Source organism: Trinickia sp., from assembly GCF_035492435.1.
Lineage (GTDB): Bacteria > Pseudomonadota > Gammaproteobacteria > Burkholderiales > Burkholderiaceae > Trinickia.
The window spans coordinates 1-45787 of record NZ_DATJJF010000131.1; the positions used below are offsets into that span (position 1 = coordinate 1).

At 59.1% G+C, this 45787-nt stretch carries 38 protein-coding genes; 18 read left to right on the top strand and 20 right to left on the bottom strand.

The window, feature by feature from the left end; genetic code table 11:
* Positions 1–52: 52 nt before the first annotated feature.
* On the bottom strand, positions 53–358 hold the full coding sequence (locus VL598_RS10135; protein ID WP_325326581.1) for a panthothenate synthetase: 306 nt from the start codon (positions 356–358) through the stop codon (positions 53–55).
* A 267-nt stretch (positions 359–625) separates the two neighbouring features.
* On the opposite strand from VL598_RS10135, the gene VL598_RS10140 reads away from it, so the two are divergent.
* The 5 genes from VL598_RS10140 (at position 626) to VL598_RS10160 (ending at position 8581) form a co-directional block, all read left to right on the top strand.
* Positions 626–3310 (top strand): UPF0182 family protein, encoded by a 2685-nt coding sequence (locus tag VL598_RS10140; RefSeq protein ID WP_325326582.1) that lies wholly within the window; start codon positions 626–628, stop codon positions 3308–3310.
* 384 nt (positions 3311–3694) lie between these two features.
* The gene (locus VL598_RS10145; protein WP_325326583.1) at positions 3695–4909 is read left to right on the top strand and encodes an ABC transporter substrate-binding protein; all 1215 of its coding nucleotides are present in this window, start codon (positions 3695–3697) and stop codon (positions 4907–4909) included.
* A 100-nt stretch (positions 4910–5009) separates the two neighbouring features.
* Positions 5010–5885, top strand: a complete 876-nt coding sequence (locus VL598_RS10150; RefSeq protein ID WP_325326584.1) for a branched-chain amino acid ABC transporter permease — start codon at positions 5010–5012, stop codon at positions 5883–5885.
* 9 nt (positions 5886–5894) lie between these two features.
* Positions 5895–7820, top strand: a complete 1926-nt coding sequence (locus tag VL598_RS10155; RefSeq protein ID WP_325326585.1) for a branched-chain amino acid ABC transporter ATP-binding protein/permease — start codon at positions 5895–5897, stop codon at positions 7818–7820.
* A 26-nt stretch (positions 7821–7846) separates the two neighbouring features.
* Positions 7847–8581: an ABC transporter ATP-binding protein gene (locus VL598_RS10160; protein ID WP_325326617.1), complete on the top strand. Its 735-nt coding sequence runs from the start codon at positions 7847–7849 to the stop codon at positions 8579–8581.
* A 12-nt stretch (positions 8582–8593) separates the two neighbouring features.
* Here VL598_RS10160 and VL598_RS10165 read toward each other — a convergent pair whose 3' ends face one another.
* Complete coding sequence (locus tag VL598_RS10165; RefSeq protein WP_325326586.1) at positions 8594–9373, bottom strand: CDP-diacylglycerol diphosphatase; 780 nt, start codon at positions 9371–9373, stop codon at positions 8594–8596.
* Positions 9374–9382: 9 nt separating this feature from the next.
* Positions 9383–10294 (bottom strand): ferritin-like domain-containing protein, encoded by a 912-nt coding sequence (locus VL598_RS10170; protein WP_325326587.1) that lies wholly within the window; start codon positions 10292–10294, stop codon positions 9383–9385.
* 191 nt (positions 10295–10485) lie between these two features.
* Between VL598_RS10170 and VL598_RS10175 the strand changes: the two genes are divergently transcribed.
* The 10 genes from VL598_RS10175 (at position 10486) to efeO (VL598_RS10220) (ending at position 22402) form a co-directional block, all read left to right on the top strand.
* On the top strand, positions 10486–11475 hold the full coding sequence (locus VL598_RS10175) for an aldo/keto reductase (RefSeq protein WP_325326588.1): 990 nt from the start codon (positions 10486–10488) through the stop codon (positions 11473–11475).
* Positions 11476–11640: 165 nt separating this feature from the next.
* Positions 11641–12096: a (2Fe-2S)-binding protein gene (locus tag VL598_RS10180; RefSeq protein ID WP_325326589.1), complete on the top strand. Its 456-nt coding sequence runs from the start codon at positions 11641–11643 to the stop codon at positions 12094–12096.
* A 1-nt stretch (position 12097) separates the two neighbouring features.
* Positions 12098–14365, top strand: coding sequence for a xanthine dehydrogenase family protein molybdopterin-binding subunit (locus VL598_RS10185; RefSeq protein ID WP_325326590.1), 2268 nt, complete (start codon positions 12098–12100; stop codon positions 14363–14365).
* 302 nt (positions 14366–14667) lie between these two features.
* Positions 14668–15570 (top strand): glycosyltransferase family 9 protein, encoded by a 903-nt coding sequence (locus VL598_RS10190; RefSeq protein WP_325326591.1) that lies wholly within the window; start codon positions 14668–14670, stop codon positions 15568–15570.
* Positions 15567–16511 (top strand): glycosyltransferase family 9 protein, encoded by a 945-nt coding sequence (locus tag VL598_RS10195; RefSeq protein WP_325326592.1) that lies wholly within the window; start codon positions 15567–15569, stop codon positions 16509–16511. The genes VL598_RS10190 and VL598_RS10195 overlap by 4 nt, the downstream gene beginning before the upstream one ends.
* A 141-nt stretch (positions 16512–16652) precedes the next feature.
* Positions 16653–17834, top strand: coding sequence for a hypothetical protein (locus tag VL598_RS10200; RefSeq protein ID WP_325326593.1), 1182 nt, complete (start codon positions 16653–16655; stop codon positions 17832–17834).
* Between the two features lie 387 nt (positions 17835–18221).
* Positions 18222–19058 (top strand): iron uptake transporter permease EfeU, encoded by an 837-nt coding sequence (gene efeU / locus VL598_RS10205; RefSeq protein ID WP_325326594.1) that lies wholly within the window; start codon positions 18222–18224, stop codon positions 19056–19058.
* A complete protein-coding gene (gene efeO, locus VL598_RS10210) occupies positions 19055–20239 on the top strand; it encodes an iron uptake system protein EfeO (protein ID WP_325326595.1) in 1185 nt (394 codons plus the stop codon). Before efeU ends, efeO (VL598_RS10210) begins: the two co-directional genes overlap by 4 nt.
* A 14-nt stretch (positions 20240–20253) precedes the next feature.
* Positions 20254–21546, top strand: a complete 1293-nt coding sequence (gene efeB, locus VL598_RS10215) for an iron uptake transporter deferrochelatase/peroxidase subunit (RefSeq protein ID WP_325326596.1) — start codon at positions 20254–20256, stop codon at positions 21544–21546.
* A gap of 37 nt (positions 21547–21583) precedes the next feature.
* The gene (efeO, locus tag VL598_RS10220; RefSeq protein WP_325326597.1) at positions 21584–22402 is read left to right on the top strand and encodes an iron uptake system protein EfeO; all 819 of its coding nucleotides are present in this window, start codon (positions 21584–21586) and stop codon (positions 22400–22402) included.
* A gap of 92 nt (positions 22403–22494) precedes the next feature.
* On the opposite strand, the gene efeB (VL598_RS10225) is transcribed toward efeO (VL598_RS10220), so the two are convergent.
* The 12 genes from efeB (VL598_RS10225) to VL598_RS10280 all read right to left on the bottom strand — a co-directional run bounded on the left by efeB (VL598_RS10225) (position 22495) and on the right by VL598_RS10280 (position 38845).
* Complete coding sequence (gene efeB / locus VL598_RS10225; protein WP_325326598.1) at positions 22495–23781, bottom strand: iron uptake transporter deferrochelatase/peroxidase subunit; 1287 nt, start codon at positions 23779–23781, stop codon at positions 22495–22497.
* Complete coding sequence (locus VL598_RS10230) at positions 23778–24866, bottom strand: hypothetical protein (RefSeq protein ID WP_325326618.1); 1089 nt, start codon at positions 24864–24866, stop codon at positions 23778–23780. The genes efeB (VL598_RS10225) and VL598_RS10230 overlap by 4 nt, the downstream gene beginning before the upstream one ends.
* 127 nt (positions 24867–24993) lie before the next feature.
* Positions 24994–26448: a carbohydrate porin gene (locus tag VL598_RS10235; RefSeq protein WP_325326599.1), complete on the bottom strand. Its 1455-nt coding sequence runs from the start codon at positions 26446–26448 to the stop codon at positions 24994–24996.
* Between the two features lie 327 nt (positions 26449–26775).
* Positions 26776–28020 (bottom strand): MFS transporter, encoded by a 1245-nt coding sequence (locus VL598_RS10240; protein ID WP_325326600.1) that lies wholly within the window; start codon positions 28018–28020, stop codon positions 26776–26778.
* A 13-nt stretch (positions 28021–28033) separates the two neighbouring features.
* On the bottom strand, positions 28034–29941 hold the full coding sequence (locus tag VL598_RS10245) for an IucA/IucC family protein (RefSeq protein ID WP_325326601.1): 1908 nt from the start codon (positions 29939–29941) through the stop codon (positions 28034–28036).
* A gap of 11 nt (positions 29942–29952) precedes the next feature.
* The gene (locus VL598_RS10250) at positions 29953–31140 is read right to left on the bottom strand and encodes an NAD/NADP-dependent octopine/nopaline dehydrogenase family protein (protein WP_325326602.1); all 1188 of its coding nucleotides are present in this window, start codon (positions 31138–31140) and stop codon (positions 29953–29955) included.
* Complete coding sequence (locus VL598_RS10255) at positions 31137–32177, bottom strand: cysteine synthase family protein (RefSeq protein ID WP_325326603.1); 1041 nt, start codon at positions 32175–32177, stop codon at positions 31137–31139. The genes VL598_RS10250 and VL598_RS10255 overlap by 4 nt, the downstream gene beginning before the upstream one ends.
* Positions 32168–33616: a Y4yA family PLP-dependent enzyme gene (locus tag VL598_RS10260; RefSeq protein ID WP_325326604.1), complete on the bottom strand. Its 1449-nt coding sequence runs from the start codon at positions 33614–33616 to the stop codon at positions 32168–32170. Before VL598_RS10260 ends, VL598_RS10255 begins: the two co-directional genes overlap by 10 nt.
* Positions 33617–33628: 12 nt before the next feature.
* On the bottom strand, positions 33629–35851 hold the full coding sequence (locus VL598_RS10265; protein ID WP_325326605.1) for a TonB-dependent siderophore receptor: 2223 nt from the start codon (positions 35849–35851) through the stop codon (positions 33629–33631).
* Between the two features lie 359 nt (positions 35852–36210).
* On the bottom strand, positions 36211–36423 hold the full coding sequence (locus tag VL598_RS10270; protein WP_325326606.1) for a hypothetical protein: 213 nt from the start codon (positions 36421–36423) through the stop codon (positions 36211–36213).
* A 1001-nt stretch (positions 36424–37424) separates the two neighbouring features.
* On the bottom strand, positions 37425–37709 hold the full coding sequence (locus tag VL598_RS10275) for a DUF3331 domain-containing protein (protein WP_325326607.1): 285 nt from the start codon (positions 37707–37709) through the stop codon (positions 37425–37427).
* A gap of 521 nt (positions 37710–38230) precedes the next feature.
* Positions 38231–38845 (bottom strand): LysE family translocator, encoded by a 615-nt coding sequence (locus tag VL598_RS10280; protein WP_325326608.1) that lies wholly within the window; start codon positions 38843–38845, stop codon positions 38231–38233.
* A 755-nt stretch (positions 38846–39600) separates the two neighbouring features.
* On the opposite strand from VL598_RS10280, the gene VL598_RS10285 reads away from it, so the two are divergent.
* Entirely contained in the window at positions 39601–40026 is a 426-nt protein-coding gene (locus VL598_RS10285; RefSeq protein WP_325326609.1) for a rubredoxin, read from the top strand.
* An 84-nt stretch (positions 40027–40110) separates the two neighbouring features.
* Here VL598_RS10285 and VL598_RS10290 read toward each other — a convergent pair whose 3' ends face one another.
* Together VL598_RS10290 and VL598_RS10295 are read right to left on the bottom strand one after the other, a co-directional pair.
* Positions 40111–40356 (bottom strand): hypothetical protein, encoded by a 246-nt coding sequence (locus VL598_RS10290; RefSeq protein ID WP_325326610.1) that lies wholly within the window; start codon positions 40354–40356, stop codon positions 40111–40113.
* A 90-nt stretch (positions 40357–40446) separates the two neighbouring features.
* A complete protein-coding gene (locus tag VL598_RS10295) occupies positions 40447–40755 on the bottom strand; it encodes a 2Fe-2S iron-sulfur cluster-binding protein (protein WP_325326611.1) in 309 nt (102 codons plus the stop codon).
* Between the two features lie 207 nt (positions 40756–40962).
* Here VL598_RS10295 and VL598_RS10300 point away from each other — a divergent pair, with 207 nt between their 5' ends.
* Complete coding sequence (locus tag VL598_RS10300) at positions 40963–41154, top strand: DUF2964 family protein (protein WP_325326612.1); 192 nt, start codon at positions 40963–40965, stop codon at positions 41152–41154.
* A 277-nt stretch (positions 41155–41431) separates the two neighbouring features.
* Complete coding sequence (locus tag VL598_RS10305; protein ID WP_325326613.1) at positions 41432–41740, top strand: DUF1488 domain-containing protein; 309 nt, start codon at positions 41432–41434, stop codon at positions 41738–41740.
* Positions 41741–41827: 87 nt separating this feature from the next.
* Here the strand turns inward: VL598_RS10305 and VL598_RS10310 are convergent, their stop codons facing one another.
* The 3 genes from VL598_RS10310 to VL598_RS10320 all read right to left on the bottom strand — a co-directional run bounded on the left by VL598_RS10310 (position 41828) and on the right by VL598_RS10320 (position 45343).
* Positions 41828–42583 carry a slipin family protein gene (locus VL598_RS10310; RefSeq protein WP_325326614.1) on the bottom strand — a complete coding sequence of 252 codons (756 nt, stop codon included), beginning with the start codon at positions 42581–42583 and terminating at the stop codon, positions 41828–41830.
* The gene (locus VL598_RS10315; RefSeq protein WP_325326615.1) at positions 42580–44076 is read right to left on the bottom strand and encodes a nodulation protein NfeD; all 1497 of its coding nucleotides are present in this window, start codon (positions 44074–44076) and stop codon (positions 42580–42582) included. The genes VL598_RS10310 and VL598_RS10315 overlap by 4 nt, the downstream gene beginning before the upstream one ends.
* Before the next feature lie 352 nt (positions 44077–44428).
* Positions 44429–45343, bottom strand: a complete 915-nt coding sequence (locus tag VL598_RS10320) for a glutaminase (protein ID WP_325326616.1) — start codon at positions 45341–45343, stop codon at positions 44429–44431.
* Between the last annotated feature and the right edge of the window lie 444 nt (positions 45344–45787).

A 45787-nucleotide genomic window follows, 5' to 3' on the forward strand; every position in this document is an offset into this window, starting at 1 on the left:
ACCATAAGTACGGTTGATTTGTTTCGAAATTTTTAACCAAGAATCGCATTTATTATTTCCACTTTGTTCCGAGATTTTCCAGTCCGGCCTTTTTAAAATCTTCTGGAACCATCACCACGCGAAACTCGCAGTCGGCGTTGAACATCAAGAACCACGGCTCTGCGTATGCAGGAATCTGTGAAGGCTCATCCAGGTTGACGATGAGGATCGCTCCGCGTGTTCCGTTTTGCTCGGTAAAGTAGGCGGCTTCCGGTTTTGCCTCTTCAAGTATCCTCGAAACCACTTCTCCGATTGTGCCGTTGCGCACAAAAGCATTGAACGGCTCATGAGGTATTCGTATGTTCAGAAGCATGCGCATGGTCATCCTCCTTGGTGAACGCCCGAAAAGTGCCCTTCAATGATAGAAGTTTTGCAAAGGGAATTTAAAGCCTAGATGCCCCGAACACGCGACAAGTGTGTCAGCGTCGGCCACTCTCGCATCGCATTCGAACCACGCACGAGCTGAGGCGCCGGTTGACATTCGTGCGGGAAATCACGCACGCAACGGCCAATCATCCTGCGGCTCACCTCTTGCTCGGGACCCCTACGTAGACGAGCGGGTGATGCGTTGGTAACTGGACCCAGTATGCGCTTCAGACGTATCGCGATCGCCATCGCTATCCTCATCGCCTGCTTGATTGCAGTAGGGCGCATGGTTGGCCTCATTGTCGAAGGGTTGTGGTTTGCTTCGCTGGACCAAGCCGAGGTTTTCTGGACCGTCTTGACTGCTCGAGCGGCTCTGTTCGTCGCCGTATTCACTGTTTCAGCAGGTGCCCTGTGGTTATCAGGGTACCTATCGTATCTTTATGCGGGCAGAGGCAGCAACGTCGTTACTATCGTCGACGAACGCTTGCTGCGTGCGCCGTGGTTCCTGTCGATCACGAGCGCCGCCATACTGCTCGCATTGCTTATCGCAATCGGCGGGACACCGAACTGGGACACCGCACTTCGCTTTGTTTATCAGGTGCCGTACGGCAAGCGCGATCCGGTGTTTGGCTATGACATCGGCTTCTATCTTTTCTCGTTGCCGGTCTTCGTTGCACTCAAAAACGGGTTGATATTACTGATCTTCTGTTGCGCGGCTTTGGCGGGTGTGGTTTTTGTAGTGCGCGCCGATATTGTGCTCGGGCAAGGGGCGATCAGGTTTTCGCGGGCCGCGGTCGCCCACGCTTCGGCGCTGCTCGGGATCTATTTCGCATTGAAAGCGTGCTCCTATTGGCTCGATCGATTTCTGTTGCTATACGGCGACAACGATGTGCTAATAGGTGCTGCCTATACCGACGTGCACGTGCGGTTACCGATTCTGTGGTGGCTCGGTGGCGTTTCAGCCGCGGCGTCGATCGCCTCGTGGGTCAATGTTCGCCGCTGTAGCGATCGCGTGATGTTCGCATCGGTACTGCTTGTCTTCGGCAACTCACTCGTGTTTGGGTGGGTCTATCCGGCGCTCTTTAACCGTTACTACGTGAAGCCAAGTGAACTCGAGAGAGAGACACCCTACATTGCACATAATATTGCGTTAGCGCGCGAGGCATACGGATTGGCGTCGATTGAAGTGAAACCGTTTCCGCCGGAGCAAAGGCTCAATGTCGCCGCTCTGGAAGCGAATCGGGCGACCATCGACAACATCCGGCTTTGGGATCAGCGGCCGCTGATGGATACGTACGCGCAATTGCAGGAGATCAGGACTTACTACAAATTCCGCTCGATAGACATAGACCGCTATTGGCTTGATGGAGAGTATCGGCAGGTGATGCTGTCGGCGCGCGAAATCGAACCCTCGCTGCTGCCGGAAAGCGCCCGGACCTGGGTGAACTTGCATTTGCTGTATACGCATGGCAACGGCGTGGTGATGTCGCCGGTCACGCGGAAATCCGCCGAGGGTTTGCCGGTCTTCTATTTGCACGATATTCCGCCCGTATCAGAAGGCGGCCCGGCCGTGCGGGAACCGCGAATTTACTTCGGTCAGGCGGGGGAGGGCTACGTCATCGTCAAGACCCGTGCGCTCGAATTCGATTATCCGAAAGGGAAGGACAACGCCTACACCACTTACGCGGGACGCGATGGCATCGCGATCGGCAGCTTGGCGCGCCGTGCGCTGTTCGCATGGCGGTTCGGCGACCCGAACATTTTGTTGACGGCCTATATCACGCATGAAAGCGGCATTGTGCTCCATCGGAACATTCAGGACCGGGTCCGCACGATTGCGCCATTTCTCACGCTTGACCACGATCCTTACATCGTGGTCAGCAACGGGCGCCTCGTCTGGATTCAGGACGCCTATACCACGAGCAGCTGGTTTCCCTACTCGCCAAGGAGCATGGAAGACGGCGTCAACTACATTCGCAATTCAGTGAAGGTGGTCATCGATGCCTATGATGGTACGGTCGATTTTTATGTCAGCGATCCTGCCGATCCGATCATCCGCACTTATGGGCGCATCTTCCCGCACTTGTTCAAGCGACTTTCGTCGATGCCTATGGACCTCCGTCGGCACCTGCGCTATCCGGAGGACCTCTTTCTGATTCAGATGCAGCGTTACCGCACCTACCATATGGACTTGCCAGAGGTCTTCTACAATCGCGAGGACCTCTGGCAGTTTCCGCGTGAATTGACTGATATCGACAATGCCAACGCATCTGGTACGCCGATGCCGCCTTATTACATCATTTTGCGAATGCCTGGCGAGCCTCGCGCGGAGTTCGTTTTGATGCTGCCGATGGTGCCGAGCCAGCGCGAGAACATGATCGCATGGCTCGCGGCGCGTTGCGACGAGCCGGCCTACGGCAAGCTTGTCGTTTATACCTTCCCAAAAGACAAGCTGGTATATGGGCCATTCCAGATCGAAGCACGCATCCAGCAGGACACCTCGATTTCCGGGCAAATCTCGCTATGGAATCAAATGGGCTCGCGTGTGATCCGCGGACATCTTGTCGTGGTGCCGATCGACAATTCGATCCTGTATGTGTCGCCGCTCTATTTGCGTGCGACGTCGGGTCAACTGCCGGAGCTCAAGCGCGTGATCACGGCGTATGGCGACAGCGTCGTTATGCAGGACACTTTGAGCGCAGCGTTCGCGGCACTCGTTCAGGATACGGCTCACGTTGCAACGCCAAAGCAACGGCCTGACAACGCCCGTTCCCGGGAAGCGTTGAGTCATTACGATCGCGCCATGGAGCGCTTGAAAGCTGGAGACTGGGGCGGATTCGGCGCTGAGATCGATGCACTGCGGCCGCTACTCGAAGGACTTGCTGGGGAGCGCACGAACAAGTAGCTGTGACGCAAGTGCGAGTCACAGTGCGATGGCCGTGCTCGGATATCGAATCAGGCGGTGATCGTAGGTTTTGGTCGGTAAATGAGAAAAGCCTCTAATTCCTGATTCATGGCTATCGATGCCATAGACAACAGTGTGGTTTAGATGCAATTGTGTTTGCGCAAAACGCACGCGACTGTGCGTACCGTTCTGCCTGTCTGCGTTCGCTGTAATTCGTTACGGGTAACTCCGCATGGGAGCCAGAACCTTACAATTTTTATACTAGGACTCAGAAGATACGGAACCGGTACATAACGCGGCGACGATCTTTATTCAGTACTCCCGGCGTCGTCAGTTCCGACTGGCGGCAAACAGAAAAGAAACAGACATGCTATGGAGACGATTATGGTGATGCGCCTTAAAAGCGTTGTTGCAGCGTTCGCGTTTTGCGTGGCGGCAAGCAATGGTTATGCGGCCGACCCGATCAAGATCGGTGTCGATGGGCCGTTCACTGGAGGGTCGTCTTCGATGGGTGTCAGCATGCGCGACGGCGTGCGTCTCGCCGCGGCGGAGATCAACAAAGCGGGTGGCGTCCTGGGTCGCCCGATCGTCTTGATTGAGCGCGATGACGAAGCGAAGAACGAGCGCGGTGTGCAAATTGCGCAAGAGCTGATCAACAAGGAAAAAGTGGTCGCTATCGTCGGTTACATCAATACGGGTGTTGCGCTCGCGTCACAACGATTTTTTCAGGAAGCGAAAATCCCAGTCTTCAATAACGTCGCGACGGGCAGCATCATAACCAAGCAATTCAGCGATCAGCCCGACAACTACGTGTTTCGCAATGCCGCCGCCGACCGCATCCAGGCACCGATGATCGTCGATGAGGCGGTGACGAAACGCGGCTTCAAGAAGGTCGCAATTCTCGCCGATTCGACCAATTACGGCCAGCTCGGCCGGGAAGATCTTGAGAAAGCGCTTGCTGCGGTAGGCGTGAAGCCGGTTGCCGTCGAGAAATTCAATATCAAGGACGTCGATATGACGGCCCAATTGCTGAAGGCAAAACAGGCGGGTGCCGAAGCGGTGCTGACCTATGGCATCGGGCCGGAACTCGCGCAGATTGCCAACGGCATGGCGAAGCTCGGTTGGAAGGTTCCGCTGATCGGAAGCTGGACGCTTTCGATGGCGAACTACATCGACAACGCGGGCGCGAACGGCGAAGGCGCGCGCATGCCGCAGACGTTCATTCAGGTACCGAATACGGCGAAGCGCAAAGCATTTATCGATGCGTACCTGAAAGAGTTCAAGCCAAAGAACGACCGAATCGATTCACCGGTGTCTGCGGCGCAAGGCTATGACTCGATCTACCTGCTTGCCGCTGCGATTACGCAGGCCGGTACAACCGACGGCCCGAAGGTGCGCGCTGCGCTGGAGAACCTCAACACGAAAGTCGAAGGCGTTGTGATGGTCTACAACAAGCCGTTCACGCACAGTGACCACGAAGCTGTGAGCCCGAACGTACCGGTCATCGGCGAGGTGAAGGGCGGCCGCGTCGTCTATGCGTACGACAGCGACAAAGAGGGCGGCGGTCAGTTGCGCATCAAGCAGGCATCCCGGGACTGAGCGATGCCGACGAGCCGCGGCCGCCTCAGGGCGGCGCGGCTTCGGCATGTGCCATCCCCGACTCACGCTGTGACACGCTGCCTTTTCATGCCAATCAATCATGTCCATCCTGCTTCAGCTCATTTATAGCGGCATCGCGCTCGGCATGATTTACGCGGTGATCGCGTTCGGCTATCAACTCACATTCGCCACCTCCGGCACGCTCAACTTCGGCCAAGGCGATGCGCTGATGCTCGGCGCGTTAATGGGCCTCACGCTCGTGACGCTTGGTGTGAACTACTGGCTGATGATTCCCCTCGTCTGTGTGTTCGGCATGCTGCAAGGCGCTTTCGTCGAGCGGATCGGCGTTCGGCCCGCGATCAAGATCAAATCCGAGTTCGGTTGGATCATGTCGACGATCGCGCTAGGCATCATCTTTAAGAACGTCGCGGAGAACGTATGGGGGCGCGACGATTTGCGCTTTCCGTCGCCTTTGCCGGAGGCGCCGTTGAACGTGTTCGGCGCGAACGTGCTGCCGATGGAACTGCTTGTCGTTTGCGGTGCACTCGCCATGATGCTGGCCGTCGAGTTCTTCAATCGCAAGACGATTTTAGGCAAGGCCGTCGTTGCAACAGCAAACGATCGTGATGCTGCAGCCTTGATGGGTATCAACACCGGCCTTGTCATTACGTTCTCGTATGCGTTGTCGTCGTTGACGGCGGCATTCGCGGGTGTGTTGATCGCGCCTTTGACGTTGACGGGCGCAACGATGGGTGCGGTGCTCGGCCTCAAGGCGTTTGCCGTTGCGATCATCGGCGGATTGTCCAGCGGGCTCGGCATCGTCGTAGGCGGTGTGATTCTTGGCATCGCGGAGACGACCACCGGCTTTTATCTATCAACAGGCTACAAGGACGTACCCGGACTCGTGCTGTTGCTGATCGTGCTCTCGCTGAAACCGGCTGGCCTCTTTGGTAAAACCGCGATCAAAAAAGTGTGAGGTTTCACCTTGAAAAACACGAAACTGCTCGTGTCGACCATCGCGCTGCTCGCACTCGCGCTCTTCCCAGTGCTGTCGGGGAACTCGTACTATATCCATCTCGTCGAGACCATCATGATCTATGCGATCTTGCTGTTTGGTCTCGATATCGTCGTCGGTTATACCGGGCAAGTATCGCTGGGCCATGCAGGCCTCTTCGGTGTTGGTGCTTACACCGCAGGCGTGTTGTTTATGCAACTCAGCGCGCCGTTCTATGTGAGTGTGCCGCTCGCGATTCTGCTGACGGCCGGATTCGGCGCAATACTCGCGTTGCCTGCGCTGCGTGTGTCGGGCCCGTACCTCGCCATGGTCACGCTCGCGTTCGGTACGATTGTCCAGATCCTGATCAACGAAATGGCATTCCTCACGAACGGGCCGATGGGGATCAAGATCACCAAGCCGGTCTTCGCCGGACACGAGCTCAGTGAAAACGGCTACTTCTGGCTCGTGGCGATGCTGCTGGTCCTCTCGCTCGTCGTTGTGCACCGCGTGCTCAAATCGCACCTCGGACGCGCGTTCGAGGCGCTGCGAGATAGTCCAATCGCATCGGATTGCATGGGTGTGTCCGTCTATCGGTACAAGGTTTACGCCTTCGTGATCAGCGCGGGCTTCGCGGGGCTGGCAGGATGCCTCTACTCTTACTCCGAGCAGTACATCTCGCCGAACACCTACAACATCGAACTGACGATTCTGTTCCTGCTCGCGATCATCATGGGTGGCCGCAAGACACGCACCGGTGCAATCATCGGCTCCACCATTATCGTGATGTTGCCGAAGTTGCTCGACGATATTTCGATGTTCCGGCTTGTGGCGACTGCGCTGGCGGTGGTGGTGATCGGGGGTGCCATTTTCGCTCTCATGCGCAAGAACGAACCGCTCAAAGTCATCATTCCCGTTGCGGCGACGGTGTTGCTCGCCGTATTTTCGTATTGGATCGACGCGCTCACCGATTGGCGGCTGACGATTTTTGGACTGATGATCTTGCTGGTCGTGTATTACTTGCAGGACGGCGTGGTCGGGTTCCTGCGCAAGTTCATCATGCAGGGACGCGTACGCACGGTTACAGTCGACACAGAAAAAAACGCTGAAATCGCTGGCGGCGCCATTCTCGATGTGCGCGAGCACGGCGCGGAAACGATCCTGAGCTTTCGTAACGTGGTGATGCAATTCTCCGGGCTCAAGGCGCTCAACAACGTCAATCTCAGTGTGCGTCGAGGCACGATACATGGGCTGATCGGTCCGAACGGCTCGGGCAAGAGCACCATGATGAACGTGCTCACTGGCATTTATGCCCCGACGTCGGGCGAAATCGAGTATCGCGGCGAGCCTATCGCGGGGCGCACCTCCTCCGCCATTGCGCTTTTGGGCATAGCCAGAACGTTTCAGAACGTGCAGCTATTCGGTGAAATGACCGTGCTTGAGAATGTCCTGGTCGGTTTGCATCACACGTTCAAGTCGAATTTTGCAGACGTCGGGCTCATGACCTCGCGCTACAAGCGAGAAGAACGCGCGGCGCGGGAGCGCGCGTTCAGCATGCTGCGCTTTGTCGGGCTCGACGAGGCCGCGGGCGATGAGGCACGCAACCTGCCGTATGGCAAGCAGCGTCTACTGGAAATTGCGCGTGCGCTTGCGCTGGATCCGCAAGTGCTGCTGCTGGATGAGCCGGCTGCGGGGCTCACGGCGCCCGACATCGCGGAGCTGGTGGCGATCATCCGCAAGGTACGCGATCACGGCATTACCGTCGTATTGATCGAACATCACATGGATGTGGTGATGAGCGTGTGCGATACGGTGTCCGTGCTCGACTTCGGACAGAAGATCGCAGAAGGCAAGCCGTCCGATGTGCAGGCCGATGAGAAGGTGATCGAGGCGTATCTCGGCGGCGTGGCGGCTTGACCAACACCGACTACATGGACGGCATAATGCTCTCGATCCGCAATTTGCATGCAGGCTACGGCAAAGTCAAAGTGCTGCACGGCATCTCCATCGACGTGCCGAAAGCATCTGTCGTTACGTTGATCGGCTCGAACGGGGCCGGCAAGACGACAACGATGCGTGCGATTTCGGGCATGATCCGGCCGTCAGAAGGAGAAATCACGATGGGTCAGGGCAGCGATGCGAAGCGCATCGATGGGCTCGACTCCCACCGCATCGCAAGGCTTGGACTCGCGCACTCCCCGGAAGGGCGCCGCGTCTTCGCAACGATGACGGTGACCGACAATCTCATCCTCGGCGCGTTTGCGCGGCTGACGTGGGCACGCCCGCGCGGTGACGTGAAAGCCGATCTTGAGCGTGCAATCGAACTCTTTCCACGGCTAAAGGAGCGGCGCCACCAACTAGCGGGCACCCTTTCGGGCGGGGAGCAGCAGATGCTGGCCATGGCGCGCGCGATCATGCTGAATCCCGATGTCGTGTTGCTCGATGAACCGTCGATGGGCCTCGCACCGATTCTTGTCGAGGAGGTGTTCCGCATCATCGAACAACTCAAAGGTCAGGGGGTGACGATGCTGCTCGTCGAGCAGTTCGCTGCAGCCGCGCTGAACGTGGCCGATTACGGCTATGTGCTGGAGAATGGCCGAATTGCCACGCATGGCAAGGCGGCACAATTGCGCGACGACCCGTCCGTCAGGGCAGCTTATCTTGGTGCAAGCCACTGAGGCGTGAATCTATCAGTGCATGCTCGCCACTTCGCATTGATGATCGAGCAGCACCTCAGCGGTTCCTGTTCCACCATCGATATCCGTGCCGCTGTTGAGTAACAGCCAACCATCTTGCTGCGTAGATGGCCCCGCACCCACGACGAGAATCGTTTGCCTGCTCATGGCATCGAGTTCACCCTTGTCGCGCGCGACGATACTGAATGGATCGATATTGAACTCAGGTCCGCTCACTCGCATGATCCGGTAGCGCGCGCCGTCGATCGTATCCCATACCCACTGATCCGGCGCATCGTGGCGGTGACGACCCAACGCATCGATTGCACTCGTACGCATGCAATCGATATGGATATGCAGTTGCTCCTGTGAGCGTCGGTACGCGGAATTGATTTCGAGCCCCAGTTGGTCGTCCTCGAGTGGCTTGCGATGCGCGGCCTTCAAAGAGGCCTGCACGAAACTACGAGCATTCCATGCATCGGCCCAGTAATGTCCCGTACTGGGTGCAAGCACAAGAGGGCTGTCGATGCCCGAAATGCGGTCTGTGGGTATCAGCAGATGCTGCGCGACGCCTTTGCGATCCTTTAGGACTGCATCTCGATGCGTGAGATCCACGCTGGCACAGATGCCGGGCTTACTCGTCGTACGCGCCGCTGGTTCGCAGTCCAGATGAACGATTTGCCAGAGCGCGTTTGGGTCTGCCTCGGCAAGCGTCTCGCATCCGGTCATCAGCACGACGGCGCAGAGCGCAAAGCGGCCGGTGCGAGCACGCACCCATTTAAAGATGCCAAGCATGTTATTTCTTTATGAATTGGAGTTTTTTATGAATCGGAGGGCGAATTTTGCAAGACGCGGCACAAACGCGGGCCGCAGCAGGCGGCCGTCGTAGCCGCTCATACGTCGTTCGTTTTCTTCCAGACACAGTTCGATCAGCCGTCGCGGGCTGATCGAATTACCGACGCTTGCCGCGCCCGTCATCGCAAAGTTGGCGTCTTGCGCAATGCCGTCGCCATCGATGCCCTTTGCGATTGCCATGCGCTCCCACACGAGCACGCACCAGACGGCGACTATGCGCACGAAGAACCAGGGGCGCTTCCACCACGGCAGATTACGTCGATGCCACGCAGCCCAGTTGACGAAAAAGAGAATGTGCCGGGCCTCTTCCTGAATGACGGGCTCGAATGTGTCGATGAGCTCCATCGGGAAAAAGCCGGAAAGCTGTGCTGACCGAAAGAGGCCGAACGCGAAAAAGCTGTCGATGCATTCGCTAAAGCCCGTGAGCATCCAGGCCCACTCCACGTTGGACGGAGCGGAATACTCCGGTTCGGGCGCGAGGGCGATGCCGTACGCGGCGACAAGCTTGGACAGCACCACTTTATGGCGCGCTTCTTCGGCACCGTTGAGCTCCAGTGCCTCGCGCAGCATCGCGTCGCGCACACTCGCCGCATAGGTCGCGACGCGCACCGAGGCGCGCCCTTCAGTTTGCACGGCGATATCCCAGATCGGCAAGGAGGTCACACGCGCGAGCGCGTCAGGCAATAAGGCCGGCCACGCAATAACGGCCGGTTTATAGGGGTTGTGCGTTTCGAGCAGCATCCGGCAAAACATCCGCTTATGCGCTTCGGAACCCAATTCGATCGGCGCGGCGTCTTCCAGACTCCAATGACGCATCGCATGATCGGCCGCCGCTTCCGCTTGTCGCAAAGTGTTCGACATGGCTTTCGAATGGTGGCAATTGGCAAAACGGGGCCATTTTGTCATAGAACGACAGCCCTATGTCGGGATGCCTGGCCCCAGCGGGCACTAACGCACGAGCAGCCGCGTTGCGCACTCGGATGCACGCATGGCACATGCCGGTTATGCTTCAGGGTTTCGGCCAGAAGGGGCCAGACCTCAGAGGAGTCGTCATGGAATATTGCAAGCTCGGTCGGACAGGCCTGACTGTATCGCGCCTGTGCCTTGGAACGATGACGTTCGGCTTTCAGTCGGATGAAGAGACCGCTGGCCGCATTATGCAGCGGGCCGCCGATGCGGGCGTCACGTTTTTCGATACCGCTGACGTGTATCCGCTCGGCGCGGACCTCTCGATTGTCGGACGCACCGAGGAAATCGTTGGTGCTTGGTTGAAAGGTCGGCGTAACAATTTTGTGCTGGCGACGAAAGCGGTCGGAAAAATGGGCCCCTCGTCGTGGGATGAAGGCGCATCGCGCAAGCATCTGCTCGACGCGATCGATGCATCGTTGCACCGGCTCGGCACGGATTATGTCGACCTATATCAGTTGCATTCGGACGATCGTGAGACCCCGCTCGACGAAACGCTTGAAGCGCTCGACATCATCGTGCGCTCGGGCCGTGCCCGCTATATCGGTGTGTCGAACTTTCTCGCATATCGGCTGGCACGGGCACTGGGTCGCTCCGATGCGCTGAGGCTGGCACGCTTCGTATCGGTGCAGCCGCGCTACAACCTGCTTTTTCGCCAGATCGAGCGCGAGCTGCTGCCGCTCGCTCAAGAAGAAGGCCTCGGCGTGATTCCGTACAACCCACTGGCGGGCGGCCTGCTGACCGGCAAGCACAAGAACGATGGCGCGCCGCCGCAAGGGCGGTTCTCACTCGGAGCCGCGGGCCAGATGTACCAGGATCGCTACTGGCACGAGCGCGAATTCAGCACAGTGGCGGCGTTCCAGCAAGCGACGCAAGAAGCGAACGTTGCGCCGGTGACGGCGGCCGTTGCGTGGGTTCTCGCCAATCCGGCCGTGACGTCGGCCATTATCGGCGCAAGCCGGCCCGAGCAGCTCGACGCGTCGCTGGCAGCGGCCGACATCCGCCTCGATCCCGCGTTCAAGGCCAAGCTCGATGATCTGTCGCACGAGTATCGCTTTGGCGACGCATTGCGCTAAGTGATCAATGAGGCGGCGCCGCGAGGGGCGCCGCCACGCATCACGCCGTTCCACTCAAGGGGTGGCTTCGATTGATTGCGCTCGATACCCGGGCGTTGCAGTACAACGTGAAAATATCGTTTCCCTATCGACCTTGATCGGCTAGGAAATATAAAAGGAAGATCTATGGTTACCTTGACTATCAACGGCCAGGTTCATCACCTCGACGTACCTGATGACATGCCGCTCCTGTGGGTGATACGCGACGTCGTCGGGCTCACCGGCACGAAGTTCGGTTGCGGCATTGCTCAATGCGGCGCTTGCACGGTGCATCTCGACGGCGCGGCTGTTCGTTCATGTGTGCTCCCGGTTTCGGCTGCCGTTGGCAAGAAAATCACCACTATCGAAGGCGTCGGCGCGACGCCCGTAGGCAGCAAGGTCCAGGAGGCCTGGCGCGATCTCGATGTCGTTCAATGCGGTTATTGCCAATCCGGGCAAGTGATGTCGGCCGCCTCGCTGCTCGCGCAGAATCCGAAGCCGAGCGACGCTGACATCGATAACGCGATGGCAGGCAACATCTGCCGGTGCGGCACGTATAACCGTATTCGCGCTGCGATCAAGCACGCGGCAAAGGAGGTCTGAAATGTCGCAAGGATTGCTGCAAGCATTCAAAGTGCTCGAGGCCGAAGCGAATGAAACGGCCCAAGCCGAAGCTGGCGTTTCCCGCCGCGCGTTCCTCAAGTTCGGCGCGACGCTCAGCGCGGCCGCGAGCGGCGGAATGCTGTTGGGTTTCAGCCTGCCGGCCGCAGCGGCGCGTGCCCATGGCACGCCTGCACGCGCCTCGATCATTGGCGGCGATGCGTCTGACGAACCGAGCGGTGGCGTCTTCGCACCCGATGCGTTCATCCGGATCGACCGCAACAGCGTAGTGACGCTCGTCATGCCGAAGGTCGAAATGGGGCAGGGTGTCTACACTTCGCTGCCGATGCTGATTGCCGAAGAGCTCGAGGTGCCGCTCAATAGCGTGACGCTCGACCACGCACCGCCCGACGGCAAGCTTTATGGCGATCCGCTACTCGGTGGTGCGCAGATCACTGGCGGCTCGACCTCGATCCGCTACGCGTGGTTGCCGATGCGGCAGGCCGGTGCCACGGCACGTACCTTGCTGATTTCGGCCGCTGCAAAGCAGTGGGGCGTCGATCCGGCATCGTGTCATGCGCGCGCCGGTCAAGTCATCCATGCTGCAACGGGGCGCCGCCTCGATTACGGCAAGCTCGTGGACGCCGCTGCAAAACTGCCCGTTCCGACCAACGTGACGCTCAAGAAGCCGGAGGAGTTCACGCTGATCGGCAAACCGACAGACCGACTCGATTCGCCTGAGAAGGTCGATGGCGCCGCGCGTTTTGGTTTCGATGTGCGTCTGCCCGGAATGCGTTACGCCGTGATCGTCAATTCTCCGGTGTTCGGCGGGACGGTGCAAAGCGTCGACTCGACGCGCGCAACACAGGTGCCCGGCGTGCACGACGTCGTCAACATCGGTGACGCTGTAGCGGTTATCGGCGTGCACACGTGGGCGGGCAAGCAGGGCGCGGCCGCACTCGATATCAAATGGAACAACGGATCCGGCGCGAACGTGTCGATGCAGCAGATCGTGGCCGATCTTGCTGAAGCGTCGAAGCGCGACGGCGCTGTCGCGCGCAAGGACGGTGACGTAGGCAAGGCATTCGGCACGGCAACCAAGCGAGTCGATGCGGTCTACCAACAACCGTTCCTCGCGCATGCAACGATGGAGCCGATCAACTGTACCGTGCATGTGCGGCCAGACAGCTGCGAGATCTGGACCGGCACGCAAGTGCCGACGTTCGCGCGCGATGCGGCTGCCAAGATCACCGGATTGCCGCCCGAAAAGATCACGATTCACAACTTCCTGCTGGGCGGTGGATTCGGCCGCCGGCTTGAAGTCGATGCGATCGTGCAGGCGTTGAAGATCGGCAAGCAAGTCGGGGCACCCGTCAAAGTCTTCTGGTCGCGTGAAGAAGACATTCAGCACGACATGTTCCGGCCGTATTACTACGACAGGATCTCCGCGGGCCTGGATGCGAAGGGACGTCCTGTCGCGTGGCAGCACCGAATCGCCGGATCTTCCGTCATGGCGCGTTTCGCGCCGTCGTCCATGAAGGACGGCGTCGATCCTGACGCGGTGGAAGTGGCAGCGGATCTGCCGTATGACTTGCCGAATCAGCTCATCGAATTCGTGCGGCAGGAGCCGCGCAATGTGCCGACCGCTTTCTGGCGTGGTGTCGGCCCGACGCGCAGTGCTTTTGTTGTCGAGAGCTTCATCGACGAACTTGCGGCCAGCGCGGGCGTCGACCCGGTCAAGTATCGGCTTGAACTGCTCACGCATTCGCCTCGCGCGGCGAATGTCCTCCAGGTTGCGGCTCGCTCGGCGGGCTGGGGCAGTCCAATGCCGAAGGGGCAAGGGCGCGGCATTGCAGTCATTAACGCGTTTGGTAGCTACTTCAGCATGGTGGTGGAAGTGACCGTGAAGGACGGTGAGGTCAGCGTCAATCGCGTCGTCTGCGCCGTGGACTGCGGGATGACAGTGAACCCGAAGACCGTCGAAGCACAGGTCCAAGGTGGCGTGATCTTCGGCCTCACGGCAGCGCTCCATGGCGAAATCACGATCAAGAACGGTCGCGTCGAGCAAAGCAACTTTACGGACTACCGCATGTTGCGCATCAACGAGACGCCGACGATCGAAGTGCACATCGTCAAGAGCAGCGAAGCCCCAGGAGGTGTCGGCGAGCCGGGTACGGCAGCATTGTCACCCGCCGTCGTCAACGCGATCTTTGCTGCGACGGGCAAGCGTCTGCGCACGTTGCCGGTAGGCTCGCAATTGAAGACGGCTTGATCGTTGCTGGGACGCCGCATATCTAATGCGGCGTCGTTTAATCGAAGCAGGGCACGGGCATCAAGCGCTTCCAGGTACCGAAGGTACTGATAAGCGCCGACTGCCCGCCCCTGCTTTTTTGTTGTGCGCCCAAGTTACCCACCTGCCGAAGGTGAGATGTCATCAAAGTAAGTATCCGTAACGAACACGGTAACGAAATTAATATCGGCTGACTCTACACTTCATCACGTTTTAATCTTTTCGTTTTTTCGCTGTAACTGGACAACTGTCCCCTTGAGGACGCGCATGAGGTCGAGGGCAGTATGTGGCAGCCAGTCAAACAGGTTTCCCGAGTTGCATTGATGCTTTCGCCCGCATTGGGCGACTCTTTGTTGATGATGACGATCGCACGCAATCTCCGGCTTGCTCAGATCGCTGTCACGGCATTCGGTAGCCAGATGCAAGTCATCAAAGACTGGTTTCCCGACATCGATATCCGGCCTGATCTCACGGAAGACCGCCTGGATGCAACGTTGCCTGAGTTCGACGCGGTCATCCAAATGCATCGCGATAGGCCCTTTGTCGATTTGCATCGACTTCATCCGCGCGTGATTCTCCTCGAGCCGCTTTATCGCGCCCGTTCACCCGAGGCGATGGCGGATCGATTGGCCCGATTCTGCAAAGAGCAACTGGGCTTGACATTGGCTGGCAAAAGCAACGGCATCACCGCACCTCCCGGACTCGAGCATCGCAGACATAGCCTTCGCGTGGCGATTCATCCAACAGCCAGTACATCCGACAAGTGCTGGCTCCCGTCCCGCTTCTTACGGCTCGCGCTGCAGTTGCGCGAGCGTGGCTTCCAGCCGCAATTCGTGGTCGCGCCGCAAGAACGCGCCGAATGGCGGCATGTCGAACGCTCCGGGTTGACGTTGCCGCACTTCGACTCACTTCACGATGTGGCCACGTGGCTTTATGAATCGGGATGGTTCATCGGCAACGATTCGGGAATCGGCCATCTTGCCTCCAGTCTTCAAGTTCCGACGCTCTCCTTGTTCATGCGTCGGGGTATCGCGCGCACCTGGCGACCCGGTTGGGGTTCGGGGCAGGTGCTGGTCGGCAGCAGCCTGCTGCCGACGGGGCGTCTGCGTGAGCGTTATTGGAAGTACATGCTATCGGTCGGCAAGGTGACCCAGGCGTTCGATCAGTTGCGCGCGGAATTCGCATGATCACCCAACCTGCCGGCAGCGCATCTGTGATGCCTGCGGGGCGTATCGCACTTATAGCGTCAAACGCAATCGGCGACACGTTGGTGCTGATGGTCATCGTGCAAAACCTCCTGCGCAATGGCGTTGATGTGACCGTGTTCGGGCAGCCCGCCTACGCATTGAGGCAATGGTTTCCCGGCGTGGCAATCGAGCCGCTGCCTGCCCAATCGGAAGAAGAAGCGTTGCTCGCGCAGTTCGATACTGTCCTGCAAATGCATACGCACCAGCCGATTCCCCGGCTCGCGCAAATTCATCCGCGCGTATGCCATCTCGATGCGATTGACGTTGAAAATCGTCCCGGTTGCATGGCTGAGAATTTTGCCGATTTTTGCCGTCGCGAACTGGGGCTGCAGGACGTCCGGCACTCAAACGGGATGATGCCGCCGTCCGGATTGATGCACCGTTGTCACGTTCGCCGGGTTGCGATCCACCCCGAGGCGAGCACGCAAGACAAGCGCTGGTTGCCCGAGCGTTTTCTTCGTCTGGCCGTGCGCCTGCGTAAGCGTGGCTACGACGTTCAGTTCATCATTGCGCCGCACGAACGGGAGCGATGGTGCGAGCTAGAGCGCTGGGGGATACCTGCGCCGACTTTCGCCAACCTGCACGAATTGGCAAGCTGGCTGTACGAATCAGGATGGTTCATCGGAAACGACTCTGGGATGGGGCATCTGGCATCGAGTCTCAACGTTCCCACGATCAGTCTCTTCCGGCGGCGCCGGGTGTCCGAGCGTTGGCGTCCGGCCTGGGGCACCGTCGATGTCGTGTTGCCGTGGCAGTGGCTGCCGTTTGGATGGCTCAAGGAGAAACTATGGCGTGAGACGCTGACTTGCGCTCGCGTCCTTTCGGCCTTCAATCGGATGGTGCGCCGCTATGGCGACGGTGGCCACCCAATGGCGAGTTAAAGCTCGGCCGTTTTGCGCTTTAAACGATTGCCATCTCGAGACCTTATGACAGCAACTTCACCCAAAGCAGTTTTTTTGCACACCGGATACAGGACCGCCGGAACATGGCTATGGTCGTGCTTTCGTCGTCTCGATGGCGTCGTGGCCTTTTACGAGCCGCTGCACGAGATGCTGGCCAGCATCGATCCGGCCATGTTGGCGAGCAGTACCGCCGATAGCTGGCGCTCCGGCCACCCGGACCTCGATGCGCCGTATTTTGACGAGTTTGCCGAACTGCTAGAGCCTGGGGCGCGCGGCATTCCTGGATATGACGTGCGTTTCGCGCTCGACATGTTCGAGCAAGGGGTGCCTGCCCAGTCCGATCAGTTGGCCGCGTACGTGAACGATTTGATTGACGTAGCTAAGCAACGCGGTGGTGTTCCTGTCTTCAAGTTCTGTCGATCGCTCGGGCGACTGCCCTGGTTCCGCGCTACGTTTCCCGACGCCGTTCACATTGCGGTCGCCAAGAACCCGATTTCGCAGTGGCAGTCATGTTGGAACCTGTTTGCAAAACATCGCAATGCTCATTTTGTGGCCGACCCGTTCGCCGTGCTGACCATGACCCAGCACGAGCCGATCACGCGCTGGGTACTCGATGCGTTGCAGATCGAGTTGCCGGCATTGCCGCCAGGGACGAACGAAACGCTTGAAGCCTGCCTCGACTTCTTCAAGCAATATGTGCAGCATACCGCACCCGCAACTTGCTATCGCGCGTTCCTTGCGCATTGGCTGCTCGCATCGCGGCATGCAGCAACGCATGCTCACGCGCTTTTCGATTGCGATCTCGCTGCTTGGTCACCCGCCTACGTGCAGGCCGCCGAGCGTTGGATGGTCGAACTCAGCGGCCTCGCGCCTTCTTTCAGCGATGTTCGCTCGGAAGGAAAGAGTGCTCGTGACTGCGGGTTCGATGCACAAGAGGGCGTACAGATCCACATTCAAGCGCTCAATCTTGCTCGTGCCCTGGTACGCGATGACTGCGCTCATACGGATACGCTCGCGCTCTGGACGAATAAGCTCGCACAGGCGACTCAAGTTTTGGTCTTCGGCGCAGAAGCCAATTTACCGCAGGAGCAGACGCCACCGCACCGCGCATCCCGCGTGGTGGATGTTGCACTCGTGGACGGCGTTGGGCTTGAAGACGTACTGATCGGCGAGCTTGCCGCGACGCGGGCTGCGCTGGCGAAAGCAAATCGTAGGCTGGCCGACGTCGACAACTCCTTAGTGTGGCGTCTGACGAAGCGCGCGCGGCAGTTGCTTCGACGCGGGTCAAGCCACGCAATGTAGGCGCGGAGCAGTATCAACGGCCGGTTGCCTCGCGAGAGCGGCTGCGTTCGTCCTGCGCTCGCCAACCCTTACCGACGTTCTGCACGGCACGCCCGTGTCGGAACGCGGCCGTTCCGAATGCCCGCATCGCGTCCCGCCTTTCACGACCAAAGCGGATCGAGCCCCAGCACGCCTGATTCGACGAGCGTTGTGCGCTCCGGAACGGAATCGTTTCGGGTGACATGCAGTAAAGGGCAATGTTGCGCGACAACAAAAATAAGAATGAGAATGATTGGCAATAACGATGAGTTGTGACAATATCTGAAACGGTTCAGCAACAATTTGTAACGGATTGCACCCCGCACCGCGAGCGGAGAATCGCGTCACAGAGGCCGTCTCGGATACCGCATGCTCGTCCCGTTTCTCATCATGCTGCGCGAAGGCATCGAAGCGGCTTTGATCGTAGGCATCGTCGCCAGCTACCTGCGCCAGACCGGCCGAGGCCAGTGGCTGCCGGTTGTCTGGATCGGCATTCTGCTTGCCATCGCGGTGTCTCTCTTCGTGGGCGCTGCGATCCAGTTCGCCAGTGCCGAATTTCCGCAGAAGCTCCAGGAGTTCTTCGAAGCCGTGGTCGGTGTAATCGCGGTGGGGGTGCTGACCTCGATGGTCCTGTGGATGCGCAAGGCCGCGCGCACGATGGCGAGCGAGTTGCGCGCATCCGTCGATAGCGCGCTTGCGCAGTCGGGCCATCGCGCCTACGGACTGATCGGGATGATCTTCTTTTCGGTCGCGCGTGAGGGCCTCGAATCGGTATTCTTCCTGCTCGCGACTTTCCAGCAGAACGAAGGCGTGGCCGCGCCGCTCGGCGCGCTGCTCGGTGTGCTATGCGCGGCGGCGGTGGGCTACGGCATCTATGCGGGTGGCATCCGCGTGAACCTCAAACGCTTTTTCCGCTATACCGGCGTGTTTATCCTCGTCGTGGCCGCAGGCATTCTCGCCAGCTCAGTTCGCGCGCTACATGAGGCGGGTCTGTGGAATGATTTCCAGACGGTCGTTGTGGACCTATCCGGTGTGCTGCCGGTAGGCAGCGCGGCGGGCACACTGTTTTCAGGCGTCTTCGGCTATCAGGACATGCCGACGGTCAGTGAGCTCGCGGCGTGGGCCACCTTTCTGAGCGTGTCGCTTTACTTCTTCTTGCGACCTGCCCCGCGTAAGCCGGCCATCGAGGGACAGTGGCAGAAATGAACGAACGTCTCTCTTTAACGGGGGCCGCGCCGTTTCCCGTTCGTACGGTGCGCATCGCGCTCTTGATATCGGTGCTGCTGGTGCTGATCGGCCTTGTGCTCTTCTATCAGGCCACGCGTTTCGCGCAGCGCGCGCACGTGCGCACGGATCACGGCGTCATGGTCGAAATTGGGCCACAAGGGTGTACGCCGTCTACGCTTTCCGTACCGGCGGGCCGCACGGTGTTCAGCATCCGCAATATGTCGAACCGTGCGGTGGAGTGGGAAATTCTTGACGGTGTCATGGTGGTCGAAGAGCGCGAGAACATCGCACCCGGCTTCACACAGACGCTAACGGCCAATCTCGCAGCCGGCTCTTATGTGATCACATGTGGGCTGTTGAGCAACCCGCGTGGTCGTCTCGAAGTGCTTCCCGTGCCGGCAGAGCACGAGACGCCGAGGGCTCTGTCAAAGGTCGATTTCATCGGCCCCCTCTCCGAGTACCGTGTTTATGTCGGCGTGCAGTCGGCAGAACTGGCCGATGCAGTCGCGGCGCTGTCGGCTGCTTTGGGGTCGGGAGACATGGCTGGCGCACGCACGGCCTATGTCACGGCGCACGCGGTATATGCGCGTATTGCGCCAGTGGCGGCCCTGTTTTCAGACCTGGATCACCGCATCGACGCGCAGGCCGCTTTGTTCGCCAGTGGAGAGGCCGCCCCGGCATTCAGCGGCTTCTATCGCATCGCATCGGGGCTCTTTGCGCACGGCCAGACGCGTGAGCTAGTGCCTGTGGCGAAAGCGCTCGCCGCGGATATTGCGACACTCGCGCAACGCACCGATGCGCTTTCGCTGCAGCCCGCGCAACTTGCGAATATCGCCGCGCGACGTATCGAGCAGGTTACGCCTCTGGCGAGGGGGCAGAGCGCCGACGCGGTGGACGCTCTAGAGCAGATCGGGGCAACGCTTGAGGGCGTGCGTGAGATTGGCCAGTTGCTCAAGCCGTTTTTTGACTCTCAACCCGCCGTGGGCCAGGCGCTAGTCTCGGACCTGAATCAACTCGACGCGACGCTGCATAGCCTGCGCGACGGCGACCACTTCTTGCCCGAAAGCCGTGTTCCGGCGGCGGCGCGTGCGGCGCTTGCCCAGCAGCTGGATAAGCTGGCCGACGACTTCCGGCGTGCAAACCCCGCTCTCGGACTTTAGTCGTGCTACCCACCATGTCTCAATTGCATCCCGACTCTCCCGATGCACCGGCATCACCTCTTCGCAGGCAGATCATCGCCGGTGCCGGTCTGCTCGGTGGCGCGCTGGCCGCGGATCTCGCCCGCGGGGCGAGTCTTGCACGCGCGCCGCACGTTACTGACGCACCCACTTCTGGCGGTAGCCTGCAAGACAGCTACCCGTACCTAGGCGTACGTCAGCAAGGCGTCACGACGCCGCGTCCCGCAGCGGGCATGGTCGCCGCGTTCGACGTGCTTGCCGTGGACCGCGCCGGTCTCGAGCGCCTTTTTCGGAGGCTGACCGATCGCATCGCATTTCTGACCCAGGGCGGCCCGGTGCCGCAGAGCAATCCTGACTACCCGCCGGCCGACTCCGGCATTCTCGGCCCGGTTGTGACGCCAGACGGGCTCACCGTCACCATTTCGGTTGGCGCATCGCTGTTCGACAACCGCTTCGGCCTTGCAACCATCAAGCCTCGCGAACTCGTCACGATGACGGGTTTTCCCAACGACGCGCTCGTCGAGCGGCTTTGCCACGGTGATCTGCTGTTGCAGTTCTGCGCCAATACATCCGATACCAATATCCACGCGTTGCGCGACATCGTGAAGAATGTGCCCGATCTGTTGATGTTGCGCTGGAAGCAGGAGGGCACTGTGCCGGTCGTGACGCTGGCCGCGGGCCGACGCCCGGAGAGCGCGCGTAACCTGCTGGGCTTTCGCGACGGCTCGGCGAATCCGGACTCAACAGATGCCGCAATGATGGATCGCGTCGTCTGGGTGGGCACCAAAGCGGGCGAGCCCACGTGGGCCGCGAACGGCAGCTATCAAGTGGTGCGCATCATCCGCAACTTCGTCGAGCGCTGGGACCGCACCCCGCTGCAAGAACAAGAGTCGATCATCGGCCGCCGCAAGGCGAACGGCGCGCCGTTCGACGGACGCACCGAGTTCGACGTGCCGGACTACGCCGCCGACCCAGAGGGCAAGAAGACGCCCCTCGACGCGCACATCCGGTTGGCGAACGATCGCAGCGTCGCGGCACAGAAGCGTTTGATACTGCGCCGGCCATTCAACTACTCGAACGGCGTGGCGCCGAACGGCCAGCTCGAAATGGGATTGCTGTTCATTGCCTATCAGGCGAGCCTGAATGACGGCTTCATTGCTGTGCAGGAGAAGCTAAACGGTGAGCCGCTCGAGGAATACATCAAGCCGATCGGCGGTGGCTATTTCTTTGTCCTGCCAGGCGTGCCGGGCGAGGGCGATTTTTTGGGGAGCACGCTGCTGCAAGCGTGAGGTAAGGGGTTTCTGACATGGCAGGAGGAGAACCGATATGAAAATGAAGAAAAGCTTGGTCTCACTTTCGCTCACTCTTGTTTTATGCACGGTTGCGCAGGCGGCCGTCGAGCCGTTGGATCTTGTTAAGCCGGTGGCAGACTACAAGATCTATGTCTCAAAGGAGGTGAACGGTCTCGTCGCGCAAACGCAGGCTTTTACCGACGCGGTGAAGGCGGGCGACTTGGCAAAAGCGAAGGCGCTCTACGCGCCAACGCGGGCGCACTATGAACGCATCGAGCCCATTGCGGAACTATTCAGCGATCTCGACAGTGCAATCGACTCGCGCGCCGATGATCATGAGAAGCGCGAAAGGGACTCGGCTTTCGTTGGCTTCCACCGGATTGAATATGGCCTCTTTTCCGAGAACAGCACAAAAGACCTCGCTCCCGTCGCGGACAAGTTGATGCACGATGTGATCGATCTTCAAAGGCGTGTTTCGACACTCGTCTTCCCACCGTCGAAAGTGGTGGGCGGTGCCGCCGCGCTGATGGAGGAGGTGGCGGCGACCAAGATCTCCGGCGAAGAAGATCGTTATAGCCACACCGATCTTTGGGATTTTCAGGCGAATGTGGATGGCGCACAAAAGATCGTTCAGCTACTCGATCCGTTGATTCGCAGGCAGGATGCCGAGTTCGCCGAAAAGATTTCGACCAACTTCGCCACGGTGGACAACATTCTGGCCAAGTACCGCACGCAGAACGGTTTCGAACCCTATGACAAACTTTCGGCCAACGATCGCCGAGCGCTGGTTGGCCCCGTGCAGACACTGGCGGAAGATCTTTCGCGCCTACGCGGCATGCTGGGATTGAAGTAGAGCAAAGAGTTGCGATGGTGACTGGCGGCCTGAGGAGCTTGGCTTCTCGAGGTCGCCAGTTTAGTGTCAAAACGGCGCATCGCCGTTCTACGTCATGCGTTGAAGAGCTCGGCCCCAATGAACGAGCCGCTTTGCACCCCTGCAGGACAGGCGAAAATCGCACTGCCGACGTGAGTGGTGAACTGATTCATCATGTCGAATTTCGCGAGCCTTTCGTTGAGCGGAATGAAACCTTTGCGCGGGTCTCGCTGGTGGGCGATGAAAATGAGTCCTGCGTCGTACTCGGTTGTCTGCCGCCACGGCGGCCACCGCTCGATATAAAAATTCGTGCTGTCGTTGTATGAATAGGAGCGGCGAAAAATCTGCGCGCCGTTGTTCATCCCGTGATTCGACAGCCGCACATGCGAGTTCTCGGGAATCACCGGGTTGCCGTCCTTGTCAGTGGCGTCGAAATCGAGCGCATCGAACTCGTTCGTCTTGCCAAACGGCGCACCGCTTATCTTTTGCCGGCCGAAGACCGACTCCTGAAAGCCTCGCTCCATCTGATCCCAATGCTCGAGCGTAATGCGAATTCGGCGCACAACCGTATAAGTGCCGCCCTGCATCCACGCCGGCCCCTCGGAGCCGGCCCAGACGAACTCGTTCATCGACTGCGGATTTTTGACGGAAGGGTTGCACGTACCATCCTTGAAACCCATCAGGTTGCGCGGTGTCTCGCTGACCGGACCGGAAAGGAACCCCGCTTGCCCCCAGCGAACATGGGCCACTCCGCTGCCGATTCGCGTGAGCTGTCGCACGGCATGAAACGCCACTTGCGCGTCGTTCGCGCAAGCTTGAATGAACAAGTCGCCGCCGGTTTTTTCGGGAACGAGTTGATCCCCGACGAAGCGCGGCAAATCGACGAGCGCCGTGGGCCGACGGCTCGCGAGGCCATAGCGATCCTTGCCGTCCGATTCGAACAAGCCGGGGCCGAAGCCGAATGTGATCGTAAGTCGCGCCGCGCCGAGGCCGAGCGTCTCTGCTGAGTCCGCGGGTGGCTGATCGTCGGGGCTGTCGAGCGACGCGGCCGGCTCGCCGCGGGTCAAACGAGACGCAGCTTCGGTCCACGCGCGCAGCAAACTGATCACGTCGTCACGCTTATCCGTCGTGAGATCGATCGCGGCAACATAGGTGTATCGCTGCTGAGGTGTAATGATGCCGCCTTGGTTCGCGCCAAAAAACGGCTCGACGGCTCGGTACTCATCGTCCGAGGGTGGCCTCGCTTGCGCGGATGAGGCCGCACCCAATGTGGTAGCGGCAACGGCGGCTGCGCCGCCCACCTTCAGAAAGCCACGCCTACCGGGGCGAGACGGTCCGTTTCGATTGTTCTCCGTTGTCATTTTGCTAGCACAAGCGTGTTGACGTCGTCCTCGACGTAATAAAACCCGTCACCCTGCGGCGTCATAAGAATTCCGAACAAATCGCCATTGCCGGGCGGCGTCTGCGCACGATCAGCGTCGATCCATCGAGCATAGAGTTGCTTGCCGTTCTGAGGATCGATCTCGACGACTTGCCCATTAAGGGCGTTTGTCACGAGCAGGTGACCGTTCGGCGCGGTCGTCATCGCAAGCGGCCGGCGTAACAGACCGGCCGCGGTAAGCTGACGTCCTGTGCCGGCACTGGTGTCACGCGTCAATGGATCGTCGATCACGGTAATCTGGTTGCCGATCGCATCGGACACGTAAAGCAGCTTGTTGTCGGCCGAGAGTGCGAGGCCGGTCGGTCCAATGAGGAAAACGCCTTTGTCGGCCTGAGCGCCAAAACCGCTGCCAATTACCGTTTCGCGCTTGATGACGGGCGGTTTTCCTTCGGGGATGTCGAGGTCGAGTCGCAGGACATTGGCCTCATTGACGACCGGATGGGCACCCCGCGCGGATCCCACGCCGAAGCCCGCATTGCTCACAAATAGCGTGGCCGTACTGCCGTTGTCGACCACCGCCATGTTTCCCCACGGGTCGTTGATGCTCGGGCTCACAAACGTCGAGACGACCTTGCCCTGGTTGTCGAGCACGACGAGGCAGCCGGCGCCCTTCGTATCGGCCGTGCCGTCATTGCTCGGCGTGCTGCCGATGATGACCCAGCCCGACTTCAGCATCGTCATCGCCGTCGAAAGGCCGATGCCGCCCGGGCAGTCTTTCAGCTCTCGCGGAAGCGTTGCGAACAGCGTCATCTGCTTCGTGTCCGGGTGATAGTCGATGATCGTGCTGCCCGTTCCCTGCAAATTCGACGAGTTGTTGAAGTTGTCGACGAGTACGTCGCCCTCTTTCACCTGTCCCACGGAGACCGGCGCGATTGCGATCGCGTAGGGATTCTGGTCACCATTGTCAGGCACGGTGTTGATGAGCGTCGTATGTCGATGAACCGTTTCGAGGAACCCGATCGGTTCCGCGAGCACGGTGCCCGATTCGAGCAAGCCGCCAAACATCGCTGCCGCGATGAGCGCCGACGCCGCGGTGTGCTTTGTGGTCAACGTTCTCGTCGTCGAACGAGCCGCATGAGCGCGTCGTACACGGTCGTCAGACGTGCTGAGTAGATGAAGCATTCGAGTTTGCCTAGAACGTAATATTGGTACGCACGCCGATCACGAAGGTGTTGCGCAGCGCTTGCGTCGGGTCGTTCGGGTTCTGTCCGGCGCCCGCGTTGAACGTGTATTGCATGTCGGCTTGAAGCTGCCACCACGGCGTCACCTGATACTGATAAGTCGCCTCGACGGCCGTTTCGCTTCCGCGCACGACATCGCCGCTATCTGCGTCGAGGCCGCGCGCATGGCTGCCGATCTGGATGAACGTGAGGCCGAGCCCGACGCTATCGTTGTCGCGCCCCTTGAACGGGGCTTTCATGACGATGCCGGCATTCGCGCTGACACTGACCAGATTGCGATCGCCGGGCGCACCCATCACGCGAGCGAAAACCCCGATACTCCTTGGCTGGTCAGGGTTAGGGCGCCAGATCATTTGATCGGCCACGGCGTAGAAGCTGTAGTTGCCGTGGTGCTGCTGCGGCACGCCGGTAGAAGCGGGGCTCGTGAGTGAAACCCCCATGTTGTCGAACTGTTGGTCGTTGAATTGCCCGCTGTTGTACCAGACACCGATCTTGTAGGTACCCGGCAATCCACCTTGGGATTTGCCGACGTCCATGTCGCCTTCGGCTGGCTGATTGATCGCGTACTGCAACTCGCCAATGAACAGCGCGCTGTTGTGCAGATTGAAGTTGGTGCCGCTGAGATTATTTGGATCGTTGCCGAGCGGATCGCCGTCGAATACGCCCGCGAGTGCGGTCAGTGAAGACGTGATCTGCCCGCGCACGCGAACGCCGAGTGCCGAGAGTGGATAAGCCGGACCGCCGTTTGGCATATCGTACGATGGCACCCCTGGCCAACCGAACATCGTGTTGATGAAGGTGAGGCCGTACTGGCTGACCATGAACTCCTGGTCGAGGCTCTGCTGCCCGATCTTGATGTCGACGCGCTTGTTGAGGAGCGCCTGCTGATACCAGAGTTCCCAAAGGCGTGTGGAGGGCTGCGCCTCGATGCCGCTCGCCGTGTTGTACGTACCGAGCTTTTCTTCGCTCAAGTTGCTTCCGTGTATCTGCAGCCCGCTGACATTGAAAGTGCCGCCCGGCAAGCCGAACGCCTTTTCCGTGTCGACGTCGAGCGTCATCGTCGTCAACCCGTCGTAAGCGCCGCCGCGTGCGAGACCGCCGCGCAGATTCGCCAGGTACTCGCTCGTTTCGTTGATGTTGAGCGACACCCCATATTTGCCGAGCCAGGGACGAAGGCCGCCCATGTCGCCAAGCAGGTTTTGCCGCGTCCACAAGCCCGTCCACGGACCGATCGGCTCGGCCTGGATATGGAGGTCTTCTTCCGTGCCCTCCGGTACGTCCTCGGGAGGCGGGGCGGCAAACGATACCTGCGAGAACAATACACTCCAAAGCAAAACAGTGGACCAGGCGAAACGACGACGTGAAGGCACGTCTCGCAAGCATCTGGTGTGTGACGCAAGCGTCATTCGATTTCCTTGTTGTTGATTGAATGAGGCAAACAGTCAAGACAGCGATCGTTCCGGGCTCGTGCGCACTTCTGTTCGACGCCCGCGTTGGGCGCAATTGTACGCATTAGAAATAAAAACATCAACACGAATACGAATAGTTCGCATTCGCGTGTAATAAAGAATTATTGATTGGATCGGAATGAACTTGACGCGACATCCGCATTTAGGATGTGCTTCAGGACACACAGTTGTCGACGAAGTCGAAACGACAACTCGTTGGGTGGTGCGTGTCGAAGCACGCTCGACAGCTGCGCTTGAGCTGCCTGATCGCTTTTCCTGCGAAGCTCACCGTGGCGAAGGTAGTGTTGGCGATGTCGTATCGGGCAAGCGCTCGCGCGCGATGGCGGTGATGACCGCGAAGGCTAGCGCGTAGGCTGCCGAGACGAAGAAGTAAATGTATGGCAGGCCGATGGTCTGGCTTAGCCAACCGCCGAACGCAATGCCAGCGATGGTCGAAAACTGCGTGGTGGTGTGTGCGATTCCGATCAGGTGTCCCTGGCGCGGGCCGGCCGCGAGATGCGAAATCAGTGTCATCAACACGGGTGTGGTCGCCGCCAGCAGTACGCCCCACACGAAATAGGTCACAGCGAACAGCTCTATACTCCGTGTCGCCCCAGCGGCCAGTGTGATGACCGTGCAGCCTGCCGCGATAAGCTTTATCCGCTGCAACGCGGCCAATGTCGTCTTTGTCTCGAAGTATCGAGCCCACAGCGATGCCGACGTGACAAAGCCCAACGACATCAGTGCATAACAAAACCCTGCCAACCACTTGTCGACGTGAAATGTCGAATCGACATAAAGCGAGAAGGGCGCTTGTGTCATCGTGCGGCTCATCAACAAGACACCCATCATGACCAATAGCCCGCCGATCGGGGGCGCCCGGCCTGCTTGGGGCGCCAAGGCGCCTTGCTCCCCGGCTGGCGCCACGGCGGGCGCATTCACTGCAACGCGATCCGCTCGCACATCGGGCAGTATCGCGGCAACACATAACGCACACATTGCGCAAAGCAGTGCTGCGGCGATGTTGATCCAAAAGAATGTGGCGTGGTCGAGAATCCATCCTCCGCTGAGCGCGCCGGCCATGGAGCCGAGGTTCGTCGACACTTGGAGATATGCGAAGAGACGGGCGCGGCGCGCGGATGTGACGATCGTCATGCCATACGTCTGCGCCGGCGCGAGATACCCCGCGCAAGCGCCTTGCACGAGGCGTAAGCCGAGGATGGTCCAGACGTCAGCGGCATAGGCGAGCGCCGCTTGGGTCACCGCAAGACCCAGCAGCGCCCGAATCATCATGAGCTTGTGTCCGGTGCGGTCGCCTAGGCGTCCCCACCAGGCGCTCGTCAGCATTATGCCGATCATCGGTCCGACATAAACGGCAACGGCGGCAAAGCCGAATTCAAGCTCAGAGCCGGCGAGGGCTTTCAAGCGAATGGGCCAGAACGGGCCACTCATCTCCATTGCGCCCATGGAGATGAGTTGAACCACAAAAAGCAAATGAATGAGGCGCGCGGCTCGTCTGGGGCTCGTCATGTGCATCGTCGTTTCAACCGTCGCGTCGCACCGGTCGCAACGGGTTCGAGAGCGTATGTTCGAGCCTGTAATCGGAATAGCTGAGCAGATGCATCCGAAGGACCGAGCGCGCCGGCCATGGTTCATCGAGAAATGCCGTCCGCTCCGTCTGCCAGAGTTGGTGATCCACCCCAGACGCAAAGCGGTCGAACGTGCGCCCAGTCTCCTCGCGCAGCACCTCCCAAAGGCGATTTGATGCGAAGCCGTACTCTTGCGTCAGCATCAAGGCGATCTCATGCAAATGGCACACGAAGCACGCGTTCAGCACGAGTGAGCGGACGAGGCTGATATCGTGGTCGAATACCGTTGGCAGAATACCCGGATGAACGTACGGTTTGATCTCATAGCCACGTGCTGCGAGCAGCGGCGCAAAGGTGCGTCCGTCGCCGAAGTCGCGGATCAGCAGGCGTTGCGGGGTACCGTCGCGCGCGAACAGGACGGATGTGTTTTGCTGATGCGCTTCAAGTGCGATGCCGTACCGAAGATAGATGCCGATGACGGGATGTGTCACCGTCTGCGCGTAGGCGCGAAAGAACTGCTCGACAGCTTGCGTCGAGGCACGCGTGCCGCCCTGCTCGATCAGCTCCGTCATGAGCGGCCGTCGATCGACGGGCGAGCGTGTGAAAAGCGCCGCGACCGTCACGGGCAGAAGGTCGTCGGACCGATCGAAGGCCACCTTGCTGGAACGAAAAGCGACGGACAGGTAGCGGCCCGGACGATCATCCTGTTTGACTGCATGCTTATAGTGGAAAGCGACTTCCTCGGGAAAAATTTCGAGGTTTCCGTTAAAGCCGCTTTCCTCGGTGAGGATGCGCTCGATTACCGAACTGATACGCGGGCCCATGTGGATGGATTTCGCCTGTAGGCTGCGTTGCTCACTCGTAAGCCAGAGCGCGATGGGTAGCTTGAAGAACGGCACTGGGCCGGGTAGCCGCGGCATCATCGTCCGGAAAGACATTGTGGGGAGCGTGTCGATGTTGGGGCCGTCCACGACGAGGATGCCTTCGTCGATTTCAGCTGCATACTCGCGGCGCACAAAATGCTCGAGATGCCAGCTATGTATCGGCAAAGGCAGCCACTGCCGTTCATCCAGTTGTCGCGCGTTCAGGCGGGCTTTCCATTGCGCCCATACCTGCGGAAAATGGCCTGCGAACCAGTCGTGATAATGGCCGACGTGCGGCATGCGTTCCAGATAGGCCATATCGGCGCGTAATGCCGCGACGCGTACGCTGACGATGGAGTCAAACTCTGGAGACAGTGAGGCCACTTCAGCGGGAGTCAGATCCGGCTTGCTCTTCCAGGTAGGGTAGAACGGATGGCCTTCCAGTGAGCCCCATCGGTCCAGCAGCAGCGCGGCCTCCGGCAGGGTGGAGCAATGGCGCAGGTAATCGAGGAAACCTGTTGCGCGCGCTTCGCTGATTTTCTCTCGAAGCTCAGCGTCCCACTGTGCACGGTGTACCCGCGCGAGTGCATCGTTCTCGACACTGTTCTCGACGTCTCGCTTAAGACCGTCAATCCCTTCAGCAGAAGGCGAAAAATCGAACGAAGGCAGGAGCAAGTCGATCAGTTGAGCCGGTCGTTCGATCATCGTGCGCCGGCCGTTGTCTTCGATCAGCATGATCGTGCCGCGATGAACGAAGGTGTCGGCCGGTGCGCGCCACAAGTCAGAAAAGAAAAGAAGCGCATGCCGGTGCCAGAGTGGCAGCCATGCACCCGTTCCTTCCGGTGCGAACACGAGCGCCGCTTTGTCGACGATTCCTTCGGCAAAAAAGCATCGGACGAGGCGGGTGATTGCGTTGCAGTGCGACGTGGACCTGGCTTCTTGGCTTTCGGTACCGGCGAGGGCGCCGGACGATCGTGAGGAAAGATATTCCAATTCCATAGGAGTCCTGATCAAGCAGGCCAGATGCGGGGGAAATAGTCGAGCGCCGAGCTGCGCAACCCACCCATATACGTTACGTTCCAGCGATAAATCGCTTCGATATGCGGAAGGTGGAGATCGAGGCGTCTTCCCATTTCGACGAGCAGTGCAAGACCATAGGCGACGTCCTCATGAAAGGCACGGCTCTCCCGATCGATGAAATAGCCTTTGCCTTTCGTATCGGGTACGAGCGGAGCGGGGATCGAATCGTAGGCTCGGTTCGTTCGCAGAACCGAGAGCATGGTGCGGTGATCTCGAATCTGATCGCCATACGCGGCAACGATCTCCTCCTTGAGCGGCTTGACCGATGAGAGGGCGATGCCGAGCCGACGCTCGAGCGCTTCGCATAGGTGTTGATTTTCTTCGTCGCAGCGCTCGATAAAGTAGGCGCCCAATTCCGGACAATCGGTCCACCAGCGAAGCGGCTTTTGCAACGGAGTGCCGTGCCATTGCCCGTACGGTCCAATCAACCCGTATATCACTGAGCCATGCATGATTGGGTTGCCGGGCGTCAGCGTGATTTCAAGGTAATGGTGCAGTTGTTCCACCGGCGAATCGTAAAGTTGCCTCAAGTGTGCAAACAACGTGCGGTTCGACGCTTCACTCTCCCGTGCGTGCGTGGCAACGTGCAGCGTTCTTTTGGCCCCGCCCATGCGTACCGATATACCGGGTTCGAGATCGAACGCGGTGTGCGCAACGTCCTTCATCCCCCAGATCACGACATTTTGAAGGTGTCCCAGCGTGTGATCGGCAAGCCAATCGAAGCCGCAAAAGCCGGGGATCGCACCGACAAAGACCGGTTTGCCCGACGGCAGATGCGCGGCAATTCGCTGAAGCAACGAACCCCTTGCATGCGCCGGTACCGTGACGATGACAACATCGGCATCGCATAGGCTCTCGGCGGGATCTGTTGTGACCACATCGAGCTCGGCCATGTGTCGTGCGCCGTCCGGCAGAATGGCAGCCATGCGGCGCCCCGCGGCGTGATAGCGCGCGACCACGTCGCGGCGGCTCGTCAACAGCGAAACACGTACGCCTGGACGCTGCTTGAAAAGCACTGCGCTCAAGTGTCCCGTTCGGCCCCCGCCGCATATCGTCATGTTGAGTAAAGGCGCCGGCTCGGTATCCAGCGTGAGACGGGTGGAGTTCGAGAAGCTCATGCAACGTGTAGGCGAGGCAGCTCGCGCGGAGCCTCCGACGAGCATGCCTCGTCGAGCCATTCGTCGAGTTGGCTCCATACGAGTGGGTCAAGCAGATTGCGATCGTTCAGCCACGCTTCGTTGAACACCGTGTGCAAGTATTTTTCCCCGCCGTCGGCGACAGTGGCGAGCACATTGCCGCCGATGATGCCGCTATGGATGGACTCGAGCGCCTTGTAGATGACGCCGCCTGTTGAGCCACCCACGAGAAGTCCCGTTTTGCGCGCGATGTAGCGAGCCGTTTCGAACGCCTGCGAATCGGAGACTTGCTGCCCCAAGTCGATGCAACTGTAGTCGAGCACAAGCCCGACCGTGTCGCCTGCGGGCGTTCCTGTGCCAGATTGATAGTAGGGATGGCCAGGCTGACCAAATACGATCGAGCCATCCGGCTCGACAGCAATTGTGATCGTGTCGGCGTTGTGCAGCTTGAGACCGTGTGCAATGCCTGTCATCGATCCGCCTGTGCCCACGCAGCCGACATAGGCATCGATGTGACCGACCTGCGCGATGGCCTCGCGCACGAAGTCGGCGTAGCCACCCGCATTCGCTACATTGTCGGATTGATTCATGAACACCGCGCCAGGGATTTGATGCGCGATCTCGGCGGCCATTCTTTGGCGCTCGACAACGGCGACTTCATCTTCGCGATAGTCGCCTTCGACATAGCGGATGTCGGCCCCAAGTGCACGCATGACGGCGATCTTGTCTGGCGCGGCATGATGGTCGACGACTGCGATAAAGCGCAATCCGAACTCCACTGCCGCCAGCGCGAGTCCGATGCCCGTATTGCCTGACGACGATTCGACAATGACGCCGCCACGTTCGAGCTTGCCCGATTTCAAAGCGGCGACGACCATGTTGCGTGCCATTCGGTCTTTGATGCTGCCGCCGGGATTGTTCTTTTCAATCTTGAGTAACAGCCTCGTTTGTCTTGCTGGTACAGAGAGGCCCAGGATCGGCGTCTTGCCGATCAGATCGCTGACTTGATTCAAGACCATTCCGGTACTCCCTGGGTTTGATCGGGAAAGGTTTCGATGCGCCCTTCGTCATCCCATCGAGCAGAGATTCGCTTGGGCATAGGGTGACGGTGAAACTCGTTTTCGAGCAGATCCATCTGGTAGCCCGCGGTGTTTGCATAGACGAGCAAATCACCGGTTTGGGGTTTCGATTGAAAGTGAATCAGGCGGTTGGTGATGACGTCTTCGTCCAGGCAACTGTGCCCGGCAATGTATGCGCGCACGGGTGAGGCGGACGGCACAATGCCGGGGCGCTCACCATGGCTGCATGAAACGAGGATCGGATCGACGAGAAACTCGGAAGCGAACCAGGTTTCGCAGGCGCTGAAGCTGCTGCCTTCTGCGAACACCACGAACGTGTCATCGGCAAGCGATTTCACCCGTGTGATGCGAAAGAGGGAAAGTGCGGCCTGATCGGCGAGACTACGCCCTGGTTCTAGCGCGAGCGTCAACTGCTGCCGGTTCAAATACTGCTCAACCGACAATCCTGGCATCAAGGGGGATGTCAGCAACTGTTCGAGCCAATCAGCCGCGCCGATGCGTCCTCCATAAGGATAGAACCTGGATGGAACGATTCCATTCCGATAATCGGAGGGGCGTTGCGCCCGTGCAAATGCGTCGAACCGCGCGCTTTCGACATAGCGCACGGGCAGGCCGCCACCGATGTCGAGGAGCCGCAGGGGCAGATTAAGCGCGCGAGCGGCTTGTACGAGGGGCATGAGTTCTGCAATGGCGTCGACACGCGATTGATGGCTGTAGCCAGGCAAATGAAAATGGAATCCCTCAAATCGAAAAAGATCTCGCGAAATGGCGAGACGGTGCAGACATGCGAGCAGATCATCGACCGTCATACCGAAACGGCTTGTCCGAGAGGCATGAGGCCGGTAGCGCAGCAGGACGCGTGTGGGGCTGTCGGCCCGGGTTTCCCGCGCGAGCGCCTCGAGATCGTCGAATTCCTCTCGTGAATCGATTGCAATCAGGGAGCCCGCGCCGATCAATGCAGCGTGGAAAACGCGCGTTTTGGCCGGGCCGGTCGCACAAATGGCGCAACCGTCAACGCCGGCGCGCAGTGCGGCACCCAATTCGTAAATGCTGGACACGTCCACGCCCACACTCGCTTCCACTGCCGCTTGCAGCAGGGCTTGCGACTTATTGGCCTTTGCGCCGTAAAACATCTCGAAATGCAGATCATGTTTGCGTAATACGGCGCGCAATCCCTCGATGTTTTCCCGCAGCACATGGGGCCAAACGAGATGAAGTGGCGAACCGAACCGCTGTACGAGCTCAAACAGTTTTTCGGGAGATCGCTGAAAGATGCACGCCACGTCGCGATGAAGTAGCGGTGGCAGGGTCTGCGCTGTGATGGACGGGGCATCGAGGCGAGCAGTCTGGGCGAGTGAAATGTCAGATGGCGCGAGCATGATTTGATGGAATCAGATGTCGACGGAAGCCGACATGAACACCGTTCTCGGCGCACCTAGCGAAATGGTGCCGAAGGAGGCAACACCGGACCAGTAGTCGCGGTTGAAGGCGTTGAGCACGCCGGCACGCCATGTCGTCCATTTGCCATAAACCTTTTTCCGGTACTGCGCGCCGAAATCGAAGGTGGTCCACGAGGCAACGGATTGCGTGTTCGCTTGATCGACGTACTCGCGTCCCGTGAAATTGAGACCGCCAGTCAGCGTTATGCCGCCGACCCAAGGTACATCCCACTGCGCACTTGCGTTGGCCATCCACGACGGCACGCCAACGGGCCGCTTCCCTTGAGTTGCGACGTCGTTCGTTTTCGTGAGCGTGGCGTCGATCCAGGTCACGCCGCCTAGAATGCGTATGCCGTTAGCCGGTTCCCCCGAAACGGTGAATTCGAGGCCTTGATTGCGCTGCTCGCTATTGACTGCGAATGTGGTTCCGGACAATTGGCCGCTCGGCTTGGTGATTCGAAAAGCCGCGAGGGTTGCCTGCATACGGTCAAAGTCGGCCTTGATGCCGACTTCGTGCTGTTTGGTTTTGTAAGGCGCAAATACCTGACCGGCGTTCGAAGCGACGGCGGGCGCGATATCGCCTTTGCTGAGTCCTTCGACGTAATTGGCGTAAATGGAGATGTTGCTCAACGGCTTCATGAGAATGCCCGCGAGCGGCGTAAGGGCATTTTTGTTGTACGAAGCAGTGCGAACGCCGGTCGCTCGGTCGAAGTTCTCAGATTGCACATGCTGCTGTCGCACGCCGAGTGTCAATTGCAGACGCTCATCAATGAAGCTCAGCGTATCGGCAATCGCCACACCGACCAACGTGGATGCCGACACCTTCGGCACACGCGGTGGCGCGGGCACATCAGGCTCGGGGCTCGAAACGGGGGCATAGATGTTCGAGGCAATAGGCGCGCCGGAGTTATTGGCGCTTGCCACGCGGTCGCGATAAACGCTCGCTTGTATTGCAACAGCATGCTTCGCAGGCCCTGTAGCGAAGCGCGCCCGCAAGCCGGTATCCGCACTCCATCGATTAACCTGAAACTTCAAGTTATGCGGTGTCGACAACGTATTCCCAAGGGCATCGAGGATAGTCGGCGTTTGATCTGAAAAGCGCGCGACGTCCGATTTGGCACCGCCTGCATCGGCGAATACGGTAACGGCGTTGTTGATGTCGTATTCGGCATGCAACAGCGTAGCCATTTCGTTGGCCTTCCACCACGCCCATGACTGTGTAATGTTACGGCTGCCATTCGGTGCGGCGGGCACTTGAATGGTGGGCGCGACGAGAAAGGGGCGAGTGGGCGCGTTGACCCACTGGTATTGCTCGATCATGTCCAAGGTGGCACGGAACCGCTCACCCTGGTAGTCGAACGACCACGCGCCGACCGCGGCTCGCGAGCTTTGGTTATCGAGCGGCGTGCCACCCTGACGGCGCAGCCCGTTAAAGCGAAAGCCGAGTTGACGTTCACTGCCGAAACGGCGGCTCACATCCATGGCAACGCCCCCTTGGGAGTCAGAAGCATAATCGAGCGTGAAGCGAGTGATGTCTTTGTTGATGGGGCGCTTAGGTACTACGTTGACCACGCCGCCGACGCCGCCCATTGGCGACATTCCATACAGCAAAGCAGCCGGCCCTTTCAGCACCTCTACGCGTTCGATGTATTCGGTGAAGAGGTGATAATTCGGCGAAACGCCATAGACGCCGTCGAAGGCGATTTCGCTGAGATTTCCCTCATTGATCGGAAAGCCGCGGATATAGAAGGAATCGGAGACGCCACCGATCTGGCCGGTAAACCTAGTCGACGCGTCGTTGCCGAGAACCTCGGCGAGCGTTGAGGCTTGCGCGTCCTGAATCCGTTGCGACGTGTAGCTGGTCACGCTAAACGGGACATCCATGACGTTTTGGTTGCCCAGGAGTCCTAAATGGGCGCCGCTGGCGAGCTGGCCGCCCGGCAAAACAGGCGGAAGGCCTTCTAATGCCTGTGCGCGCACGATGACTGCCGGCAACGCAACGTGTTCAGTGGATGTCTTTGCGATTTTTTCCTCCGCGGTTTCCGTTGCCGCTCTGGCACTGCCTTGGGCAACGCCGGCGGCCAGAGCACCCGCAGACAGGACGCGGATGGCGACGCAGCGGAACGATGAAAACGTGAATCGACGGGTGGTGCTTGCGCTGCGGTACCACTGCATGACGATGAATATCCCTTTTCAATTCGCTGTAATGTTCGAAAGGAATAGAAGGGTAATCGTAATGAAAATGATTCGCAACTACATTTATTACGAGGTGCCGCCCGAGGGGGACGATGTGGTAGGTGAGGCGGGGAATGTGGTGAACGGCGGAACGAACGGCGTTGTGGAGTGAGGACGCCAAGGATGCCGCGGTGGACAAGCTAGCTGTCGCGCAGCAGGGCAGCCTGCTAGACCGTTAATTCACGGTGTATGCGCAGTGCTGGTGGGCGCACAACATGTGGAGATTTCGGCATTGCCTTGTGGACTCGGGCGCTGTCGAGGGCTGGGACGTGCTCCGGGGAGGTTGCACGCAACAATACCTAGGACGATTCGAGCGACGTATCGAGCCGTGCCTGCTCTATTGCTTGCGGATGCAGGCACTGGTAGGCATCGAAGAGCTCAGCGCACAGCGTAGCAAGCGCAGCAAGATTCACAGCCTGATCGGCATACTCGATTTCGTTCGCGTTGAGGACGTCGTCGAGAACGGGGGCGAGGCGGCGCAGTTGCCGGAAGGTGGCGGAATCAAGTTTCATGTTCGAGTTCCCCTCGCTGGACTGAAGTGGAGTCCTTGTACTAGTCGATCGCAAGAAATTATCGGGCCGAGCCGAATGGCTCGACCCGATCCACGCTTGCGGCGAACTGGTCAACCGTGCAGGAAAACATGAGCATAGCTCGAATCGCGAGAAATCTTGAGTCGCGATTGTTATAGGTTGTTAGACCACTCAGGGACGCGGCGTGCGGCGGAAAAGCCCATTTCAAATGTGTGGTTAATAGGGGCGGGCACGTCGCTTTCGCTGTGTTCCGCATGCGGTGCTTTGGTAAAAAGAACCGGTGCGAAATTTGAAATCTCAGTGTGTGTACGTAACATTTGGTTACATCTTGATAGTGTCGATTCACCAGCGGTACACGATAGGGGGCTCGCGCGCCGGACGACATACAGAGGCAGCCGCAAATCGAATCGACAGGCAACAACAGGGAAGCGAAAAGAAAGTGCGCTGTGTCACCTGTGTAGCCGTCGGCCCGCAGGGATCGCAGCGCGCAAGCGAATGCCGTAAATGGTGTTAGTGGCGATTTCCGGCGTGGTTTCGATCGCGGATAACACGCGTTACTGTTCAAGCACGGGTGTTATGCGCCGCGGCGTAAGCTGATGATGTTCGTCGCTTAGGTTTTTAGCGTCACTCGTCTCGCACGCTCACGGCCACGTTTAAGAGTGTAGCGATAACATCAATCCCGCTTGAATCGCCCGAATCTAATAGATTCGCCATGTCGTTTTTCTATTTCGTCGATAGTTTTTTAATTGGCGGGACGAGTCGTAATCGATGACGCTTAATAACCTGAAATGTTGTTTTTCAAATCCTGATGCTCGGTGAGCTTGACACATTGGGGAAATGAGATCGTCAAAGGGTGTCGTCGCCGATAGCCAGGAAAGAAAAGTGAAAGGTAATATGAACAGACGTGCAACTTGTGTCCCACGCTCTGGACAGGTGGGGTGATATGAAAATGAAAAGAAAATCAATGCAAATTGAAAGATTTCTTATTCATTGATGGTTTGCTCGAAAGCCTCGACCGAAATCATTGCGTAGGCATTAGCGGGCGCAGGGCGCTCGGCAGGCCGAAACACCGCATCGCCCCGGCGGATTGCGCGGCGCGACACGATACACGTTCCGGATGCGTTCGCGGAACGACGGCGCCAGCGTTGCTCACCGTAATGACAGCGGCCGGGCTCGACCCAGCGAATGATAAGCGTGTGTTCGGACTGCTCGAGAATCTGGATTTGGACACCACTGAGATCTGGGGCTGGGGATTTTCTGGTCCTCATTGCTGCTCCTTGAAACTGCCCCCTAAATGTATTCGCCGACGACGACAAGAACCATCGTTATATCGGGTGAAACACAATTGCCCATCGCGCAACAATAGTGTATGGCTACTGCCGTTTCGTACGATTGCTCGAAAGAAGAGAGGCTAATGCAGTCTGTTTTGCTTCGTCCGGTTCGGCATGGCGGCTCATGCACCGCGACGATTTGTCTACCCCCGTCGGGGTAAAAAATGGTCAGTCCAATGGGTCTTGTAGTGTGGGGATGATCGAGACTTGTACCTGCACTCTCCCCATGTCGAACAACAGGCGAAGCGGCCGGGTGGATCGCCATTGACCCCACCTATCCGATAGATAGCGGTTGGCTTTGATCTGATTAATGTCTCGTAGGGCGAGCGAAGACGCAGGGGCTGAAGTCGCTTTTGCGCTGCGACAGCAGCTCCTAATGGACGTACGTGGGAATGGGGGCCCGCCGCTCGGTCGTTGCCGGGGCTGACGAGCAGGCGAGGCGGGTGCTGGTAACGAAATTAGTGTGTTGTGTGCTCGAGAGCCGGCGCAATCGACGCGACCAACAATGCGGCCATTGTCCAATTGAACGCGCGCAACACGATTCTATTCGAGAGCCAGCCCCGCACGGCTGATCCGAAAGCAGCCCAGACCGAGATGCTCGGCAAATTGACGATTGCGAATGCAATTGCCAACAGCGCAGTGTTTGTCAACAGATTGTTGTGAAGCCGGAAGGCAGTTACTCCGGTGATCGCCATCATCCAGGCTTTCGGATTCACCCACTGAAAAGCCGCCGCCTGGAGAAATGTCATCGGCCGTCCGTTGGCGTTGGTCACCGATATCGATCGCGACATGGCAATCTTCCACGCCAAATAGAGAAGGTAGGCGACGCTCGCGGCCTGCAGTGCCGTGTATAGGGTCGGCACGCGTTCAAATAGCTGCCCGAGCCCCAGCCCAATCGCGACCATCATGATCATGCAGCCAAACGTAATTCCGGCCATATGTGGCAGCGTCCTGCGAAAGCCGAAGTTGACGCCGGAAGCCAGCAACATTGTGTTATTCGGCCCCGGCGTAATCGACATCACCAGCGCGAATGTCATCGCCGCGGGCAGGGCGGCATAAAGCGGTGCGGACATGGGCGTCTGTTCCTTGTAGACCTGGCGGGAAATTACCACAGTCTAGTCGTCGTTGCCGGTACGGTCCCGATACAGTTTTCTGGATAGATTGCGGTACGGTCGAGGTTGTCAGCAGCATTGGGAGGGCCGGCCTGCAGCCCGCGAGCGACACGGAAGGTCTCGCGCTCGTCAGCATGACCGGCAGCCGGCTGAATGCGAACTCTTCGGTTCGACGAATGAGGCCGTGCAGGGATAGCGGGACCGTAAACTCTCCCAGTAGATATCACGCAAGGCCATCCGCCAGATAATCGACCAGTCGCCTTACTTCGAGCGGCAACTGTTTGCGCGTTGGGAAGACGGCACCCAGCTACTGGGGCGATAAGTCCCAATTTTAGTGATTTGCGTCCGGGCACCGAATCGATAGACTACCGGTCCTGCCAACTGACCGGTCAGCGAAGGAACTCGCAGGAGCGAGTTTTTTGCGAATCCCTGCCGTTGGCGAGTGCTCAGGCGCTGAACCGATATCGAAAGGGTGTCAACGCGGATATGGCAACCTCGACGGTTATCCAGGCTCGCCGTTCATCGCTCGGGAACGGCCCGAGGATCGATCGCGACAACAACAAGACTATTTGAAAGAAGGAAACACCCGGTGAACTCGAGGAAGGCTCCTCCCGAAACTGAAACGTCATCGATGACGCTGCTGCAATTTCTTGGCATCGTCGCACTGACCGGCGTGATCGGCTCACTGCTTGCACGTTGGCTTGTCTGAGTTTGCAATGTACAAAAAAGGGATTGCCGTAGAAATTCAGTTCTCCCCGCAACGGTTGAATGATGGCGCGGGCGATCCGTGCTGGATCGATCTGACTAAGGAAGAGGCGACACGGCTTCTTCAAGCGCTCCAGGAGCGTCTGGCCATGGATGACATGGGTACGTCCGCGCCGGTTGTCGTCAGCCTGGACGAGACGGTTCCCGCCCTGGCAGAGACTCCGGCAGATACTCCGCGGCCCAATAACGCCAGCGAGCCATCGGCCGAAGGGTTCAAGCAATGGGTGTGTGTGATCTGCGGCTGGGTTTATGACGAAGAGGCCGGCTGTCCGGAAGAAGGCATCCCGCCCGGAACACGCTTTGCCGATATTCCCGCTGATTGGCGCTGTCCGCTGTGTGATGTCGGCAAGGAAGACTTCGCGATTGTCTCGTTCTGAAGCGTGCTTGCAACCGCCGGGGAGGCTCGTTTGGCGAGCCCCTGGCACTTTTGAGTTCGCACACGGCGCAAAGTGTGGTGGCGGTTACGGCGTTATCGTCGTGCGGTCATGCCACTCGTCAATGGAGGACACGGCTCTGTGCTCGATCATGTTCAGCGCCATCAGCACATCGATCTTGAGCCGTGGAATTGTCAACTCGATGTTCGGAATTACGGCCGTACGAGCCTCCTCGCTGATCCCTTCGATCGTGGCGCAGCAAAGCCATTGGACGTCCGCCTCATCAGGCACGACATCGACGCTCACGCGAAAGCCCCGGTGCTCGAATGACATATACCCTCCAAATAACTTGCAAAAAGCCAATTAGACGCATAAGCCTTGCCGCCCGTGCGAGGTCATCCAATATAGCACTGCAAGTAGGGCCTATTTGGGCGTAATCATTTCGGCTTCGGGCACCTCGATAACGAGGTCCGATTCGGCGCAGGCGACACACGGCAGAATCCAGCCTTCCCCTTTCTCCTCCTTCGTGAGACCCGGCCACTCAATCCGATAGGAAACCGTGCCGCTCAACATTTTGCACATGCAGGCGCGACACGTCCCGTTGCGGCAGGACCTAGGCAATCGTATGGCAGCAAAGCCAGCAGCTTCCAGCAAGGTCAGGTCAGTGGGTGCTTCAAACTGCTCCTCGAGCGGTAGGACCATGACGAGCGGCGTGCGTTGGGACAATTCCATGAAAAGTGAGGGGCTAAAGCAGGCGGTTTTGTCTGCAGGGATGACAAAGCTTTCCTTTCCGCGCGCCAGCATAACAAAGCCGTAGTCGGGGCGCGTGGGGCCGGGTCTGTGCGGGATAGTCCGCGTTGCATTGCTCGTGGCGGCTGCAATGATAACGAAACTTGCGCACGGAAAACGTTAGACGTGCGCCGCATTTCGGGAGAATCCATGGCTCGGTGGGAATGGAGCGTTGTGCTGGCCATCGTCGCGACGCTGGTCGCCGTAGGTGGGATTGCCGTGACAGTTCGCGGCTTGTTGGTAGACCAAAGCGACATAGTGCTTTATGGGTTGGCTGGGATCGTGGTTGGCATATTCAGTTGTGCGCTACTTTTAAACGTCTCACCAAGGGACATGCCATAGCACTACTACCTGTCTCGAACTCTGATTGCCCCAACTAAAATATTTCGGACTCCTTACGAAGGATTCTCAACCCAATGTTTTTGGGGTGGTATGTCAGCTCGATTACGTGTACGCCGCGAGGTGCGCGTAAAACTTGCGTGTCGCCACAAACGTCCTAAAGTGAATGCAATCGGCGGGCGGATGCCGTTGCCTGCCGTGTTTGCTCGCGCTTTCTCCGGAAAGTCGATTCGAGGGGCGCAGTCGTCAGCCCGCTTTCGTCATCTAAAAGGTGAAATCGATGGACATCACTTTTCCGGAAGAAGCGCCAGAGTACTGCGGACGTGAGTTGACGCTGGCCTTCACGGCACTCGTCAACGGTAGGCGTTTGCAGTGCACCATCACGGCGGAAGCGCTCGAGGACCACTTTGGTGCGGAATCGCCGCGATTCGAGGACATGGTTGGTGCGTTTGACGCACATCGGGCACGGATTCAAGCAGCCACTCGCCGTCTCTTGTCGGAGACGAACGCACGCTGTGTAGTACTCCGCAGCGGCTACGTCCGGTTTTACGAGGCGAACTCGCGCGCCGCGGATTCGCTCATGCCTTGATGGGAAGTTGGCCCAAGCGCGGCCGTTCATCGTGAGCGAGCCTGATCGAGCCGATGCGCTAGTTTGAAATCACCGAGAGCACCTGCATCAACCGCGATTGACTACGGCGTTGAGAATTTCGATCGGCAGCGGGAAGACAATCGTGGAGTTCTTGTCGGCAGCAATCGTCGTTAGTGTTTGCAGATAACGCAATTGCATCGCCTGAGGCTGTTTGGCTAGCGTCTGGGCCGCTTCCAGCAGTTTTTGCGAGGCTTGCAGCTCACCATCGGCATGGATGACTTTGGCGCGCCGTTCGCGTTCGGCTTCCGCTTGTCGCGCGATCGCCCGGATCATTGATTCGTTGATGTCCACGTGCTTGATTTCGACGTTAGATACCTTGATGCCCCAGGCATCCGTTTGGGAATCGAGCACCTTCTGAATATCGGCGTTGAGCTGTTCGCGCTCGGCAAGCAACTCGTCGAGTTCGTGCTTGCCCAGGACAGCGCGCAGCGTCGTCTGCGCAAGCTGGCTTGTGGCATCGAAGAAGCGGGCCACCTGAATGACGGCCTTCTCGGGATCGACAACGCGGAAGTAGACAACGGCATTGACCTTGACTGAAACGTTGTCGCGCGTAATCACGTCCTGCGGCGGGACATCGAAGACGACCGTGCGCAAGTCCATGCGCACCGCTTGCTGGATGATTGGCGCGATGATGACGAGTCCGGGCCCCTTCACTTTCCAGAAGCGCCCTAGCGTGAAGACGACGCCGCGTTCGTATTCGCGGAAAATACGCAACGCTGAGGCGATGAAGATGATGGTCAGCAGAATCAAAAGACTGCTGAAACCGAAAGTAAAGCCGATCATGACGGTTCTCCTTCTTTTGAATTCGCGATGGGTACCACGGTCAGCGTGAGGCCGCTGCGATGGGTCACGCGCACGCGACTGCCAGCGGGAAGTACACTGGACGCGCGAACGCGCCAACGCTCACCGTTGACGAGCGCCCACCCCGTCGCTTCATCGTCTTTCACGCCTTCGGTGCGGGCGAGCCCCCCGTCGAGAATTTCTCCCACGTAACTGGCCATCGCTTCGGATCCAGTCACAACGGGCCGTCGTCGGGCTTTGATGGCAAAGCTAGACACAACGAAGACGAAAAGCGCGCTTGTCGCTGTCACTGCTGCGATCACGGGCAGCGGTATGCCGTAGCCGGGCACGTCTGTATCGATCAACATCAGCGCACCGGCTGCGAAGGCCACGATTCCGCCGAAACCAAGCGCGCCGAACGTCGGCAGGAACGCCTCAGCGATCAGAAATGCAATTCCGAGAAGAATGAGCGCGAGGCCGGCGTAGTTAATGGGCAGCAATTGCAGCGCAAAAAGACCGATCAACAGCGATATAGCGCCCGCCACGCCCGGCAGGACAAAGCCCGGATTCGCGAACTCGAAGAAAAGCCCATATATCCCGATCGTAAGCAGAATCAGCGCGACATTCGGATCAGTAATGACTGAGAGCAAACGGCTACGCCAGTCTGGTTCCAGGCGAAGCACTAGCGCGTTGGCGGTCGCGAGGTGGCGATCTCCAGCCACGGTTTGAAGCGTCCGACCGTCGAGTTGCCGAAGAAGATCCGGTATGTCGCGTGCGCTCAAGTCGACGACGTGCAGCTCCACCGCTTCGCGCGCCGACAAGCTAACGGCTTCGCGCACAGCGCGCTCTGCCCAATCCGCGTTTCGCCCGCGCATCTGCGCCATCCCGCGTATATAGGCGGCCGCATCGCCGATACGCTTGCGCGTCTCCGTGGATTGGCTGTCCTGCGTCTCTGGCGAGGAGGCCGATTTGTCTTTGTCGCTGCCCTTGGCGCCTTGACGCGGCGACGGCCCTTCGGGACTCGCCCCGCCCCCCAGTTCAATCGGCGTCGCCGCGCCGAGATTGGTGCCCGGCGCCATGGCGGCGACATGGCTCGCATAGACGATGTAGGTTCCTGCGCTAGCCGCCCGAGCGCCACTCGGCGAAACGAAGGTGGCCACCGGTACCGGCGAGGCGAGAATGGCCTTGATGATTTGCCGCATCGAGGTATCCAGCCCGCCGGGGGTATCGAGCTGAAGGACAGCGAGCTGGGCGTCATCTCGCGCGGCGCGCGCGAGGCCGCGAACAATGAAGTCTGCACTGGCTGGGCCGATCGCACCCGCGACGGGAATCACAACGACTTCTCGTGGGGCCGCCGCCAGGGCGACAAGGCAAGACAGAGCCAATGCGATAAAGGCTGCAGCGTGAACCAGCCATGCCGGCAACCGCAGCACGCGGCGTCGATTCTGCACAGCGGTGTATGCGGGCGACAGGCACGGCAACGGGTGGGTTTCCATTGTTCTGAGCCGACGCGCGAAGCGTCGCCGCGGGCGGCGAAGGGTCGCCCTGACACCTGAAGCTTAGAACGATTTGCGCGCGACGGGAAACGGAGTGCGGTCGGTCATCCGCATTCCGATTGACGGATGAATGTCAACCTGCAGCAAAATTGGTTGAAGCTAAATTACGAGCGGTGTGCTCGGCAGGATAAGGGCATTGGTCGCCATAGATTAAGCGGTTGAGCGCATCGAACGAGGCGCCGCGGAGCCTGTGCTGGCTGGTGTGGCATGTGCGGCGGAACTTCAGCTCATTCGCCGCAGCCAAGCCTGCGACACGAGTTGCGGCAAGTTGGGGGTTTATTGGCGTAACAGTCTAGAAGATGGAGCGGCCGGAAAGCGTGGTGAGCCATTCAAGTGCAAGCGTGCCGGCGAGCGAGTTTCCAGTCGCGTCGAGACCGGGCGACCAGACGCAAACGGCCATTTCACTGGGCAGCACGGCGACGATGCCGCCGCCCACACCGCTTTTCGCTGGCAGCCCGACGCGATAGACAAAGTCGCCAGCGGCGTCATAAGTGCCGCAGGTCAGCATCAGGGCGGACAGTCGCTTGGCCGAACTCGCGTCGATAATGCGTTCGCCGGTTGACGGCACGACACCGCCGTTTGCCAGGAAGAGGGCGGCACGGGCCACTTCGACGCAACTCATCTCGATAGCGCACTGGCGGCAATGGGCTTCAACAACGGATTCCGGTGGCATCTGCAAGTTGCCGAAACTCGCGATGAAGTGTGCCATCGCGCGATTGCGCTCGGCGTGTGCGAGTTCGGATTCGGCGACGCGCGTGTCGTAATCGATATCGGGAGAGCCCGAGAGGCGCCGCACGAACTGCACAATCGCTGTTTCTGCGCGTACGAAACGCCGGCACAGCACATCGGCTACGACAAGTGCGCCTGCGTTGATGAATGGGTTGCGCGGTAGTCCGCGCTCCGTCTCGAGTTGGACGAGGGAATTGAACGCGGTGCCCGATGGCTCTCGCCCGACACGCTGCCAAAGCGCGTCCCCAAGCAACTGGAAGGCCAGGGTGCACGAAAAGAGTTTGGAAATGCTTTGGATGGAGAATCGGACGTTGGTGTCGCCGACATCGAAGACCTGGCCGTCGAGCGTGACAACAGCGATGCCAAAGCGCTCAGCAGGAACTTTTGCGAGTTCGGGAATGTAGTTGGCGATGCGGCCGGCGGTGCGCCAGGGCTGTATGTCGTGATAGATCTGATCGAGTATCGGTTGATAGTTCATTAGAAGTAGAAGCGGTTCATGCGCGGCAATTCAGGTAAGCAGCGGGGCTCCTCGCCCTGTAAGGAGTCCGTATGAAACCTGCGTGCGACGCCAGCGTCAAGCGTTGCTTCAGTTTGGTTGGGCCTTTGCCATGCAGTTTGCGCGGCCGCGAAAGGTACCGCGGGTCAGCGCTTGTCGATTTCTCTTGCAACGCACATCGAAGGCGCCTAGAATCACGCTCCTTCGCGCTTACCGGCAACGGCGGCGCGAGGAGAAGCGGGACGCAGGAAGTTGGCGGCGGGCCGTAGGCGGCATGCGGATTAAGCGGTAGCGAGCATGTGACGGTCGACGGCGAGGCAAGCGGTGATGAAAAAAACGCTTGACGCCTGACGAAACAGTCTGCATAATCTCGTTTCTCTGCTGCTGACGCAGCAACGCAAGACGGCGCAGCGCCGAACGGTAGTC

Bases quoted from the DNA above. Each gene is read 5' to 3' on its own strand.
- VL598_RS10245 (WP_325326601.1), bottom strand. From the start codon at position 29,941: ATGGAATTGGAATATCTTTCCTCACGATCGTCCGGCGCCCTCGCCGGT.
- VL598_RS10180 (WP_325326589.1), top strand. From the start codon at position 11,641: ATGGTTACCTTGACTATCAACGGCCAGGTTCATCACCTCGACGTACCT.
- VL598_RS10280 (WP_325326608.1), bottom strand. From the start codon at position 38,845: ATGTCCGCACCGCTTTATGCCGCCCTGCCCGCGGCGATGACATTCGCG.
- efeB (WP_325326596.1), top strand. From the start codon at position 20,254: ATGTCTCAATTGCATCCCGACTCTCCCGATGCACCGGCATCACCTCTT.
- VL598_RS10310 (WP_325326614.1), bottom strand. From the start codon at position 42,583: ATGATCGGCTTTACTTTCGGTTTCAGCAGTCTTTTGATTCTGCTGACC.
- VL598_RS10165 (WP_325326586.1), bottom strand. From the start codon at position 9,373: ATGCTTGGCATCTTTAAATGGGTGCGTGCTCGCACCGGCCGCTTTGCG.
- VL598_RS10150 (WP_325326584.1), top strand. From the start codon at position 5,010: ATGTCCATCCTGCTTCAGCTCATTTATAGCGGCATCGCGCTCGGCATG.
- VL598_RS10235 (WP_325326599.1), bottom strand. From the start codon at position 26,448: ATGACGCTTGCGTCACACACCAGATGCTTGCGAGACGTGCCTTCACGT.
- VL598_RS10195 (WP_325326592.1), top strand. From the start codon at position 15,567: ATGATCACCCAACCTGCCGGCAGCGCATCTGTGATGCCTGCGGGGCGT.
- VL598_RS10135 (WP_325326581.1), bottom strand. From the start codon at position 358: ATGCGCATGCTTCTGAACATACGAATACCTCATGAGCCGTTCAATGCT.
- efeU (WP_325326594.1), top strand. From the start codon at position 18,222: ATGCTCGTCCCGTTTCTCATCATGCTGCGCGAAGGCATCGAAGCGGCT.
- VL598_RS10295 (WP_325326611.1), bottom strand. From the start codon at position 40,755: ATGGAATTGTCCCAACGCACGCCGCTCGTCATGGTCCTACCGCTCGAG.
- VL598_RS10260 (WP_325326604.1), bottom strand. From the start codon at position 33,616: ATGCTCGCGCCATCTGACATTTCACTCGCCCAGACTGCTCGCCTCGAT.
- VL598_RS10300 (WP_325326612.1), top strand. From the start codon at position 40,963: ATGGCTCGGTGGGAATGGAGCGTTGTGCTGGCCATCGTCGCGACGCTG.
- VL598_RS10160 (WP_325326617.1), top strand. From the start codon at position 7,847: ATGCTCTCGATCCGCAATTTGCATGCAGGCTACGGCAAAGTCAAAGTG.
- VL598_RS10230 (WP_325326618.1), bottom strand. From the start codon at position 24,866: ATGTTTGGCGGCTTGCTCGAATCGGGCACCGTGCTCGCGGAACCGATC.
- VL598_RS10275 (WP_325326607.1), bottom strand. From the start codon at position 37,709: ATGAGGACCAGAAAATCCCCAGCCCCAGATCTCAGTGGTGTCCAAATC.
- efeO (WP_325326597.1), top strand. From the start codon at position 21,584: ATGAAAATGAAGAAAAGCTTGGTCTCACTTTCGCTCACTCTTGTTTTA.
- VL598_RS10185 (WP_325326590.1), top strand. From the start codon at position 12,098: ATGTCGCAAGGATTGCTGCAAGCATTCAAAGTGCTCGAGGCCGAAGCG.
- VL598_RS10250 (WP_325326602.1), bottom strand. From the start codon at position 31,140: ATGAGCTTCTCGAACTCCACCCGTCTCACGCTGGATACCGAGCCGGCG.
- VL598_RS10315 (WP_325326615.1), bottom strand. From the start codon at position 44,076: ATGGAAACCCACCCGTTGCCGTGCCTGTCGCCCGCATACACCGCTGTG.
- efeB (WP_325326598.1), bottom strand. From the start codon at position 23,781: ATGACAACGGAGAACAATCGAAACGGACCGTCTCGCCCCGGTAGGCGT.
- VL598_RS10255 (WP_325326603.1), bottom strand. From the start codon at position 32,177: ATGGTCTTGAATCAAGTCAGCGATCTGATCGGCAAGACGCCGATCCTG.
- VL598_RS10175 (WP_325326588.1), top strand. From the start codon at position 10,486: ATGGAATATTGCAAGCTCGGTCGGACAGGCCTGACTGTATCGCGCCTG.
- efeO (WP_325326595.1), top strand. From the start codon at position 19,055: ATGAACGAACGTCTCTCTTTAACGGGGGCCGCGCCGTTTCCCGTTCGT.
- VL598_RS10190 (WP_325326591.1), top strand. From the start codon at position 14,668: ATGTGGCAGCCAGTCAAACAGGTTTCCCGAGTTGCATTGATGCTTTCG.
- VL598_RS10170 (WP_325326587.1), bottom strand. From the start codon at position 10,294: ATGTCGAACACTTTGCGACAAGCGGAAGCGGCGGCCGATCATGCGATG.
- VL598_RS10265 (WP_325326605.1), bottom strand. From the start codon at position 35,851: ATGCAGTGGTACCGCAGCGCAAGCACCACCCGTCGATTCACGTTTTCA.
- VL598_RS10240 (WP_325326600.1), bottom strand. From the start codon at position 28,020: ATGACGAGCCCCAGACGAGCCGCGCGCCTCATTCATTTGCTTTTTGTG.
- VL598_RS10270 (WP_325326606.1), bottom strand. From the start codon at position 36,423: ATGAAACTTGATTCCGCCACCTTCCGGCAACTGCGCCGCCTCGCCCCC.
- VL598_RS10320 (WP_325326616.1), bottom strand. From the start codon at position 45,343: ATGAACTATCAACCGATACTCGATCAGATCTATCACGACATACAGCCC.
- VL598_RS10290 (WP_325326610.1), bottom strand. From the start codon at position 40,356: ATGTCATTCGAGCACCGGGGCTTTCGCGTGAGCGTCGATGTCGTGCCT.
- VL598_RS10305 (WP_325326613.1), top strand. From the start codon at position 41,432: ATGGACATCACTTTTCCGGAAGAAGCGCCAGAGTACTGCGGACGTGAG.
- VL598_RS10145 (WP_325326583.1), top strand. From the start codon at position 3,695: ATGGTGATGCGCCTTAAAAGCGTTGTTGCAGCGTTCGCGTTTTGCGTG.
- VL598_RS10285 (WP_325326609.1), top strand. From the start codon at position 39,601: ATGTACAAAAAAGGGATTGCCGTAGAAATTCAGTTCTCCCCGCAACGG.
- VL598_RS10140 (WP_325326582.1), top strand. From the start codon at position 626: ATGCGCTTCAGACGTATCGCGATCGCCATCGCTATCCTCATCGCCTGC.